58 protein-coding genes (1 of these 58 running past the window's edge) are annotated in these 54,965 nt (G+C 70.8%); 28 read left to right on the forward strand and 30 right to left on the reverse strand.

Annotated features, from left to right (window positions below; translation table 11 throughout):
* The 3 genes from AB0I66_RS39420 to AB0I66_RS39430 form a co-directional block, all read right to left on the reverse strand.
* On the reverse strand, window positions 1-506 hold a 506-nt coding region (locus AB0I66_RS39420; protein ID WP_363212891.1), incomplete at its 3' end, for an alpha-amylase family glycosyl hydrolase.
* Between the two features lie 39 nt (window positions 507-545).
* On the reverse strand, window positions 546-2,516 hold the full coding sequence (locus AB0I66_RS39425) for an alpha-1,4-glucan--maltose-1-phosphate maltosyltransferase (protein WP_363212892.1): 1,971 nt from the start codon (window positions 2,514-2,516) through the stop codon (window positions 546-548).
* Window positions 2,517-2,589: 73 nt separating this feature from the next.
* Entirely contained in the window at window positions 2,590-2,793 is a 204-nt protein-coding gene (locus AB0I66_RS39430) for a DUF5133 domain-containing protein (protein WP_363212893.1), read from the reverse strand.
* A gap of 294 nt (window positions 2,794-3,087) precedes the next feature.
* On the opposite strand from AB0I66_RS39430, the gene AB0I66_RS39435 reads away from it, so the two are divergent.
* Entirely contained in the window at window positions 3,088-3,606 is a 519-nt protein-coding gene (locus AB0I66_RS39435; RefSeq protein ID WP_363212894.1) for a pep a2, read from the forward strand.
* A gap of 48 nt (window positions 3,607-3,654) precedes the next feature.
* Window positions 3,655-5,787 carry a glycogen debranching protein GlgX gene (gene glgX / locus AB0I66_RS39440; RefSeq protein ID WP_363212895.1) on the forward strand — a complete coding sequence of 711 codons (2,133 nt, stop codon included), beginning with the start codon at window positions 3,655-3,657 and terminating at the stop codon, window positions 5,785-5,787.
* A 10-nt stretch (window positions 5,788-5,797) separates the two neighbouring features.
* Here the strand turns inward: glgX and AB0I66_RS39445 are convergent, their stop codons facing one another.
* From AB0I66_RS39445 to AB0I66_RS39490, 10 genes are all read right to left on the reverse strand, one after another.
* Window positions 5,798-6,547, reverse strand: a complete 750-nt coding sequence (locus tag AB0I66_RS39445) for a FadR/GntR family transcriptional regulator (protein WP_363212896.1) — start codon at window positions 6,545-6,547, stop codon at window positions 5,798-5,800.
* A gap of 17 nt (window positions 6,548-6,564) precedes the next feature.
* On the reverse strand, window positions 6,565-7,599 hold the full coding sequence (gene denD, locus AB0I66_RS39450; protein WP_363212897.1) for a D-erythronate dehydrogenase: 1,035 nt from the start codon (window positions 7,597-7,599) through the stop codon (window positions 6,565-6,567).
* Entirely contained in the window at window positions 7,596-8,435 is an 840-nt protein-coding gene (gene otnI, locus AB0I66_RS39455) for a 2-oxo-tetronate isomerase (protein ID WP_363212898.1), read from the reverse strand. The genes denD and otnI overlap by 4 nt, the downstream gene beginning before the upstream one ends.
* A gap of 35 nt (window positions 8,436-8,470) precedes the next feature.
* Window positions 8,471-9,775 carry an MFS transporter gene (locus tag AB0I66_RS39460; RefSeq protein ID WP_363212899.1) on the reverse strand — a complete coding sequence of 435 codons (1,305 nt, stop codon included), beginning with the start codon at window positions 9,773-9,775 and terminating at the stop codon, window positions 8,471-8,473.
* Window positions 9,776-9,836: 61 nt separating this feature from the next.
* A complete protein-coding gene (locus tag AB0I66_RS39465; RefSeq protein ID WP_363212900.1) occupies window positions 9,837-10,565 on the reverse strand; it encodes an aldolase in 729 nt (242 codons plus the stop codon).
* The gene (otnK, locus tag AB0I66_RS39470) at window positions 10,562-11,866 is read right to left on the reverse strand and encodes a 3-oxo-tetronate kinase (protein ID WP_363212901.1); all 1,305 of its coding nucleotides are present in this window, start codon (window positions 11,864-11,866) and stop codon (window positions 10,562-10,564) included. The genes AB0I66_RS39465 and otnK overlap by 4 nt, the downstream gene beginning before the upstream one ends.
* 1 nt (window position 11,867) lies before the next feature.
* Window positions 11,868-12,785, reverse strand: a complete 918-nt coding sequence (ltnD, locus tag AB0I66_RS39475) for an L-threonate dehydrogenase (RefSeq protein ID WP_363213067.1) — start codon at window positions 12,783-12,785, stop codon at window positions 11,868-11,870.
* Window positions 12,786-13,007: 222 nt separating this feature from the next.
* Complete coding sequence (locus AB0I66_RS39480; RefSeq protein ID WP_363212902.1) at window positions 13,008-13,658, reverse strand: hydrolase; 651 nt, start codon at window positions 13,656-13,658, stop codon at window positions 13,008-13,010.
* A 72-nt stretch (window positions 13,659-13,730) separates the two neighbouring features.
* Window positions 13,731-14,489 (reverse strand): cytochrome c oxidase assembly protein, encoded by a 759-nt coding sequence (locus AB0I66_RS39485; RefSeq protein ID WP_363212903.1) that lies wholly within the window; start codon window positions 14,487-14,489, stop codon window positions 13,731-13,733.
* Window positions 14,486-14,908: a DUF2243 domain-containing protein gene (locus AB0I66_RS39490; protein WP_363212904.1), complete on the reverse strand. Its 423-nt coding sequence runs from the start codon at window positions 14,906-14,908 to the stop codon at window positions 14,486-14,488. Before AB0I66_RS39490 ends, AB0I66_RS39485 begins: the two co-directional genes overlap by 4 nt.
* Before the next feature lie 286 nt (window positions 14,909-15,194).
* Between AB0I66_RS39490 and AB0I66_RS39495 the strand changes: the two genes are divergently transcribed.
* A complete protein-coding gene (locus AB0I66_RS39495) occupies window positions 15,195-15,857 on the forward strand; it encodes an HAD family hydrolase (RefSeq protein WP_363212905.1) in 663 nt (220 codons plus the stop codon).
* 85 nt (window positions 15,858-15,942) lie between these two features.
* Window positions 15,943-16,512: a MepB family protein gene (locus AB0I66_RS39500; RefSeq protein ID WP_363212906.1), complete on the forward strand. Its 570-nt coding sequence runs from the start codon at window positions 15,943-15,945 to the stop codon at window positions 16,510-16,512.
* On the opposite strand, the gene AB0I66_RS39505 is transcribed toward AB0I66_RS39500, so the two are convergent.
* The 3 genes from AB0I66_RS39505 to AB0I66_RS39515 are packed head-to-tail and all read right to left on the reverse strand — an operon-like array spanning window position 16,513 to window position 17,658.
* On the reverse strand, window positions 16,513-16,890 hold the full coding sequence (locus AB0I66_RS39505; protein WP_363212907.1) for a toxin Doc: 378 nt from the start codon (window positions 16,888-16,890) through the stop codon (window positions 16,513-16,515).
* Window positions 16,890-17,129 (reverse strand): hypothetical protein, encoded by a 240-nt coding sequence (locus tag AB0I66_RS39510; protein ID WP_363212908.1) that lies wholly within the window; start codon window positions 17,127-17,129, stop codon window positions 16,890-16,892. Before AB0I66_RS39510 ends, AB0I66_RS39505 begins: the two co-directional genes overlap by 1 nt.
* A 16-nt stretch (window positions 17,130-17,145) precedes the next feature.
* Complete coding sequence (locus tag AB0I66_RS39515) at window positions 17,146-17,658, reverse strand: ArsR family transcriptional regulator (protein ID WP_363213068.1); 513 nt, start codon at window positions 17,656-17,658, stop codon at window positions 17,146-17,148.
* 216 nt (window positions 17,659-17,874) lie between these two features.
* Between AB0I66_RS39515 and def the strand changes: the two genes are divergently transcribed.
* The 3 genes from def to AB0I66_RS39530 all read left to right on the forward strand — a co-directional run bounded on the left by def (window position 17,875) and on the right by AB0I66_RS39530 (window position 19,751).
* Entirely contained in the window at window positions 17,875-18,612 is a 738-nt protein-coding gene (def, locus tag AB0I66_RS39520) for a peptide deformylase (protein WP_363213069.1), read from the forward strand.
* Between the two features lie 11 nt (window positions 18,613-18,623).
* Window positions 18,624-19,247 carry an SMI1/KNR4 family protein gene (locus AB0I66_RS39525; RefSeq protein WP_363212909.1) on the forward strand — a complete coding sequence of 208 codons (624 nt, stop codon included), beginning with the start codon at window positions 18,624-18,626 and terminating at the stop codon, window positions 19,245-19,247.
* Window positions 19,248-19,367: 120 nt separating this feature from the next.
* Entirely contained in the window at window positions 19,368-19,751 is a 384-nt protein-coding gene (locus tag AB0I66_RS39530; protein WP_363213070.1) for a GNAT family N-acetyltransferase, read from the forward strand.
* Between the two features lie 21 nt (window positions 19,752-19,772).
* Here AB0I66_RS39530 and AB0I66_RS39535 read toward each other — a convergent pair whose 3' ends face one another.
* A complete protein-coding gene (locus AB0I66_RS39535; protein WP_363212910.1) occupies window positions 19,773-21,101 on the reverse strand; it encodes an aspartate aminotransferase family protein in 1,329 nt (442 codons plus the stop codon).
* Window positions 21,102-21,192: 91 nt separating this feature from the next.
* On the opposite strand from AB0I66_RS39535, the gene AB0I66_RS39540 reads away from it, so the two are divergent.
* The 5 genes from AB0I66_RS39540 to AB0I66_RS39560 all read left to right on the forward strand — a co-directional run bounded on the left by AB0I66_RS39540 (window position 21,193) and on the right by AB0I66_RS39560 (window position 26,099).
* Window positions 21,193-22,098, forward strand: coding sequence for a LysR family transcriptional regulator (locus AB0I66_RS39540; protein WP_363213071.1), 906 nt, complete (start codon window positions 21,193-21,195; stop codon window positions 22,096-22,098).
* A 71-nt stretch (window positions 22,099-22,169) separates the two neighbouring features.
* Window positions 22,170-22,445, forward strand: coding sequence for a hypothetical protein (locus AB0I66_RS39545; RefSeq protein WP_363212911.1), 276 nt, complete (start codon window positions 22,170-22,172; stop codon window positions 22,443-22,445).
* A gap of 100 nt (window positions 22,446-22,545) precedes the next feature.
* A complete protein-coding gene (locus tag AB0I66_RS39550) occupies window positions 22,546-24,249 on the forward strand; it encodes an immunity 49 family protein (RefSeq protein ID WP_363212912.1) in 1,704 nt (567 codons plus the stop codon).
* 84 nt (window positions 24,250-24,333) lie between these two features.
* Window positions 24,334-25,311: an ATP-binding cassette domain-containing protein gene (locus tag AB0I66_RS39555; protein WP_363212913.1), complete on the forward strand. Its 978-nt coding sequence runs from the start codon at window positions 24,334-24,336 to the stop codon at window positions 25,309-25,311.
* A complete protein-coding gene (locus AB0I66_RS39560; RefSeq protein WP_363212914.1) occupies window positions 25,308-26,099 on the forward strand; it encodes an ABC transporter permease in 792 nt (263 codons plus the stop codon). The genes AB0I66_RS39555 and AB0I66_RS39560 overlap by 4 nt, the downstream gene beginning before the upstream one ends.
* Here the strand turns inward: AB0I66_RS39560 and AB0I66_RS39565 are convergent.
* Window positions 26,020-29,247: a BTAD domain-containing putative transcriptional regulator gene (locus AB0I66_RS39565; RefSeq protein ID WP_363212915.1), complete on the reverse strand. Its 3,228-nt coding sequence runs from the start codon at window positions 29,245-29,247 to the stop codon at window positions 26,020-26,022. The two genes, AB0I66_RS39560 and AB0I66_RS39565, sit on opposite strands and share 80 nt — an antisense overlap.
* Window positions 29,248-29,350: 103 nt before the next feature.
* Here AB0I66_RS39565 and AB0I66_RS39570 point away from each other — a divergent pair, with 103 nt between their 5' ends.
* The gene (locus tag AB0I66_RS39570; RefSeq protein WP_363212916.1) at window positions 29,351-30,328 is read left to right on the forward strand and encodes an MBL fold metallo-hydrolase; all 978 of its coding nucleotides are present in this window, start codon (window positions 29,351-29,353) and stop codon (window positions 30,326-30,328) included.
* Window positions 30,329-30,557: 229 nt separating this feature from the next.
* Here the strand turns inward: AB0I66_RS39570 and AB0I66_RS39575 are convergent, their stop codons facing one another.
* On the reverse strand, window positions 30,558-31,451 hold the full coding sequence (locus AB0I66_RS39575) for a helix-turn-helix domain-containing protein (RefSeq protein ID WP_363212917.1): 894 nt from the start codon (window positions 31,449-31,451) through the stop codon (window positions 30,558-30,560).
* 234 nt (window positions 31,452-31,685) lie between these two features.
* Between AB0I66_RS39575 and AB0I66_RS39580 the strand changes: the two genes are divergently transcribed.
* The 3 genes from AB0I66_RS39580 to AB0I66_RS39590 all read left to right on the forward strand — a co-directional run bounded on the left by AB0I66_RS39580 (window position 31,686) and on the right by AB0I66_RS39590 (window position 33,926).
* Window positions 31,686-32,420 (forward strand): helix-turn-helix domain-containing protein, encoded by a 735-nt coding sequence (locus AB0I66_RS39580; RefSeq protein ID WP_363212918.1) that lies wholly within the window; start codon window positions 31,686-31,688, stop codon window positions 32,418-32,420.
* Between the two features lie 66 nt (window positions 32,421-32,486).
* Window positions 32,487-33,191, forward strand: a complete 705-nt coding sequence (gene fabG, locus AB0I66_RS39585; RefSeq protein ID WP_363212919.1) for a 3-oxoacyl-ACP reductase FabG — start codon at window positions 32,487-32,489, stop codon at window positions 33,189-33,191.
* A gap of 57 nt (window positions 33,192-33,248) precedes the next feature.
* Window positions 33,249-33,926, forward strand: coding sequence for a hypothetical protein (locus AB0I66_RS39590; protein ID WP_363212920.1), 678 nt, complete (start codon window positions 33,249-33,251; stop codon window positions 33,924-33,926).
* A 20-nt stretch (window positions 33,927-33,946) separates the two neighbouring features.
* On the opposite strand, the gene AB0I66_RS39595 is transcribed toward AB0I66_RS39590, so the two are convergent.
* Together AB0I66_RS39595 and AB0I66_RS39600 are read right to left on the reverse strand one after the other, a co-directional pair.
* Window positions 33,947-34,723: an NAD(P)-dependent oxidoreductase gene (locus AB0I66_RS39595; protein WP_363212921.1), complete on the reverse strand. Its 777-nt coding sequence runs from the start codon at window positions 34,721-34,723 to the stop codon at window positions 33,947-33,949.
* Between the two features lie 43 nt (window positions 34,724-34,766).
* Window positions 34,767-35,990, reverse strand: a complete 1,224-nt coding sequence (locus AB0I66_RS39600) for an erythromycin esterase family protein (RefSeq protein WP_363212922.1) — start codon at window positions 35,988-35,990, stop codon at window positions 34,767-34,769.
* 58 nt (window positions 35,991-36,048) lie between these two features.
* Between AB0I66_RS39600 and AB0I66_RS39605 the strand changes: the two genes are divergently transcribed.
* The 3 genes from AB0I66_RS39605 (at window position 36,049) to AB0I66_RS39615 (ending at window position 38,682) form a co-directional block, all read left to right on the forward strand.
* Window positions 36,049-36,768 (forward strand): TioE family transcriptional regulator, encoded by a 720-nt coding sequence (locus tag AB0I66_RS39605; protein ID WP_363212923.1) that lies wholly within the window; start codon window positions 36,049-36,051, stop codon window positions 36,766-36,768.
* Window positions 36,769-36,880: 112 nt separating this feature from the next.
* Window positions 36,881-37,858, forward strand: a complete 978-nt coding sequence (gene ppk2, locus AB0I66_RS39610) for a polyphosphate kinase 2 (protein ID WP_363212924.1) — start codon at window positions 36,881-36,883, stop codon at window positions 37,856-37,858.
* A gap of 5 nt (window positions 37,859-37,863) precedes the next feature.
* A complete protein-coding gene (locus tag AB0I66_RS39615; RefSeq protein ID WP_363212925.1) occupies window positions 37,864-38,682 on the forward strand; it encodes a PIG-L family deacetylase in 819 nt (272 codons plus the stop codon).
* Between the two features lie 45 nt (window positions 38,683-38,727).
* On the opposite strand, the gene AB0I66_RS39620 is transcribed toward AB0I66_RS39615, so the two are convergent.
* Entirely contained in the window at window positions 38,728-39,591 is an 864-nt protein-coding gene (locus AB0I66_RS39620; RefSeq protein ID WP_363212926.1) for an alpha/beta fold hydrolase, read from the reverse strand.
* A gap of 150 nt (window positions 39,592-39,741) precedes the next feature.
* Here AB0I66_RS39620 and AB0I66_RS39625 point away from each other — a divergent pair, with 150 nt between their 5' ends.
* Window positions 39,742-40,086, forward strand: coding sequence for a VOC family protein (locus AB0I66_RS39625; protein WP_363212927.1), 345 nt, complete (start codon window positions 39,742-39,744; stop codon window positions 40,084-40,086).
* A gap of 12 nt (window positions 40,087-40,098) precedes the next feature.
* On the opposite strand, the gene AB0I66_RS39630 is transcribed toward AB0I66_RS39625, so the two are convergent.
* Together AB0I66_RS39630 and AB0I66_RS39635 are read right to left on the reverse strand one after the other, a co-directional pair.
* Window positions 40,099-41,640 (reverse strand): hypothetical protein, encoded by a 1,542-nt coding sequence (locus tag AB0I66_RS39630; RefSeq protein WP_363212928.1) that lies wholly within the window; start codon window positions 41,638-41,640, stop codon window positions 40,099-40,101.
* The gene (locus tag AB0I66_RS39635) at window positions 41,640-42,821 is read right to left on the reverse strand and encodes an FAD-dependent monooxygenase (RefSeq protein ID WP_363212929.1); all 1,182 of its coding nucleotides are present in this window, start codon (window positions 42,819-42,821) and stop codon (window positions 41,640-41,642) included. Before AB0I66_RS39635 ends, AB0I66_RS39630 begins: the two co-directional genes overlap by 1 nt.
* 291 nt (window positions 42,822-43,112) lie before the next feature.
* Here AB0I66_RS39635 and AB0I66_RS39640 point away from each other — a divergent pair, with 291 nt between their 5' ends.
* Window positions 43,113-44,042, forward strand: coding sequence for a LysR substrate-binding domain-containing protein (locus AB0I66_RS39640; RefSeq protein ID WP_363212930.1), 930 nt, complete (start codon window positions 43,113-43,115; stop codon window positions 44,040-44,042).
* Between the two features lie 56 nt (window positions 44,043-44,098).
* On the opposite strand, the gene AB0I66_RS39645 is transcribed toward AB0I66_RS39640, so the two are convergent.
* On the reverse strand, window positions 44,099-44,638 hold the full coding sequence (locus AB0I66_RS39645; protein ID WP_363212931.1) for a CGNR zinc finger domain-containing protein: 540 nt from the start codon (window positions 44,636-44,638) through the stop codon (window positions 44,099-44,101).
* 146 nt (window positions 44,639-44,784) lie between these two features.
* Between AB0I66_RS39645 and AB0I66_RS39650 the strand changes: the two genes are divergently transcribed.
* Both AB0I66_RS39650 and AB0I66_RS39655 read left to right on the forward strand, forming a co-directional pair.
* The gene (locus AB0I66_RS39650) at window positions 44,785-46,119 is read left to right on the forward strand and encodes an MFS transporter (RefSeq protein ID WP_363212932.1); all 1,335 of its coding nucleotides are present in this window, start codon (window positions 44,785-44,787) and stop codon (window positions 46,117-46,119) included.
* Between the two features lie 267 nt (window positions 46,120-46,386).
* Window positions 46,387-47,193, forward strand: a complete 807-nt coding sequence (locus AB0I66_RS39655; RefSeq protein WP_363212933.1) for a carbon-nitrogen hydrolase family protein — start codon at window positions 46,387-46,389, stop codon at window positions 47,191-47,193.
* A gap of 25 nt (window positions 47,194-47,218) precedes the next feature.
* On the opposite strand, the gene AB0I66_RS39660 is transcribed toward AB0I66_RS39655, so the two are convergent.
* The 4 genes from AB0I66_RS39660 to AB0I66_RS39675 all read right to left on the reverse strand — a co-directional run bounded on the left by AB0I66_RS39660 (window position 47,219) and on the right by AB0I66_RS39675 (window position 50,072).
* Complete coding sequence (locus AB0I66_RS39660; RefSeq protein WP_363212934.1) at window positions 47,219-47,866, reverse strand: GntR family transcriptional regulator; 648 nt, start codon at window positions 47,864-47,866, stop codon at window positions 47,219-47,221.
* A gap of 277 nt (window positions 47,867-48,143) precedes the next feature.
* Window positions 48,144-48,785 (reverse strand): hypothetical protein, encoded by a 642-nt coding sequence (locus AB0I66_RS39665; RefSeq protein ID WP_363212935.1) that lies wholly within the window; start codon window positions 48,783-48,785, stop codon window positions 48,144-48,146.
* Between the two features lie 47 nt (window positions 48,786-48,832).
* Entirely contained in the window at window positions 48,833-49,408 is a 576-nt protein-coding gene (locus AB0I66_RS39670) for a S1 RNA-binding domain-containing protein (RefSeq protein ID WP_363212936.1), read from the reverse strand.
* Window positions 49,409-49,445: 37 nt separating this feature from the next.
* Window positions 49,446-50,072, reverse strand: a complete 627-nt coding sequence (locus AB0I66_RS39675; RefSeq protein WP_363212937.1) for a hypothetical protein — start codon at window positions 50,070-50,072, stop codon at window positions 49,446-49,448.
* A 486-nt stretch (window positions 50,073-50,558) separates the two neighbouring features.
* On the opposite strand from AB0I66_RS39675, the gene AB0I66_RS39680 reads away from it, so the two are divergent.
* Window positions 50,559-51,686, forward strand: coding sequence for a hypothetical protein (locus AB0I66_RS39680; RefSeq protein ID WP_363212938.1), 1,128 nt, complete (start codon window positions 50,559-50,561; stop codon window positions 51,684-51,686).
* 135 nt (window positions 51,687-51,821) lie between these two features.
* A complete protein-coding gene (locus AB0I66_RS39685; RefSeq protein ID WP_363212939.1) occupies window positions 51,822-52,430 on the forward strand; it encodes a hypothetical protein in 609 nt (202 codons plus the stop codon).
* On the opposite strand, the gene AB0I66_RS39690 is transcribed toward AB0I66_RS39685, so the two are convergent.
* Window positions 52,402-52,893, reverse strand: coding sequence for an Rrf2 family transcriptional regulator (locus tag AB0I66_RS39690; protein ID WP_363212940.1), 492 nt, complete (start codon window positions 52,891-52,893; stop codon window positions 52,402-52,404). The two genes, AB0I66_RS39685 and AB0I66_RS39690, sit on opposite strands and share 29 nt — an antisense overlap.
* 106 nt (window positions 52,894-52,999) lie before the next feature.
* Here AB0I66_RS39690 and AB0I66_RS39695 point away from each other — a divergent pair, with 106 nt between their 5' ends.
* The 3 genes from AB0I66_RS39695 to AB0I66_RS39705 form a co-directional block, all read left to right on the forward strand.
* Window positions 53,000-53,740 (forward strand): NAD(P)H-binding protein, encoded by a 741-nt coding sequence (locus AB0I66_RS39695; RefSeq protein WP_363212941.1) that lies wholly within the window; start codon window positions 53,000-53,002, stop codon window positions 53,738-53,740.
* Between the two features lie 414 nt (window positions 53,741-54,154).
* Window positions 54,155-54,664: a transglycosylase SLT domain-containing protein gene (locus AB0I66_RS39700; protein WP_363212942.1), complete on the forward strand. Its 510-nt coding sequence runs from the start codon at window positions 54,155-54,157 to the stop codon at window positions 54,662-54,664.
* A gap of 51 nt (window positions 54,665-54,715) precedes the next feature.
* A protein-coding gene (locus tag AB0I66_RS39705; RefSeq protein ID WP_363212943.1) for an LCP family protein crosses the window boundary here: on the forward strand, window positions 54,716-54,965 show its beginning. It continues 887 nt past the right edge of the window; the window shows 250 of its 1,137 coding nt (coding positions 1-250); it begins with the start codon at window positions 54,716-54,718; its stop codon lies off the right edge, out of view.

Consider the following 54,965-nt stretch of genomic DNA (forward strand, 5'->3'; position numbering starts at 1 on the left):
GTCCAGTTGGAGACCTCGGTGTCGACGAAGATGATGCGGGCGTCCTGGTACTGCTTGTCGTCGTCCGCCCAGACGTAGTAGTCGCCGTAGGGGCCTTCTGGGTCGCTGCGGGACTGCTGGAACCACGGGTGCTGGTCGCTGGTGTGGTTCATCACGAAGTCGATGATCACGCGCATGCCCCGCTGATGCGCCGCGTCGACGAATTCGACGAAATCCCCGAGGTCCCCGAACTCGGGCAGCACGGCGATGTAGTTGGCGACGTCATAACCGCCGTCGCGAAGGGGTGAGGTGAAGAACGGCGGCAGCCACAGGCAGTCGACGCCCAGCCACTGCAGATAGTCCAGCTTGGCGGTGATGCCCTTGAGGTCGCCGATGCCGTCGCCGTCACTGTCGTGGAAGGAGCGGACGAGGACTTCGTAGAAGACGGCACGCTTGAACCACTCGGGGTCACGGTCCCTGGCGGGCGTGTCCTCGAACAGGTCGGAAACCGGCTTGTTGATGGTCATGCATCCTCCGTTGCCGCACGGCTGGGGGCGCGTGCTTCCTCACTCGACCGCGCATACGTGCGCGGGAGAGACACCCGGTGTCAGTCGGACGAAATTGGCCTCGCCCCACGTGAAGGTCGCGTCGGTCAATTCGTCGCGCACCCGGAAGGTGGTGCCGGGTGTGATGCCCAGGCGTGCGCCGTCGAGGCGTAGGGTCGCTTCCTGGGCGTGGTGTGGGTCGAGGTTCACGACCACCAGCACCGTGTCGCCGGGCTCATGACGGCTGTACGCGATCACCTGGTCGTTGTCCGTGGGGTGGAAGTGGACGTTGCGCAGCCGGTGCAGCGCGGGATGGCGCCGACGGATCGCGTTGAGTGTGGTGATCAGCGGCGCGATGGTGTCACCGGAGCCCTCGGCCGACTCCCAGTCGCGCGGGCGCAGTTGGTACTTCTCCGAGTCCAGATAGTCCTCGCCGCCCGACTGGAGCGGCGTGTTCTCGCAGAGTTCGTATCCGCTGTAGAGGCCCCACGCGGGAGAGAGGGTCGCGGCAAGGACCGCGCGCAGCTCGAAGGCGGGGCGGCCGCCGTTCTGGAGGAACTCGGGCAGGATGTCGGGGGTGTTGACGAAGAAGTTCGGCCGCATGTAGGCGGCCGTCTCACCGGCCAACTCCTGCACGTACGACGTCAGTTCCGGCTTGGTGTTGCGCCAGGTGAAGTAGGTGTAGGACTGCTGGAAGCCGATGGCGGCCAGGGTGCGCATCATGGCGGGGCGGGTGAAGGCCTCGGCCAGGAAGATGACGTCGGGGTCGGTGGCGTTGATGTCGCCCAGGACCTGCTCCCAGAAGGCGACGGGTTTGGTGTGCGGGTTGTCGACGCGGAAGATGCGCACGCCGTGGTCCATCCAGAACCGCAGCAGGCGTACGGTCTCGGTGATCAGTCCGGGCATGTCGCGGTCGAAGGCCAGGGGGTAGATGTCCTGGTATTTCTTCGGGGGGTTCTCGGCGTAGGCGATGCTGCCGTCGGCGCGGTGCTGGAACCACTCGGGGTGTTTTTCCACCCAGGGGTGGTCGGGGGAGCACTGCAGGGCGAAGTCGAGGGCGACTTCCAGGTGCAGGTCGCGGGCGCGGTGCACGAAGGCGTCGAAGTCCTCCAGGGTGCCCAGGTCGGGGTGGACGGCGTCGTGGCCGCCTTCGGGGGAGCCGATGGCCCAGGGCACGCCGACGTCGTGGGGGCCGGGGGACAGCGAGTTGTTGGGGCCCTTGCGGAAGGTGGTGCCGATGGGGTGGATGGGCGGCAGGTAGACGACGTCGAAGCCCATCGCGGCGATGGCCGGGAGGCGCTCGGCGGCGGTACGGAAGGTGCCCGACCGCGGCGACTCACCTTCCCGCACGACCGCGCCCTCCGAGCGCGGGAAGAACTCGTACCAGGACCCGAACAGGGCCCGCTCCCGCTCCACGAGCAGCGGCAACGCAACGCTCTCGGTGCGGCGTTCGCGCAGCGGGTGGGCCGACAGGAGTGCGCGCACCTCTGGCGCCGTGGCCGCCGCCAGACGATCCAGCGAGGAGCGGGTGTCGTCGCGCAGCAGTCCGAGCGCCGTCTGCAGGGTGGAGCGCGCGGTGTCGTCGGGGGCCTGGGCGACGGCCCGTTCGAAGAGCAGGATGCCGTCCTCGAGGGTGACCCCGGTGTCCACGTCGGCGTGCACTTTGATCACCGCGTCGCGCTGCCAGGCGGCCATGGGGTCGGTCCAGGCGGCGACGGCGAAGGTCCAGTGACCCATCGCGTCCGGTGTGACGTCGGTGGTCCACCGGTCCGTGCCCGGCTCCCTCTCGTGCATGGCTGCGCGCCGGAGGGTGCGGCCGTCGGGCGCGTACAGGACCGCCTCCGCGCCGAGCACGGCGGAGCCTTCGGCGAACACGAGGGCCGACACCTCGACGGCCTCGCCGACGACTGCCTTCGCCGGACGCAGGCCGCCGTGGACACAGGGCCGCACATCCTCGATGGGGATGCGGATGTGGCTGGGGTCCACCGACATGCTGTCCACCTCCGGGTCGTACCGTGCGCGTAGATCGTCTTCGTTTCGTTTCCCTGCGGCCACGCGTGCCGCGTCAATCGCCGCCGGGCGGGCGTTCGGCGGCCTCGGCCGCCTCGCGTCCGCAGCGCCGGCTCGTCACCGCGCACAGGGCGGCCACGGCGTCCTCGAAGCGCGCGCGTACCGCGGGATCGCCGGGCGAGGCGAGGAAGCGGCGCTGCCAGGCGCGGTACCTCACCAGTTGCCGACCGACGTCATCTGTGGCGCGCTCCGCCCGCATCGCACTCGACCTCCTGGGCCTCCGCAACGGCGAGCCCAGGCGGGCTCGCGGACCGTTCACGGAGGGGGAGCGACCCGTCACGGCGGGTTCACTCCCTCCCCCATGGTGCGAGGTGAAGCGCTCGCCGTCCTGTTGAACGCAGAGTGCGCGACCGATCACTCTCGTGTTGCACGAATGGAGTAGGGGGGTGACGCTGGTGCTGACTCTCGAGCGATCACTGCTCACCTTCCGTGCGTGACCCGGCTCTACGCCGAAGCGCCGCAAGCGTGGGCTCCGCGGTGAGGAGCATGAACGATGAAGCACCATTCAGTGCCCCGCTACTACCACCTCGACGTGGATCTGGAGCCGGAACGCGTCGGTCAGATCCGGCGCATCCTGGCCGCCCATCTGAGGTACTGGGGGCTGGAACAGCACGTCTCCGACGTGTCACGCGGGATCGGTCTCCTGCTGGAGCCCGCGGCCCGGAACATCGGTGCCGGGCGCACCGCGATCGAGACCTGGTGGACGGGTCAGCACCTGATCACCGCGGTCTCGCACGGCGATCCGGCCGTCCTGGGTGAGCACGGCGTCGAGTCGCACTCACTGGCCGAGATCGCGGAGCTCAGTGACGGCTGGGGCAGCTGCACGGCGGATGACCGGCACATCGTCTGGTTCTCGCTGCGCAGCCGTACGGAGCTTCGCGAGCCCCTGGTTCCCAAGGGTCCGGAGCCCGACACGATCGAGGCGCGGCCCCTGCCCCGCGCCGTCGTGCAGCCGGTCGCCGTGGGCGCGCCGGACGTGGTGACGCCGCTCGAGGTCGCAGGCCCCGCCTGACCCGGACGTTGCGGCGGGTGCGCTCCCGGAAGGGCGCGCACCCGCCGCATGCCCGATGGTCGAAGCAAGAGACCCAAGGGCCATCGACGGGAGACCTTTGTGCGCGTATGGACCGGCCGACCTTTCCCGCTGGGCGCCACCTATGACGGCGAAGGAACGAACTTCGCCCTGTTCAGCGAGGTGGCCGAGCAGGTCGTCCTCATCCTTGTGGACGAGGACGGCACCGAGCGGAGCGTGACCCTGGCGGAGGCCGACGGCACGGTGTGGCACGGCTACCTGCCGGATGTCGGACCGGGCCAGCGCTACGGCTATCGGGTGCACGGCCCGTGGATGCCCACCGCCGGGCATCGCTGCGACCCGCGGAAATTTCTCCTCGATCCTTACGCCAGAGCGGTCCATGACCTCCGCGACGACACAGCGTCCCGCGACGGCGCCGGACCGGCCGCCCTGTGCGGTGTCGTGATCGACCCGGCCTTCGACTGGACGGGTGACAGCCCGCCCTCGCACGCCTACGCCGACTCGGTCATCTACGAGACGCACGTACGCGGACTGAGCCGCACCCACCCCGGCGTCCCCGAAGAGCTCCGCGGCACCTACGCGGGCCTGGCCGCACCGGCGGTCATCGACCATCTGACCTCGCTGGGGGTCACCGCGGTCGAGCTGATGCCGGTGCACCAGTACGTCCAGGACGGATTTCTGCTCGACAAGGGCCTGTCCAACTACTGGGGCTACAACACGATCGGGTTCTTCGCGCCCCACCACACCTACGCGGCGCACGGGACACTCGGCCAGCAGGTCACCGAGTTCAAGTCCATGGTCAAGGCCCTGCACGCGGCAGGCCTCGAGGTGATCCTCGACGTGGTCTACAACCACACGGCCGAGGGCAACGAGAACGGCCCCACCCTCTCCTTCCGCGGCATCGACAACGCCTCCTACTACCGGCTGTCCGACGACGACTTCAGCCGCTACTACGACACCACGGGGACGGGCAACAGCCTGCTGATGCGCCACCCCAACGTCCTGCAGCTGCTGATGGACTCACTGCGCTACTGGGTCACCGAATGCCACGTCGACGGATTCCGCTTCGACCTGGCCGCGACCCTGGCCCGGCAGTTCCACGAGGTGGACAGGCTCTCCGCGTTCTTCGACCTCATCCAGCAGGACCCCGTGATCAGCCGCGTCAAGCTGATCGCCGAACCGTGGGACCTGGGTGACGGCGGCTACCAGGTGGGCAACTTCCCGCCGCTGTGGTCCGAATGGAACGGCAAGTACCGCGACTGTGTCCGGGACTTCTGGCGCGGCGGCGACCGGACGCTCGCGGAGTTCGCCTCCCGCCTGACGGGCTCCGCCGACCTCTATCAGCGCGACCGGCGCCGCCCGCGCGCCAGCGTCAACTTCATCACCGCCCACGACGGCTTCACCCTGTGCGACCTGGTCTCGTACGACACCAAGCACAATGAGGCCAACGGCGAGGGAAACCGGGACGGCGAGAGCGACAACCGGTCCTGGAACTGCGGCGAGGAGGGCCCCACGCGCGACCCCGAGGTGCGCGGGCTGCGGGCACGGCAGCAGCGCAACTTCCTGGCCACGCTGATGCTCTCCCAGGGCATTCCGATGCTCGGCCACGGGGATGAACTGGGCCGCACCCAGCGCGGCAACAACAACGCCTACTGCCAGGACAACGAGACGACGTGGATCGACTGGGACCTCGACGAGGAACGCGCGGCACTCCTGGACTTCACCCGCCGGGTGGTGGCGCTGCGCACCGAGCACCCGATCCTGCGCCGGCGCCGCTTCTTCCGCGGCGACACCGTCACGCGCCAGGGACAGCCGCTGCCGGACCTGGTCTGGCTGCGCCCGGACGCCGCGGAGATGACGACGGAGGACTGGGACCGGCCCGACGCGCACGCGGTGGCCGTCTTCCTCAACGGCGACGCCATCGCCGAACCGGACCGCGCCGGGCGCACCGTCGTCGACGATTCCTTCCTGGTGCTGTTCAACTGCTACTGGGAGCCGATGGAGTTCCGGCTCCCCGATGTCGCGTACGGGGCGTGCTGGACGACTCTGCTCGACACCTACGAGACGGGCGGCCCGCCGGACGAGACGGAGCACAAGGCCGAGACGACGCTGAGGGTGGAGCCGCGGTCCCTGATCGTCCTCTCCCGTCCCCCGGTCAGGTGACGGGGGCGGATCAGGGGCGGTCCAAGTCCACCTGAAGCTCGTCCGTCTGGGTCCAAAAGCCCTCGTCGGCGTCCTGCAGCCGGGCCGCCGCGTGCTTCATGTGACGGCGTACGGCACTGCGGGCCGCCTCCGCGTCGCCCGACTCGACGGCCGCCAGGATCGCGTGGTGCTCCACCCGGACCGCCTCGATGAAGTCGTCGCGCCGTGCTTCGTTGGCCCGGGTGACGCGGATGCCGCCGCGCATGACCTCGCCCAGATACCGCACGGTCGAGACCATCACCGCGTTGCCGGTCGACTCGGCGATCGACTGGTGGAAGGCCAGGTCCTCGTCGACCCCGTCGCCGCCGTCCGCCACCGCCTTGTCGATCGCGGCCAGTGACTGGCGCATCCGGGCGATGTCCTCCGGTGTGGCCCGGACGGCGGCCAGGGAGGCCGCCTCGCCCTCCATGGCGCGGCGGACCTCCACGATCTGCAGGACCTTGGACTTGGTGCCGGATGCCTCGGCCTCCAGGTCGAGCGGCCGGGTGCGCCGGGGCATGACGAACACGCCACGGCCCTGGCGCGGTTCGACCAGGCCCGCGTTGCGCAGCCGGGAGACCGCCTCGCGGATCACGGTGCGGCTGACGCCCAGCTGCTTGACCAACTCGACCTCGGTGGGCAGCTTGTCGCCCTCGGCGAGACGTCCGGACTCGATCTCCTCCGAGAGGATCGCGGCGACCCGGTCCGCGAGCCGAATGGGGCCACTCACCTTGGAGAACATGCTCGTCATTCTATCCGTCAGGGCCTGCTCGCCCCGGTCGCGGGCAGGTCCGTGGAGGCGACGGCCTCGGGGTGGTCCTCGATGTACGCCCTGACGACCGCCTCGAAGCTCTCGTCGGGCCGCAGGCCGAGCGCGGTGGCGCGCGCGTTGTCGAAGGCGGCGGGCCACGAGCCGACGATCGCCTCGACGCTGGGGTCGGGCGCCACCGTCACCCGGTCGGCGACGGCGTCACCGGCCACCTCGCGCAACGTCCGCAGCATCTCGGCGACCGTGACCGTCAGCGCCGGAAGGTTGACCGGAAGCCCGCCTTCGAGGCCGCCCGGCCCCCGCTCGGTCTCGGTGATCCGGAGGATGCCCTCGACGGTGCGCCGGGGCGAGGCGAGGGCGACCCGCAGGCCGGGGCTGACCGGGCAGGTGGCCGGCAGACCGGCGAGAGGCTCACGGATGATGCCGGACAGGAACCCGGAGGCCGCCGCGTTCGGCTTGCCCGGCCGCACCGAGACGGTCATCAGGCGCGCCACACGCCCGTCGACGAAGCCCCGCCGCGTGTACTCGGCGACCAGCTGCTCGCACACGCGCTTCTGCGTCCCGTAACTGGACTGCGGCGTCGGCAGCGTCGACTCGCTGACCACGGGCGGAAGGGGCAGCGCGGCATCGGAGCCGTAGACGGCGACGCTGCTGGAGAACACCACCCGGGGGAGGGGCCCGCCCGCGGCCGACTGGGCGCGGGCGGCGTCGAGCAGGGCGCGGGTGGTGTCCAGGTTGGCGCTCATGCCGAGGTCGAAGTCGGCCTCGCACTCGGCGGAGACCGCCGACGCCAGATGGATCAGGACGTCCACGGGCTGCGCGAAGATCGCGTCGAGGCGCTCGCTCAGATCGCCCCGGACGATCTCCACCAGCGGGTCGGCCGCCACCGGTGCCTCGGCGGGCACGAATCGGTCGGCGAGCACGAGTCGGCTGATCGGCGCACCGCACAGGGTCCGCCGCTTGAGCAGGGCGTCGGCGACCTGCTGTCCCAGGAAGCCGAAGCCGCCGGTGATGACGATCCTCATGCGTGGTCTCCTCGTTCGTTCTTGGACCGGCGGTCGTTCTTGGACAGGCGGTGGTTCTTGAGCCAGCCGAGTCCCTCGCTCGTACCGGCGCGGGGGATGTACTCGCAGCCGATCCAGCCGTCGAAGCCCAACTCGTCGACGGTGTCGAAGAGATGGCCGACATTGAGTTCGCCCCGGTCGGGCTCGTGACGGTCGGGCACGCCGGCGATCTGCAGATGGGCGACGCGGCCGGTGGGAAGGTCGCGGCGCAGTGTCGTGGTGAGGTCGCCCTCCACGATCTGGCAGTGATACAGGTCGAGTTGCACCTTGAGGTTCGTGGCGCCCACCTCCTGTACGAGAGCGTGCGCCTCGGCCTGCCGGTGCAGGAAGTAGCCCGGCATGTCGCGGCCGTTGATCGGCTCGATCAGGAGGTCGACGTCCACGGCGGCGGCCCGCTCGGCGGCCCACGCCAGGTTGGCCAGGTAGGTGGCGCGATGCGTGGCCCGCTGGGCCGGGGTCACGTCCGGCGGCAGCAGACCGGCCATCACGTGCACCTGGCCGCAGCCGAGTGCCGCGGCGTACTCCAGGGCCCGCTCGATGCCGTCGCGGAGCTCGCTCTCGCGGCCGGGCAGCGACGCGATGCCCCGCTCCCCGGACTCCCAGTCACCGGGCGGCGCGTTGAACAGGACCTGGCGCAGCCCGTGGTCGTCGAGCAGGCGGCGCAGCTCGGCGGCTTCGTGGGCGTAGGGGAAGAGGTACTCGACGGCCTCGAAGCCGTCGGCCGACGCGGCGGCGAAGCGGTCGGGGAAGTCGTGCTCGGTGTACATCATGGACAGGTTCGCGGCGAACCTCGGCATGCTTGCTCCTGCGGTGGGGCCGGGCCGGGACCCGGTCAACGGTTGACGACGTCCTTCTTGGTGGTCAGCACGGCGGCCGCGCCGATCACCAGGCTCAGGGCCAGGACGTACATCGGGATGGAGGTCGAGCCGGTGGCGTCCTTGAGCCCTCCGATCATGTACGGGCTGACGAAGCCGGCCAGGTTGCCCACGGAGTTGATCAGGGCGAGCCCGGCCGCCGCCGCGGTGCCGCCGAGGAACGCGGTGGGCAGGGACCAGAACAGCGGGGCGCAGGTCAGTACGCCGGCCGCGGCGAAGGACAGGGCGATCAGGGACAGCACGGTGGACCCGCTCCAGCCGGCGGCCAGGGAGAAGCCGACGGCGCCCATGAGGCTCGGGACGACCAGGTGCCAGCGGCGTTCGCGGCGTTTGTCCGCGGAGCGTCCGAAGAGGTTCATGGCGATCAGCGCGGCCACGAACGGCACGGCACTGAGCACACCGATCGTGAAGTTGTCGTCGATGCCGGTCGACTTGACGAAGGTGGGCATCCAGAAGGTCAGGGCGTACTGGCCCATCACGAAGCAGAAGTAGATGAGGCACATCAGCCACACCTTGGGGTCACGGAAGCCGTCCCAGACCCGGCCGTGCTTCTGGTGGGCGGTGTCCCTGGCGATCGCCGCCTCGACGACGTCCTTCTCCTCCTCGGAGAGCCACTTGGCGCTGCGCACGCCGTTGTCGAGGTAGAACATCGTGGCGACACCGATGAGGAGCGCGGGGATCGCCTCGAGCAGGAACATCCACTGCCAGCCGTGCCATCCGCTGACCCCGTCGAAGGTGTCCATGATCCAGCCGGAGAGCGGGTTGCCGAAGATGCCGGCGACGGGGATCGCGGACATGAACATCGCGATCACGCGGGCCCGGCGGTGGGAGGGGAACCAGTAGGTGCAGTAAAGGATCACGCCGGGGTAGAAGCCCGCCTCGGCGGCTCCCAGGAGGAAGCGCAGCACGTAGAACGTGGTCTCGTTCGTGACGAACGAGAACGCTCCCGAGACCAGGCCCCACGTGATCATGATGCGGGCGATCCAGGTGCGTGCGCCGACGCGTTGCAGCATCAGGTTCGAGGGGACCTCGAAGATGAAGTAGCCGATGAAGAACAGTCCGGCGCCGAGGCCGTACGCCGCCTCGCTCAGGCCCAGGTCGTCGGACATCTGCAGCTTCGCGAAGCCGACGTTGACGCGGTCGAGGTAGGAGAAGACGTAACAGAGGATCAGGAAGGGGACGATGCGGAGAACGACCTTGCGGAACACGGCGTTCTCGCGGGCGAGTTCGGGGGTCTCGGCCGTCGCGGTGGGCGTGGACATGCGGAATCCTTACTGCGGCTCAGGGGATTCTCCGACGGGCGGTGCGCGGTGCGGTGTGCGGTCACCAAGAGGCGCCGAACACGGACCTCAGTTCGTCGAGAGCGGGGGAGGGGAGCGGCTCGGGGCGACGGTCGGTCAGGAGCCAGAGGCGTGCCGTTTCCTCGAGTTCTTCGAGGACGGCGAGAGCGGATGCGGCGTCCGGACCCCAGACCACGGGGCCCAGACGGTCGAGCAGCACGGCCCTGATCGGCGTGCGTCCCGCCGCACGATCAGCGATGTGGCCGGTCACGAGGTCGGCCACGCGGGGATCGCCGGGCCGGTGGTAGGGGATGAGCGGGACGTGCCCGACCTTCATGACGTAGTACGGCGTGAGGGGCGGAAGCACGTCGTCCTGACTCCACACGCCGGCCAGGGTGAGCGCGACGAGATGCGTGGAGTGGGTGTGGATCACGAACCGTGCCGTGGGGTCGGCGGCACAGATCCGGCGGTGCAGGGTGAGGGTCTTGCTGGCGCGGTCGCCCGCTATCTGATCGCCTGCGGCATTGACCAGCGCGAGGCGCTCGGGCCGCAGGAAGCCCAGGGCGGCGTCGGTGGGCGTGATCAGGTGCGAGCCGCTTCGGGCGTCACCTCCGGAGTCGTCTCGGGGCTCGTCGATCCGCGCGCTGATGTTGCCCGCGCTGGCGTGCACGTAGCCCCGGGCGAACAGGCTGGTGCCCACCCGGACGATCTCGGCGCGCGCCGCGTCCACCCTGTCCGGATTGCCGGAGGCGGCGTTCAGCGGGCCGGTCATGGCCTCTCCTGGTCGAGGTGGGCGAAGGACGCGGTGAAGAAGTCGGGGCCGCCGAAGTTGCCCGACTTCAGCGTGATGTGCAGCGGGTCGCCGTCGGGCAGCGCCGCGGCGCACCAGGGGACGCCCGGGTCGATCTGCGGTCCGATGCGCAGGCCCGTCAGGCCGAGCGCCTGCACGACCGCGCCCGAGGTCTCGCCACCGGCGACGACGAGTTGGCGGACGCCCAGCTCGACGAGTCCCTGGGCGACGCGGGCCAGGGTCTGTTCGACGAGCTCACCGGCTTCGGCGACGCCGAGGCGGCCCTGGACGTCCTTGACCGCGTCGGGCGTCACGGTGGAGTAGACGAGGACCGGCCCTTGGGCCAGCCGTTCGGCGGCGAAGGCGAGCGCCTGCCCGGACACGTCCTCACCGGCCGCGATCCGCAGGGGATCCACGCTGAACGCGGGCCGTCCGCTGTCCAGGAATGCCTGGACCTGACCGTTGGTGGCGGTGGACACCGATCCGGAGACGACGGCCTGATGACCTCCGGGCGGCGGCAGTTGGGCGGCGGCCGGTGACGGCTCGAACCCCCAGTTGGCCGGCAGACCGATGGCGAGCCCCGACCCCGCGGTCACCAGCGGCAGGCCCTTGACCGCGGCGCCGAGCCGCAGCAGATCGTCGTTCGAGACGGCATCGACGATCGCGGCGCCCACCCCCTCCTCGCGCAGCGTGTCGAAGCGCTCGCGGATCGCCTCGGCGCCGGCGGCGACCACGGTGTGGTCGATGAGGCCGACGGGGCGCGCGGTCTGCGCACCGAGCACGGACACCAGGTTGGAGTCCGTCATCGGGGTCAGCGGGTGATGGCGCATGCCGCTCTCGCCCAGAAGGACGTCACCGACGAAGAGATGCCCCTTGAACACGGTGCGCCCGTTGTCGGGGAACGCCGGGGTCGCGACCGTGAAGTCGGTGCCGAGGGCGTCCATCAGGGCCTCGGTGACGGGACCGATGTTGCCCGCCCGCGTCGAGTCGAAGGTCGAGCAGTACTTGAAGTAAATCTGCTCGGCGCCCGCGGAGCGCAGCCACCGCAGTGCGTTCAACGAGGCGGCGACGGCCTCGGAGGCAGGGGTGGTACGGGACTTGAGCGCGATGACGACGGCGTCGGCGTCGGCGATGGCGTTGGGGTCGGCGTCCAGGGGCCCTTCGACGCCCGCGGGCGGTACGTCGATCAGCTGGACCACGCGCATGCCCGCGCGCACCAGGTTGTTGGCCAGGTCCGTGGCGCCGGTGAAATCGTCGGCGATGCAGCCGAGTCGGATCGCCATGTCAGTTCTCCTCCTGGCCGGGCAGCTCGATCCCCGGGAAGATCTTGATCACCGCGCTGTCGTCCTCGCCGCCCAGTCCGGAGGCGGACGCCTGCAAGAACATCTGATGGGCGGTGGCCGCCAAGGGGAGGGGGAACTTCTCCGGGCGGGCCGCGTCGAGCACCAGACCCAGGTCCTTGACGAAGATGTCGACCGCGGACAGCGGCGTGTAGTCGCCGGCGAGCACGTGCGCCATGCGGTTCTCGAACATCCATGAGTTGCCCGCGCTGTGCGTGATCACTTCGTAGAGCGCGTCCGCGGGTACGCCCGCCTTGATGCCCAGCGCCATGGCCTCGGCCGCGGCGGCGATGTGCACCCCCGCGAGCAGCTGATTGACGACCTTCACCTTGGAGCCGATGCCCGCCCGGTCGCCCAGGCGGTAGACCGTGCTGCTCATGGCCTCCAGCACCGGGTCGGCGATCGCGTACGCGGTGGGGGCGCCCGAAGTCATCATGGTGAGCTGCCCTGTTGCCGCACGGGCGGCGCCACCTGAGATGGGCGCGTCCAGGTAGAGCACGCCGCGCTCGGCCAGGCGCCGCTCCAGCTCGGCGGACCAGGTGGGGTCGGCCGTGGAGCACATGACGTAGACGGAACCCGGGTGCAGCCGCTCGGCCGCGCCGCCGTCGCCGAACAGGACCGACTCGACCTGGTCGGCGTTGACCACGACGCCGACCAAGACGTCGACGGAGGCCGCCAGTTCACCGGCGGACGCGAAGGCGGTGCCGCCGTCCGCGGCGAAGGCCGCGGCCACGTCGGGGCGCAGGTCATGGACACCTACGTCGAAGCCCGCGTCCCGCAGACTGCGTGCCATGCCGAGGCCCATGGCCCCGAGCCCCACCACGCCTGCGCGCGGCCGTGCCGGCCTGTCCTGGTCGTTCATGCCCATCCTCGTCTCGCTGTGCCGGGCCGCGTCATGCCGCTCGGGGCGCTTTCCGGCGCTGAATCCGTGCGGCGATCGGGTCATATGATGACCTGAGGATGTGGGATGGCGCACTGTGATGCCGGTCACACATCGAAATGTGGGTGGCGAGGGCGGGACGCAGGGGGAACTCTGCGGCCGCCGCTCCCGCCGCGCCCTATGGAACGTGCGTCGGCCGGACGCTCAGATCTGCGCCTGGCCCATCCCGGCGAACCACCGGGCGGCCAGGGAGGCGACCTCGCCCAACGCTTGCGGCTCCTCGCAGAGATGCGTGGCATCGGGGATCACGCGCAGTCGGCTGAGCACGCGCATCCGGTTGGCGGCTTCCCGATTCAGCCGCAGCACCTCGGTGTCGCGCCCCCCGACCATGAGCAGCACCGGAGCGTGCAGATGACCGATCACCTCGTCCCCGGCCAAGTCGGGGCGTCCGTCGGGGCAGACCACGGTGTCCACGAGGCCGGGCCTCGCCGCGGCGGCCCCGAGTGCGGCCGCCGCCCCGGTGCTGGCGCAGAACAGCCCGACCGGCAGATCTGAGACGTGGGCGGCCAGCCAGTCCACCGACGCGATCAGCCGATGCGTCAGCAGGGCGACGTCGCCGTGCGGCCGACCGGTGGCCTGGTCGGCGGCCGCCTCGTCGGGGCCGAGCAGGTCGATGACCAGTGTCCCGACCGCGGAGTCGTGCAACGTGCCGGCCAGGGCCCGGCTGTGGGGGCTGCGCAGGTAGGTGCCGCTGCCGTGGGCGAGCACCGTTACACCGAACACCGTGTCCGGCACGGTCAGTTCACCGATGAGTGCCCCCTCGCCGCTGGGCACGGTGACGATCTGGGACAGCATGGGACCTCCGGATTCCGGGAACGGGGTGCACGCCGGGTACCCCGCGAGATTCCCCTCACGCGGCAGCCGCCCTCAGGTGGCAGCCGAGGCACGCCTGTCCCGCACGAGCGCCCGGCCCTCGGCCGCGTACCACTGGTGGCACAGGATCACCGCCAGCGCGATGCCGACCACGTCCCCGCCGTAATACATGACGTACGACGCCCGGTGCAGGTCGGCCGCGGCGAAAGAGGTGCCGGGCGGGCCCGTGGCGTAGAGCGACTTGGACAGGATGCCGTGCGCGGCGGACGCGGCCAGCAGGGCCGCGCCGCGCACGGCGAAGGAGGCGCGGTGCCGCAGCGGGTCAAGGGCCAGGACCGCGAAGGAGAACAGCACGCCGGAGGCCAGGAGATGCACGCTGATGAGCGTGTGCAACCACGGCCGGTGATGGGTGGCCTCCATGAGCGGCGTGCGGTACACCGCCCACAGTCCCGCGATGTGCACGAGCGCGGCCAGCGGCGGCCACACGAGCAGCGCCGCCGCCCGCGAACGCACGCAGGAGAGCAGCCGCCGCCGTGGCCCGACCGGCAGCGCGCGCAGCGCCAGCGTCACCGGGCGGCCGAGCACGAAGAGCAGGGGCGCGACCATTCCGACGCCCAGATGGGTGACCATGTGCCCGGTGAACGGCGGCCACCCCTCCCACGGAGCGATCAGCGAGACCGCGAGCACCGCGCCGCCCGCGCCCACCGCCGTGTCACGCCGATGCGGCCAGCTGTCGCCGCGCCGACGCAGGTGCCGGGCGGCCACCGCATAGCCGAGACAGCCCACGGCCACGAGCAGCACCACCGCCGTCATCGGCGGGCCCGGACCAGCAGCAGCGCGCCCGCGAGCAGGAACAGCACGGCGATCACGTTCCAGGTCCAGTCGTAGGGCGCAAGGTCCACGCCGTAGCGGATCTGGTGCAGCTCGAGCGCCTTGTGCTGGAACGTGCCGTCGTACAGCTGGAAGCCGCCGAGGCCCAGGCACAGGCCCGCCCACCAGGCGGTGAGGTGCCGGGCGCCCCGGCGCCACAGGTCCGCGTACAGGAACAGGCCCGCCACCATCGCGAGCCAGCCGAAGGCATGGAAGATTCCGTCGGAGACGAGGCCCGCCTCGCTCGACGCCTTGTCGTAGAAGTGATGCCAGTGCAGCAGCTGGTGGAAGACCATCTCGTCGATGAACGCGGCGAACCCGACGCCCACCAGCGCCCCGGAGAGCAGTGAGCGCCCCCTCACCGGTCCGCGCCCCTGTGCCGCTCGGACGGAACGCTTCGCTGCTCACGGGGATGGAACGTGGTCGTCATCCGGGACTCCTCGGTGCCAGGGCGGGCAAACGGGCGGGAACGATCGGCATGAGTGATGGGGCGAGGCGCCGGGTACCCGTGAAGCGGAATGACAGACCGCCACCTTTGCGCCACTTTGTCGCCCGGTGATCCCTGCACGCGCGCACGCGGCGGCCATGCGTGCCGCCGGTAGGGCTATTACGGTGAAAACTCCACGTACGACCATGAAGGGATTCCTCGTGACGCGTGCCGCCCTGTTCGACGTCGACGGAACGCTCGTCGACACCAACTACCTGCATGTGACCGCCTGGTGGGAGGCGTTTCGGCAGGCCGGGCACCGGGTGCCCATGCGCGCCGTGCATCGCGCGATCGGCCTGGGCGGCACCGACCTGATCGAGCACCTCCTCGGCAAGGACCGCGACACGGACCAGGACGACGCCCTCAGTGCCGCGCACAAGACTCTTTACGGCACGTACTTCGACCGCCTCGAAGCCTTCGAGGACGCGGGAAAGCTGCTGCGCTCCCTGGCGGGGCAGGGGTGGACCATCGTCCTGGCCACCTCCGCGGGCGGCGCCGAGCTCGACGCGCTGCGTGCCGCCGTGGACGCGGACGACGTCATCACCGCGACGGCGAGCGCCGACGACGTCGAGGAGGGCAAGCCCGCGGCGGAGCCCGTCGCCCACGCGCTCGAACTGGCCGGTGCGAAGGCCGAGGACAGCGTGTTCGTCGGCGACTCGGTCTGGGACATGAAGGCCGCACGGCGCGCGGGCGTCACACCCCTGGCCGTGCTCAGCGGCGGCATCCCCCGCGAGGACCTCTCCGAGGCCGGAGCGGCGGAGGTGTACGACGACACCGCCCACCTGCTGGCGTCGCTCAAGAAAAGCGCGTTCGCGGGGGAGTGAGGGTTCACGCGCTCGCACCCGACCCGACGGGCGTCCCCTGAGGGCGGCCGGTCGGCCGGCGCGTCCGCCGTGACAGGGTGGCCCCATGGCAACGACCTGCGAGAACTCACCCCCCTCCGCTTTCGAACCGTGGGTCGACAGCACTGCCGCTCACGGGGATCTCGTAGCGGCCAAGGCGCTCGTGTACGACCCCTGCGGGTTCATCTGCTCGCGACCGGTGCCCGAGGCCGAGGGCGCCGCGTACGCCGCCCACGCGTTCACGCTCGACGGTCGCCCCGTCCGGTTCCGCGCCGCCAAGACGACCCCCACCAAGGTGGGCCAGTTCGTCACCGTCTGGAAGAGGTCGCAGGCCGGGCCCATCGCACCCTTCGACACGGCGGACCCGGTCGACCTCTTCGTCGTCAGCACGCGGGAGCACGGCCACTTCGGTCAGTTCGTCTTCCCCAAGGACGCGCTGCGCACTCAGGGCGTCGTGTCCGAGGACGGCGCGGGCGGGAAGCGGGCCTTTCGCGTCTACCCGCCTTGGGTGATCACCGCGAACCGGCAGGCGAACCGTGCGCAGGCCTGGCAGGCGGACTTCTTCCTGCACCTGCGGGAGGACGGCCCCATCGACCTGGCCCGCGCCCAGGAGCTCTACCGAGCGCGAGCCCGGTGATCAGACCTTCCAGGACCTGATCTGATCGGCGACGGCGTAGACGCTGAGCCGGCTGTCGCGGATCTTGCGGATGAGGTCGGACAGCGCGCCGTAGGGCGGATCGAGGCCCTCGCCCGACTGGTCCATGTACTGGGCGGCGACGAACGCCGCGTACAGGCTGTTGCGGTAGGGCAGAGGTTCCAGGCGCACGATGGTGTGCAGCAGGGCCGCGGCGCGCCAGGCGGCGTCCGGGTCGGCGGACTCCAGGGTCGGCAGCTTCGTCTTGTGGCGCGCGACCGCGGCGACCAGCGCGGAGTAGTCCGAGACCGTCATGTCCTCGGGGGCGACCGCGAACTCCTGGACGTCTAACAGCCAGGACACGTCTACGTACAGAACCATCAGGCGGCCGCGGACCCCTCGTGACGTGCGGAGGGCGGGATCTCCTCCGGATTGGCCGCGTCGAACTCGGCCCGCAGCCGGTCGGCCCAGGCGGAGGCGCCCGCGACGAATTTCTGGCGCTCCATCTCACGCACTCCGAGGTCGTGGAGATACTGCTTGAGGCTCTTGCCCTCGGCCGCCGCGGCCGCGCGGACACCCTTGAGCTCCTCATCGGTGAAAGTCACGTTCAGAGACGGCATACGTCCAAGGTACCAACTAGGTACCTGTCGGGGGAGCCCCTCCGTCATCCGCGCCGGAACCGGACTGCGGCAGCAGGGGGAACAGCCGGGTGATGAGCGCCACCGGGCGGGCCCCGTCCGGACGGGCGAGCGGGCGTTGTTCACGGTCCTGGTAGGGGGCGAGGGCCCGGCGGACGGTGTCGGCGACCCGGCTCATCTCCTCGGGTGTCAGGTAGGCGATGGCGCTGAATGCCTCGTCGCGGCGCCATCCGGCCGGGGCCTGGTCGCGCTGGGAGAGCCAGCGCTGCCAGCTCTCGTCCTCCAGGCCGCGGGCCAGCTCGCCGAACTCCTCCTCCGCGGGCCCTTCGCCGGCGGCATCGTCCTGCCGCAGGCGCCAGGGGCGTGCGCGCCCTCCTTGGTGAGGGGCTTCCTCGATGTGTCCGTGCCGTGCGAGCTGCCGGAGGTGGAAGGAGCAGAGCCCGGAGCTGTAGCCCAGCCGTGCGGCGGCCTCGGTCGCCGTCACCGTGCCGACTTCGGCGAGCAGGCCCATCAGGGCCGTACGAACGTCGTGCTCGCGCAAGGCTTCGCCGGTGTCCCGGGTCGCGTCGAGGTGTGGGTGGAGGTCGTCTTCGGTCACTTTGCAAAGTCTGCTACTTTGCAAAGCGGTTGGCAAGCGGGCCTCGCCCGCTTGCTGTCAGCGAAGGCAGCGAAGGCAGCGAAGGCAGCGAAGGCAGCGAAGGGGGAGGCAGGGATGTCAGTGGAGTCCATGCGTGAGGACTGGTCCGACGGCCCAGGGCGAAGCCGTCAGAAGGACCGGCGTGTGCGCGTGCAGGGGCGGCCCGTCGACACGTTCCCCGCACTGACGCCGGAGGCGGCGCGGGGTTCGGTCCGCCGGGTCACGGTGGTGGGCGAGGAGATCCTGAGCCGCCCGTGCCAAGAGGTGACCGAGGCCGAGTTCGGGACAGCGGAACTGTCGACGCTCATCGACGACATGTTCCTGACGATGTACGTGGCCGAGGGCGCCGGTCTCGCCGCCAACCAAGTGGACGTCGACCTGCGGCTGTTCGTCTACGACTGCCCGGACGACGACGGCATCCGCCATGTCGGCCACATCCTCAACCCCGTCCTGGAGCTGCCCGAGCCGGGCGGTCGCCGACTCCTCGACGCATCCGAGGGCTGCCTGTCGGTACCCGGCGCCACGATGACGGTTTCCCGCACCGATCGGGCCGTCGTCCGCGGCCTGGACAAGGAAGGCAACCCTCTCGTCATCGAGGGCACGGGCTACTTCGCCCGCTGCCTGCAGCACGAAACCGACCACCTCGTCGGCCACACGTACCTCGACCGCCTCTCCCGCCGGGACCGCAAGGAAGCCATGCGGCAGATGGCAGAACGCCGCGAGCACGTCTTCGCCCAACGCACCACCAGGGCCGACCGCCTGAGCCGCCCGAGCCCGACCGTCCGAGCCGCTCACGACGGTCTGGTGTCCGGGTGGTCCCGCGAGTGACGATGGATGCCATGACGATCGAGGACGCGTGGCTGCGGATCGAGACCTGGTTGCGTGAGTACGCACCGGCCGCATACGCCTCATTGCCCCCGGCCGCGGGCACTGACGCGGTACGCGCGGCGGAACGGCAGTGCGGGCTCTTGTTTCCCGAGGACCTGGTGGCATCCCTGAGCCGTCATGACGGCTCGGGGGAGTGCCTGCTGCCCGGCAACTACCGGCTGTCCGGCGCAGCCGAGATCGCGCAAGACCATGTGTGGTGGATCGGGTCGCAACAGCCCGATGTTCACGATGAACTGCGCTACTGGCGTTCATCGTGGTTGCCCCTGGCCACAGATGGCGCCGGGGGTTCCCTCTTCGTCGAGATGGCACCGGGTGACGAGCACGGGCGCATCGGTGTGCATGCCCACGGTGACGGTGGACGGCTCCACGACCGGCCCCAGTACACCTCGCTGCAAGCCCTGCTCAGTTGGGCCGCGCAGGCCTTGTCCGTCGGCTCTGCCGCGGATGTCCTGGACTACGTGCTCGCCACGGACGAACAGGGGCTTCCGTACTGGAAGGACGCGGACGCAGAACACGACGCCGTGTCGGTGGTCTGGGACATGGCTGCCCTAAAGAACCGCCATGGAGGACTCTGACCGCTCGCGATCCGTGATCACGGGCAGCATTTCGAACGGGTCTCGAGCGACCTGGCACGTCTGACCCAGCTGACCATCGACACCTTCCACGCGTTCCACGAAGGGTCGCTCCGGCCCTTGGTGGGCGACGTCGTCTTCGACATCCAGCACGGCGACTGGCGCGACGACTACCGCCGGCAGGTTCCTGGCCTGCACGACCCGGAGCAGAACAAGTACGTGGCGGTCGCGGAGACCGACGGCGTCATCGTCGGCTACGTCGCCTGGCAGGCAGACCCGCTCAACGGCCACGGCAGGATCGAGATCCTCGCCGTCGCAGCAGACCACCGTCGCGACCAGGTCGGCACCGTGCTGTGCCGGCACGCATTCAGCGAGCTGCGCGGTCTCGGCGCGAGGATGGTCGAGATCGGCACGGGCGGCGACGCGTTCCACGCGCCGGCCCGCGGCCTGTACGAGAGCCTCGGCTGCGTCAAACTGCCGACGGCGGTGTACTTCCGCCAACTCTGACAGCAGCTCGACGACGGGTTCTCAAAGGGAAGCGCAGGCCTCGTCGATCGCCTGGTCCAGGATCGTCAGGCCGAGTGACAGCTCCTCCTCCGTGGCGGTCAGTGGTGGGGCCATCCGCAAGACCCCGCCCATGTTGGCGAGTTGGACGATGTTCATGTGCAGGCCGAGTTCGAGGCAGCGCCGGGTGACCCGTGCGCCCAGTTCGTTCGAGTGCTGCTTGGTCTCGCGGTCGACGACGAGTTCGAGGCCCGCGAGCAGGCCACGGCCGCGGATGTCGCCGACGACCGCGTGCCGCGCGGCGATGTCCGTCAGGCCCTGGTGGAGGAACGCGCCGAGCGTACGTGCGCGCTCGTCGAGCCTGTCGCGGGTCAGCACGTCCAGGACGGTGTTGCCGACCGCGGCCACCAGGGGGTCGGCGACGTGCGTGGTGAAGAACAGGAACCCGCGCTCGTGCGCCTCCCGTTCGATCTCGGCGCTGGTCAGCACGGCCGCCAGGGGCAGACCCGCGCCCAGCGTCTTGGAGAGCGTGAGGATGTCGGGCACGACGCCGTCGCGCTCGAACGCGTACCAGGTCCCGGTGCGGCACAGCCCGGTCTGCGCCTCGTCGAGGATCAGCAGCATGCCGCGTTCCCGGCACTTGGCCTGCAGGGCCGCGAAGTATCCGGGCGGCGGCTCGATGATGCCGCCGGAGCTGAGAATGGGCTCCACTAGGCAGGCGGCCAGGCTGCCGGTCGACTGGGCGTCGATCAGGTCGAAGGCGAAGTCCAGCTGGCGCCGCCAGTCCAGGGAGCCGTCGTCCGTGGTGAAGTCGGGCCGGTAGCTGTTCGGCACGGGGATGGCGAAGTTGCCGGGCGCGCCGGGACCGTAGCCCTTGCGGCCCGCGCTGTAGGTGGCGGACGCGGCGGCCTGCGTCATGCCGTGCCAGGAGCGCGCGAACGAGACGATCTCGTGCTTGCCGGTGACGAGCTTGGCCATGCGGAGCGCGGCTTCGTTGGACTCGGCGCCGGTCGTCAGGAGCAGCGCCTTCTCCAGCGGCGCGGGCAGAGTCTCCGCCAGACGCCGGGCGAGGTCGACCACGGGGCGGCTGAGCATGCCGCTGAAGAGGTGGTCCAGGGACGCGACCTGCCGCTGGACGGTCGCGACGATCTCGGGGTGCGAGTGGCCGAGGATCGCGCTCATCTGGCCCGAGGTGAAATCGAGGATCTTCCGGCCGTCCGCGGTGAACACGAAGCTTCCGGCGGCACGCTCGATGATCTCGTGGGTGAACTCGCCGCCGTAGCGCACGAGATGCCTCTCGGCATCGGCCCAGAAGGTGTCGGTGGACTGCAGGGCTGTGGTCGAAGCGCTCATGTCGCCGACGGTAGGCGGCACCCGAGCAACACGTCCATCTCACGATTCCGGCTTTCCTGTTCGGCAGAACCGCACAACAATGGGGTACGTGATGAACCCCTGGAGGCTGCGGCTGCTGAGCCAGCTCGACACCCTGGGCACCGTGCGGGCGGTCGCCCAGGCCGCCAACCTGAGCCCGTCGAGCGTGTCCCAGCAGCTCGCCGTGCTGGAGAGCGAGACACGCACCCAGCTACTTGAACGGACGGGGCGCCGGGTGCGGCTGACCCCGGCCGGACTGATCCTCGCCCGCCGGGCGCGGGCGATCCTCGACCACATGTCCAGCGTGGAGGCGGAGCTGCGCGGCTTCGGCGAGGAACCGGCCGGGCTCGTGCGGCTCGGGGCGTTCCAGAGCGCGATCCACACTATGGCCGTGCCCGCGGTGAGCCGCCTCGCACGCGAGCATCCGCATCTCGACGTCGAGCTTCTGGAGCTGGAGCCGCACGCGAGCATGCCCGCGCTGCGCGGCGGCGACGCGGACATCATCATCACGACCACGGACTTCGATGACCTGCCGCTGGGACCGGACCTCGACATCGTGCCGCTGGCCATGGACCCGGTCCTGCTGGTGGTCCCGCCCGGGCATCCGGCGACCGGCCGCGGCGCCGTTGACCTCGCGGCGTACGCGGACGAGGCGTGGGCCTTCGACATCCCGCAGTCGTACATGGCCAATCTCGCGCTGCGCCTGTGCCGTCAGTCCGGCTTCGAGCCGCGCGTGGTGTGCCGGTTCAGCAACTACATGATGACCCTGCAGCACGTCGAGGCCGGACTGTCGATCGCGCTGCTGCCCGGCCTGGCCGTCGACCGCCGCTACGACGTCGCCACCAGGGAGCTCGCCACTCCCATGACGCGCACCATCACCGCGGCGATCCGCCACGGCTCGCCGCCCCGCGCGGCGGTGCGCGCGGTCCTCGAAGCCCTGCGCCACCACCCGGAGCTGCCGCTGCCGGGCGGGGAGTGAGGCCAGAGGCCAGAGCCGTGCCCGGACGCACAGAAGCCGGATTGTCAGTGGCGGCTGGGAGGGTGGGAGGCATGGACAGGGATGAGGAGTTGCTGCGCGGCCGGGTCTACGGCCAGGACCATGACGACCCCCGCCAGGGCCCACAGCCCGGGCGGGACTACGGCGAGCTGGTCGGTGGCCCCCTGGACGGCCTGTTGCTCGACATGACTGGCTGGACCAAGGGCGAGAAGGAGACCGGTGTCGCCCTGCCCACGGAGCTCGGGCACTTCGGTGCGGGCGGGCGGGCGATGTACGACCCACGGCCCGGCGACCGCCGTCGCTGGGACTGGTCCGGCGACACTCCCTGACCACGGGCCCACGTCAGGGACCGCTGACCGACCCCACCCTCCCAAGTCCCTCCCGACCCGGCGTCAGTTCCGCCCCCACACAGATCGTAGAGTCGCAACGGTGAACGAAAACAACACCTTTGGCATGTCGGACGCTCCCGACCACGAGCTGCCGATGCTGACCACCGACCAGGCCGACCGCCTGCGGGCACTCGCCGCCCCGTATGCGCAGGAGGGCCAGACCCACTTCCTGCACAACCTGGCGCAGAGGTGCCGGCAGACGCCGCCGGAGCACTGGCCCGAGATGGTCGCGGGCCACTTCGGCCGCCTGGCGGAGGCAGGCAAGAGCGACGAGAGCGCCGCCGAACTCCTTCGCGGTGTGCACGCGCGGCTGATACCCACGGATTCGCTCACGCCGGAGATCGCCGGCGCCATGAGTTACGCGCGCGTGGTGGCCGAGGGACTCGTTTTCGCCTACTCCCTCGACATGCCCACCAGCGTGCGCATGCTCACCGACCCCGACGTGGAGCGCGCAGGGATCGAGGAGTTGGGGCAGGCGGCGTACGCGAACTTGATGCGCGTATCCGTCGAGCACGACGAAGTACCCGTCGAGGGAGGGGCGGTGCTGCACTCCCTGTACGGCGAATCCCCGTTCGTGGCGAGCAAGGCGCTGTACCTGTCGGAGACGGTCCGGCAGGTCACCGGGCAGCCGCTCCCGGACGCCGGAGCCCTCTTCGTCGTGCCCACCCGGCACCTGCTGGCCTACCACCCGATCGCCGACGGTTCGGTGGCCGAGGCCATCAACGCCCTTGCCGCGTACGGCCTCGGTGCGTACGAGGACGGACCGGGCTCCCTGTCTCCCCGGGTCTACTGGTGGCATCAGGGCCGCCTGACGTCCATCACGGTCATCGACCACGACACCCTCTCCTTCTCCCTGCAGCCGCCGCCGGAGCTGCTCGGCCGCCTGAAGGGCCTGGTGCGCCTCGACCGCGCCGGACGGCTCGACACCGCCACCGCGGCCCAGGCACCCGACGTGGCTGCCCTCACCCACGCCACGGCCGACGCCATAGCCGGTCTCGCCGAGGACTCGGCCGGGCTGGGCGACGCCTTCGCCTCGGCTCTCACGCTCGCCCACGCCCACTGCGCCGCCGACCCCAAGGCGTCGTACGTCGGCACCTGGGACGCCTGGGCCGTCTCCGTGCAGCTCGGCACGGCGCTGTTCGCCGGTGCGTCGGCCCAGAAGTGCTGGCTGGGCGAGGACATGGTGCCGCAGCTGCCCGCGACCCCGGCCGCGCCGCCCGCCCAGGCCCGCGCCTGGCTCGATGCCTTCTACGTGGCGGTCGCGTGCCGTCAGAAGGACCGGGCCGACCGGCTGTGCCAGGTGCCCCTTGAGGTGCTGCGACAGGACGACTCCGTCGACGCGTATGTCCTGCACTGGATCGACACCCTCCAGACCTACTGGTCTGAGCGCCCCATGGACGACGTCGTGGCCAAGCTGCTCGCCACGATGGAAACGTCTCATCCGGAGTCCCTGACCCACACGCCCAAGGACTTCGCGGACCTCATCGACTACCAGCCCGTGGCCCTCTTCCACCGCCTGATCGCCCGCGACCACGACGCTTTCACGAAGGCCCTGGCCGACGCCGTCGACTACCACCGCAACTACTGGGGCGACTCGACGGCGCCGCGCGCCCGGGTGGCGCTGGGAGTCCTCGCGATGACGAGCCTCGCGTACGACTACGGCTTCCCCGTCGACATGCCGCAGCCCTATCTGCCCACGTACCTGCTCAACCGCGAACGGATCGAGGAGATGCCGGCGGCCTGATCGAGAAGGTTCGGGCGGGCCGACGCCGCGCGCTGAAACCCTCGTGAAACCACGCTGAATGCGCCGTGCCGCAACCTCTGCGGCATGACGACAACGACGACATCGTCCTCACCCGCCATCGCGGCGACGGGGATGCGCAAGGCCTACGGGGACAAGACGGTCCTGGACGGCATCGATCTCACGGTGGCGCCCGGCACCGTCTTCTCCCTGCTCGGGCCGAACGGCGCCGGCAAGACCACCGCCGTGAAGATCCTCTCCACCCTCGTCACCGCCGACGCCGGTGACCTGTGGGTCGGCGGCCACGACCTGGCCGCCGACCCACAGGCGGTGCGTGCCTCGATCGGTGTCACCGGGCAGTTCTCCGCGGTCGACGGCCTGATCACCGGCGAGGAGAACATGCTCCTCATGGCCGACCTGCACCACCTGCCACGGGGCGAGGGACGCCGGGTCGCCGCCGAACTCCTGGAGCGCCTCGATCTCACCGAGGCGGCGAAGAAGCCCGCCTCCACCTGCTCCGGCGGCATGAGGCGACGCCTGGACATCGCCATGACCCTGGTGGGCAGGCCCAGGATCATCTTTCTGGACGAGCCCACCACCGGGCTCGACCCGCGCTCCCGTCACAACATGTGGGCCCTCATCCGCGAGCTGGTCGCGGGCGGCGTGACGGTGTTCCTCACCACCCAGTATCTGGAAGAGGCCGACGAACTGGCCGACCGCATCGCGGTGTTGAGCGGCGGAAGGATCGCCGCCGAGGGCAGTTCCGACGAGCTCAAGCGGCTCATCCCGGGCGGCCATGTGCGGCTGCGGTTCACCGACCCGACCGCCTACCGGTTCGCCGTCCTCGCCCTGCACGACGTAACCCGCGACGACCGTGCCCTCACGCTGCAACTCCCCAGCGACGGCAGCCAGCGCGAGCTGCGCGCCGTCCTCGACCGGCTGGACTCGGCCGGCGTCGAGGCGGACGAACTGACCGTGCACACCCCGGACCTGGACGACGTGTTCTTCGCCCTCACCGCCGACCGTACCGACGCGCCCCACCAGGCCATGGAGAACGCCCGATGAGCTCTCTCCCCCTTGCCGTACGCGACTCGGCCACGATGCTGCGCCGCAACCTCCTGCACGCCAGGCGCTACCCCTCGCTCACCCTGAACGTCCTGCTGACCCCGATCGTCCTGCTGCTGCTCTTCGTCTACGTCTTCGGCGAGACGATGAGCGCGGGCATCGGCGGCAGCGGCGCCGACCGCGCGGACTACATCGCCTATCTCGTCCCGGGCATCCTGCTGATGACCATCGGAGCCACCCCCGCCGGAACGGCGGTGTCCGTCTCGATGGACATGACCGAAGGCATCATCGCCCGCTTCCGCACGATGGCCATCCACCGCGGCTCGGTGCTCGTCGGACACGTCGTCGGCAGCGTGTTGCAGGCAATCCTGAGCGTGCTGCTCGTGGGCGCCGTCGCCGTGGCCATCGGTTTCCGGTCCGTCGACGCCACGGTCCTGGAGTGGATCGCGGCGCTCGGGCTGCTGGCTCTCGTCGCGCTGGCGTTCACCTGGATCGCGGTCGGGATGGGGATGGCGAGCCCGAATGCCGAGGCGGCCAGCAACAACGCGCTGCCGCTGATGATCCTGCCGCTCATCTCCAGCGCCTTCGTGCCGGTCGACTCGATGCCGGCCTTGTTCCGGCCGATCGCCGAGCATCAGCCGTTCACCCCGGCCATCGAGACCCTGCGCGGCCTGCTCCTCGGCAGCGAGATCGGCGACAGCGGATGGATCACGATCGCCTGGTGCCTGGGCCTTGCCGCGCTCGGCTACCGCTGGTCGACGGCGTTGTTCCACCGCGACCCGAAGTAAGCCCACCGACCGCCTCCCACAGCTGGTCCCGCTCCAGGGCGGCGTACCGCGACACCGCGTCGTCGTACGCCGCCCGGTCGGCGTCCTCGGCCGCCTGCCGGGCGCGGGCCGCCGACATCGTCGGCTGGAACTCGCGCAGCACCCGCAGCCGTTCGGCCAACGCGATCATCGGGACGGCGGAGGTGTCCCCCGAGGCGAGCGCGGCCGTGCCGAGCGCGTGCAGCACGGTCCCGTACACGGGCAGCTCCAAGGGCGAGCGGGGCGGGCCGTCCGGCAGCGTCCGCAGCCGCTGCCACAGCCGGTCGACCGGTTCCGCGACCAGATCCAGCCGCCCGGCGTGCGCGTGTGCCGTCACCGCCGCGGACTGGATCTGCAGCGCCCACGGGTCGAGCCACGGGTCGCCGCCGTAAAGAGAGCGCGCTTCCCGCATCCGCTCCACGGCGGCGCGCCACAGGCCAAGGCCGGTCTCCGTGTGGCCGCGGGCGAGGGCGATCTCGGCGCGGCCGCCGAGGGCGGGGCTGTAGAAGTCGTCGTCCCGCGCGGTGGTGTCGCTCTCGGATCGCCGTAGCCAGTACTCGGCCTCGTCGGGGTCGCCGCGCTGCAGGCAGGCCAGCACCAGGGCCGAGCGGATGCCGATGTAGTCGAGCTCGTCACCGAGCCGCGGCAGCGCCCGCAGAGCCGCCCTGAGGTGCTCGTGGGCAACGTCGCCGTGCCCTGCCCGCAAGGACAGCTCACTCAGCCGGGAATGGCCCATGAGCTGCAGGGGCGGATGGTCGACCGGAGCCAGCGCACCGAGCATCCGGTGGGCGGAGGCGAGGGCGCGGTCGATGTCGTGCTCGTACTCCCAGACGTAGGTGGCCACGCACTCGGCGATACCGGCGACCAAGGGCTGCGTGTCGGCGCACAGTGTGCGCAGCGCGGCGTAATCGGGCGGGCGCATCTCGGGGAGAGCGCTCAGGACCGCCGCGGTGGCGCGCGGCAGGGTGTCCGGCGGGGCCGGGGGAAGGCGGCGCAGGGTGACGAGCTGGCGTATGCCGTGCGGTCCGTGGTTCATGAACAGGCCGCCCGCACACAGCACCGCCGCGGTGCGCGCGACTTCGACGTACGCGGGCCCGGGGCGGTAGTGCGAGAGCGGTGGGCCGGTGTCGGCGGCGAGGGTGGCCAGGCGAGGGTAGTTGGAGTCGGTGGACCACAGGGCGGCGAGTACGGCGGTGAGGGCGGCGGTGGTGGGGCCGTCGGCGCGGGCCAGGGCGTGCCGCAGGGCCGGCACGAGGTTGTCCTGCTCGGCCCTGATCCGCTCCCGGGCATCGGCGGGGCCGCCCCGGGGCTGGTGAGGCCGGGAGCCGGGGGAAGGTTCCGGGCCGAAGAGCACGTCGTGGGTCTCGGCCCCGAAGTCCCGTGCCCAGGCGAGGAATCGGTCGACGGCCTGGTCTTCCTCGCCGGCCTGCGCACGGCGGGCCGCGCTGAACTCGCGTACGGCCTCCAGCATCCCAAAGCGCACCCCGGCCGGGGTGTCGACGACGGTGAGCAGTGACTGTGCGGCCAGCTGGTCCAGGAGCAACAGCGCCTCATCGCCGAGCACGTGCTCCGCCGCTGCCCCGGAGAAGCCGCCGGAAAAGACCGACAGCGTGCGCAGGGCCGCTCTCGCGTCCGGGGTGAGCAGGTTCCAGCTCCACTCCACGACCGCGTGCAGCGTGCGGTGGCGCTCCGGAGTGTCCCGCGCCCCGCCCCGCAACAGCGCGAACCGGTCGCCGAGCCTGCGGGCGATCTCCGGCACCGAGAGCACCCGTACCCGCGCCGCCGCCAGCTCCACGGCGAGCGGCAGTCCGTCGAGGTGGCGGCAGAGCCCGGTCACCGCGTCCGGGGGCAGCTCCACCCCCGCTCGGGCGGACCGGGCGCGCTGGGTGAACAGCTCGACCGAGGTGGGCAGATCGAGCTCCGGCAGCGGGTACACCGTCTCGGAGGTGAGGTCCAGCGGGGCCCGGCTGGTGGCGAGCACCCGAAGCTCCTTCGAGGAGGCGACCAGGGTCTGTACGAGGGCGGCGACGCCCCGGATGACCTGCTCGCAGTTGTCGAGCACCAGCAGGGCGGGTCCGGAGCCGAGCACGCCGAGGATGCCGGACACCGGGTCGCCCGTAGGGTGGCCGCTCACCACGCCGTGCCGTCCCTCGCCCGTGCCCAGTGCGGAGGCCACCTCGGTCGCCACGTCCGCGTCCGCGGTGACGGCGGCGAGCGGCACGAAGTACACCACGCGCTGCGCAGCCCGGCGGCTGACGGCGTGGGCGAGCCGGGTCTTGCCGAGGCCGCCGGGCCCGACGACGGTGACGGCACGGGAGGCGCCCAACAGCCGCTCCACCGCGGCGATGTCGTCACTACGGCCGAGGAGCGGATTCGGCTCGTGCGGCACACCGTGGCGCACCACCGGGGACCCGGCGGCCAGCAACTCCCGCTGTACGGCCCTGAGTCCGGGGCCGGGATCGGTGCCCAGAGCCTCGCGCAGGTCACGGCGGTACGCCTCGTAACGGGTGAGGGCGGCGGCCGGGCCCGCTGTCGCCGCCTCCGCGCGCAGCGCCTCGGCGAGCACTTCTTCGTCGCGCGGATGTTCCGCGGCGGCCACGGCCAGCGGACCGGCTGCCTCCGCATGCCGTCCGAGGCGGGCGAGCGCGAGCGCTTGTGCGCGTACGAGAGCGGCGCGGACGGGGGCACGTTCGGCGCGCAGCGCGGCGACGGGGTCGTCGGTGCCGGCCGATCCGCCGGGGGTGCCGTCCCACAGGGCGAGCCCGGCTTCGGCCGCTGCCAGCCCGCCCGCGTGATCCCCGGCTCTGGCCCGCTCCTCGCTCACGGCGGCGTGCAGCAGCAGGGCCGAGCTGTCGACCTGGTCCTCGGCGAGGGCGAGCCGGTATCCCGTGGGCGTGCTCGCGATGAGGTCGGCGCCCCACTGGGCCCGCGCCCGGGACACCACAACCTGCAGCGCCTTGCCCGGCCGCTCCGGCAACGCGTCGGGCCACAGCCCCGACACCAGCCGCTCGATGCCGCAGCCCGCGCGCAGGTCACCGGCGAGCAGCGCCAGCAGGCCGCGGAGCCGGGGCGCGGTGACCTCCTGCCCGCGATGCGCGACACGCGGCAGCAGGGTCAGTTCGATGGTCACCCGAGCAGATTAGCCAAGGCCCCGTCAGCTCCCCTCGGCCACCGTGGCGTTGTGTGCCCTACGCCACACGGCGCCGGGAGTCATATTCGGCGAGAATGCGCCGATGGACTTCCCCAGCCAGCTCACCCCGATCCCGAACGCTGCCGGGCTGCACGCGTGGATGCCCGCCGGCGGCGGCAGTTGGGGGTTCGCCAACTGTCTCTGGATCGTCTCCGGCGACGAGGCCGCGATCATCGACACGCCCTACGACGAGCCGCTGACCGAGGCGATGATCCGGGCGGCCCGCCCGGTCCTGGGCACGCGACGCGTGAGCACCGTGGTCAACACCCACGCCAACGGCGACCACAGCTGGGGAAACCACCTGTTCCCCGGCGCGGACATCATCACCACTCGCTCCGGTCACGAGCACCTGGCGCATGAGCCGACTCCCCAGGAGATGCACCACCTGTTGAACGAGACGCCCTCCGAAGGGGCGCTCGGCTGGTACTTGCGCCGTCACTTCGGTGTCTTCGACTTCCTCTCGGCCCGCGTGACCCCGCCCACCACCACGTTCAGCGGGAAGCACGTCTTCACGGTCGGGGAGACGGAGGTCGAGCTCATCGAGGTCGGCCCCGCGCACCACGCGGGCGACCTGATCGCCCGGGTGGGCGACGTGGTCTGCGCGGGCGACGTCTTCTTCCCCGAGGACCACCCTCCGCACTGGTCGGGCCCCCTGCAGAGCGTCATCGACGCCAACGAGACCATCCTGGGGCTCTCGCCGCGCGTCATCGTTCCCGGGCACGGCGGGCTCAAGGGGCCCGGCGACCTGAGCGAGCACATCGACTACCTGCGCACCATGCAGAGCGAGATCCGGCTGCGCTTCGAGAGCGGACTCACCGCCCGCGAGGCCATGGACGACATCTTCCGCCGTGGCCTCTACCCGCAACTCGGCCTGCCGGAGCGCCTGATGATCGTCATAGCGCTCGAGTACGGGCACCTCCGGGGCACGGGCCCCGACCACACCGTCATCGAACTCGCGCACAGCGCCGCCCAGTGGGCCTTCGACCAGCACACCGAACCCCAACAGCTGCCGGTCGCCTGAGGTGTGCGGTCGCCTGACGGTGCGCGGCCGCCCCCCTGGGCCAAGGCGGCACCCGACCATGCGTGGCACGGCCGGGGGCGACCGTTCCGGCTCCCCGGACACACACACCCGCTCTGGGTTCGGCGTACGAGGCGTGACCATCAAAGCGCGGCAGTCGCCCCAGGCGCACCGCGCAAGCCCGCCGAATCGGCCCCGGTTCCAACGGCCGGAATGAACCGGGGCCGCCGTTTCACCCAGCGGAACAGGTGACCGGGTCGGGCCTGAAGACCAGCATCGTGAACCGTGCGCCGGGGGAGCCGAGCGGCATCGCCGTACACATGGTGACGTCACCCACGCGCGAGGGAGCGTGCTGCTCACAGCACCGGTCCAAGTACGCTTCCTCGCCCGGACCCCCGTACGCGTTGTACCGCATCTTCCGTGTGTCGCCGTTGGGGTGCACATAGGCGACATGCCGGGTGCGGTAGATGGGGCCCACCACCGGGTCCGCGTCGACCTCCTGGTCCAGATCCTGCAGATCCGCGTTGTCCGGGTGGGTGGCCACCGCGGTGCGCAACTGGGCCGTCAGCGGTATCGCCCACTGCGTCTGCCAGTTGACCATGTGGTGCTCCCTGGTGTCCTCGCGCAGCAGCATGTAGCGCATGAGGTTCTGTTCCGGGAGCGCCGGCTGCGAGGTGTCTCCCGCGCGGCGGGGGAACATGCGGATGAAGTCGTCGTTGCAGGCGAGGACGTTCCAGGCGACGTCGTTGACGTAGCAGGGCTGTCCCTTTATCCCCTCCACCGCCACCTTCCAGCCGGGCGGCACGTTCGTGCCGGCCAGCGGATCCTGCGGATGCGGCGGCTCGTGGCCCACCGAGTAGACGTAGAGCGCGATGCGCTCCCGCTCGTGCAACTGGAGAACCTTGGACACCCGGTCGAGGAACTCGGGTGTGGGCGAGGCCATTTCGCCGCGCTCCAGTTGGGCGTAGGTCCGCTCCGACACGTACAGGAGCTGTCCGACCTGCGCCTGCGAGAGGCCGGTGGAGCGGCGGCCGCGGCCGGTGCGCGGCGGCCAGCCGAGGGTCGAGGGATCGACTTGTTTCCGCTTCCACTGCAGCAGTTGCCGCAGAGCTGCCTTGTTGTCCACCGGTCATCTCCTCCTGTGCCGACGGCCGTGCGAGCCGGCCTCATATACCGGAAGAGAACCTTCCTGAAATTCGATGACAGGAAAAAACTGGTCCTGGTGGTGCACGAGGGGTGCTCGCGACAATGGCCCCTCAGATCCGACCGCGTTGTGGCAGACGCGGCGCGCCACCACTGCCAGGGAGAGTTCGCGTTGCAGACGCCCGCCGCCATACCCTCGGAGTCCAGGGGTGGCTCCGTGGGACGTACGCTCGCGGTCCTGCGGGCCCTGCATCAACTGGGCCCCGGGACACACCCGTTGACCTCCGTCGCCGCGCGGGCGGGCCTGCCCGCCCCCACCGTCCACCGCTACGTTCAGGCGCTGGTCGGCGAAGGGGCCGTGCAGCGGCGAGGGCCGCGCGGCCACTACTCCCTTGTAGAGGCACCGCATCTCTTCTCCGGCTCCTTCTCGGACTCGTCCGGTCCACCGACCGGCACGGGGTCGGCTACTGTTCGCGCCGAACTGATCACACTACAGTCACGCACCGGGCACATCGCTCTGGCGTACGTACCGCTCCTCATCGGCACCCCGATGCGTATTCACGCGGAGCAGGCCCTGGGCGCGCACGCGCAACAGTTGCACGCGACCCCGCACGCGATCCTCCAGGCGCTGTGGCGGGCCCCGCTGGAGGCGGACCCGCCGGGATGGGCGATCCAGGCCTGCCTCGGGGACGTCACCGCGGCCCGGCCGCAGCTCGCGCGCATCCGCCAGGACGGCTACGTCCTGGGGCCCTCGCTCCTGCTCGGCAGGGACGCCGTCGCCGCGCCCCTGTGGCGCGGTTCTACGGTGGCCGGCGCGGTCAGTCTGCTGGCCCCCCACAGCCAGCTGCGCAGCCCCACCGTCCGCACTCGCTTCATCGAGGCCGTGATGGACACCGCAGCCATGATCAGCCGTCAACTGACCCGCTCGGGTGTCGCCGTGACCGCCGTCTGACCTGCCCTTGCACACGCACCACCCTTTCCTTCCACACGTTCCACAGCACTTCGAGAAAGGCTCCTTGTGACCCGCTCCGTCCTGATCACCGGCGGCAACCGCGGCATCGGCCTGGCCGCCGCCCGCGCCATGCAAGCGGCCGGCGACCGTGTCGCCGTCACCTACCGCACGGGGGAACCCCCGGAGGGGCTGTTCGGCATCCGGTGCGATGTCACCGACACCGACCAGGTGCAGGCCGCCTTCAAAGAGGCGGAGAACGAGCACGGCCCGGTGGAGGTGCTGGTGTGCTGCGCCGGAATCACCAGGGACAAGCTCCTCATGCGCATGAGCGAGGAGGACTTCACGTCCGTGCTCGACACCAACCTCACGGGCACGTACCGCGTGGTCAAGCAGGCCACCAAGCCGATGCTGCGCGCCAAGTTCGGCCGTGTCGTACTGGTTTCCTCGGCGGTGGGCCTGCGGGGAGAGAGCGGTCAGGCCAACTACGCGGCCTCCAAGGCGGGACTCGTCGGATTCGCGCGGTCCATGGCGCGCGAGCTCGGCTCCCGCAACATCACCTTCAACGTCGTCGCGCCCGGCCTCACCGAGACGAAGATGATCGAGAGCCTCACCGACGAGCAGCGGGACAACCTCGTACAACAGATACCTCTGGGCCGCCTGGCCCGCCCCGAGGAGATCGCCGCCACCATCGCCTTCCTCGCGTCACCCGCGGCCAGTTACATCACCGGCGCCGTCATTCCCGTGGACGGCGGTGGCGGCATGGGGCACTAGGTGACGCGATACTGGAGGGATGCGCGTGTTGGATGGTCTGTCACATGAGAGGTGCTCTTGAGCGCCCGGGTGGTCGCGGCCTGGCAGAGGATCGAGACATGGCTGCGCGCTCACGCACCCGTGTCCGCCGAGACGATCCTTCCTCCGGTCGACGAAGGAGTCCTCGCCGCTGCCGAGGCCCAGCTGTACGCCGCACATGGGCACGGTTTTCCCGAGGAGCTGAAGGCGCTGTGGCGCAGGTGCGGCGGGGTGGAGTGGGTCGATGTCGAGGAGGACGAGGACGGCGACCTGGCGGCCTACGAGTTCCTCGACTACGTGCTCCTCGGGCCGGGCGACGCGGTGCAGGCGCGCGGCTCGTGGGAATCCCTTGCCGGTGGCGCGGCGGGCGAGGCGTCTTGTCCGGTGGCCGACTGGGTTCCTTGGCTGGGGGCGGACAACGACGCTCCTGACAGCGGCCGGTACATCTCACCTTCAGGTGGCGGGGGTTGGGCCTACTACGAGGGCGCGGAACTCGGCGAGCCGACGGAATTCTCCTCCGTGGCGCACTACTTGGAGGCAGTGGCCGACGCCTTCGAGCACGGCACGGGCGCGCTGATGTCACGGCCGGAACCCAACCGGCATGTGCCCGGGGTCGTGCATGGAGCGCTGATATGGGCGCACATCGACCACCCCTACGGAATTCCGGACGGCTGGCAGCCGCTCCACCCACTTCCCGACGACTTCCGCGTGAATTAGCCGCCTGCCCTGCGGAGGCCTCACATGTGGCGGAGGGTGTATTCCGCGCTCGCGTACTCGCCGCCCTGCGGATCGCCCCCGGCCGGATCGTGGCCCGTCGAGAGACGCGAAGCGAAGGTTTCGGCATCGTCCACCGGTACGTATCCCAGGTTCGCCCCGGCATCGGTGTCCCAGAAGCGGCGGGTGTTGGCGGAGACCGCATAGACGGTCTCGAAGCGCGCGTCGGGAGCGGTCAGCGCCGCCCGGACGAAGCCGAGGCAGTCGCGGGGGCTCAACCACGTGGACAGATGCCGTCGTTCGCTCGGTGCGTCCTCAAAGCTGCCGATCCGCAGACACACCACCGACAGACCGAACTTGTCCGCATACAGACGCCCGAGCGCCTCCACCGCGACCTTGCTCACCCCGTAAAGGCCGTCAGGGCGCGCGGGCATCTCCGGCGTCACGGTCTGCGCGACCGGATAGAAGCCGCTCACACGATTGCTGCTGGCCAGCACGACCCGCCGCACCCCCTGCCGGCGCGCGCCCTCCAACACGTTATGCGTCCCTCGGACGTTCCCGTCCAGCAGATCCGGCAACGGTGCCTCATCAGGGACCCCACCCAGATGCACCACTGCGTCCACGTCCTTCAGCGCCGCTGTCACCGCCTCGGCGTCACGCAGATCCAGCTGGTGAATGACCTCCGTCGGAGTCTGCGCAGTGAGCCCCACGCGATCGATGAGCACCGACCGCGCCACCTCACCGCGCAGGCCCGCCCGCACCACCGATCCGATTCGCCCGGCCGCACCCGTGATCGCCACAGTCCCAAGTCCCGTTCCCATGACGACCACTCTGCCGCAAGTGTCAATCGCGCCGGACGTCGGCGAGGAACACCAGCCCATCGGTCCCGGTCAGCTGGGCCGGGTCGAGCGGGGCGTAGCCGAACCAAGGGGATACGCGGGGCGCGGGCAGTGTGTCGCCGAGGGCGGCGGCCAGGCGTGGGGCGTCGATGACGCAGCGGTCCTCCGGGAGCGCGTACAGGAGGCCTTCGACGGTGTCCGGCGGCGGGGCGTCCACTCCCTGATGCGGGAGCGTGCCGAGGGCCGTGGCCACGAAGGCATAGCCCTCACCTTCGCCCAGGCGGGAGTTGACGAGTGCGCCCGCGCTCCACCACTCGAGCAGCGGCTGGTCCCACATGCGCATCGTGCTCGCGTCCCGCTGGAGATGGCTGTTGTGGGCGTGGACGAGTGTCGGACCGCGTTCGGCGAGGGCGAGCAGATTCTGGGCCATCATCAGGTCGCGCAGGCCCACCAGGCGGGCCATGCGGCTGGGAGAGGCGTCGGCCATCCAGTGGTGGTAGCGCAGCAGGCCGGTGGCGGTGCGCCCGTACAACCGGGCCCGGTCCTGGTCGTCGCGCGAGGTCACCGCGCCCAGGCGCGGGGTCTGCGCGTCGAGCAGGGCCACGAGATCGTCGGCGAGCAGCCGCAGCTCCTTCGCCTCGTGCGACTGCCCCACGGACTGGGCCGGGTCCATCATCGCGGCGGGGTTGACCCACTGGTCGTCGTCGCCGAGCAGGTGGTCGAGGGTCTCCGCGGTGCAGGGCAGCAGGCCTGGGTCCACGAGGTGGGCCGAGAGGAAGGCGTGGAGCGAGGTGAGGGCCCGGCGGGGGCTCGCGGCGTGGGTGATCTCCAGCGGGCCGTCGAAACCGGCGAAGCGGACGTGCTCGGAGGGGGAGCGGTCGGCATTGAACGCCCGTGCCCAGCGCACGAGTTCACGGTTGGCAGCCGAGGCTCCCAGCCCCAGGTCGGCGTGGCTGAAGCCGTGCTCCATGACGTCGTCGAGGGTGCCCGTGCCGGAGGTGACGTAGTCGTCCACGAGCAGGCCCGCCATGCAGTCGCTCTCGATCGCGATGGTCCGGTAGCCCTCCTGCTCGACGAGCTGCTGGAAGAGCTCGTTGCGCAGTTCGAGCAGCGTCTCCTCGCCGTGGGTCGGCTCGCCCAGGGCGAGGACCTGTGGCCGGGTGCGCAGGAGCCTCATGACGCCGGCCGCATCGACGGCATGAGCGGTGTCTTTGATGTCAGTAGCCATGCATTAAACGCTATCGTTGAACACTCGGTTGAAACTTTCCTTCGGCAGGGGCGGCCGCATGGGGCAAAACCTTAAAAGCGGGGAGCGGCTGAGGCCGGTCGACCTGGCGCGCGGGCACGGTCTGTCCACGCAAGCGGTCAGGAACTACGAGGAGGCCGGCATCCTCCCGGCCGCCGCACGCACACCGCACGGCTATCGCACCTACACCACGGCGCACGCGCGGGCCCTGCGCGCGTTTTTGGCCCTGGTGCCGGGCCACGGTCACCAGACGGCGACGTCGATCATGCGGGCCGTAAACCGGGGCGCGGTCGACGAGGCGTTCCGTCTCATCGACGAGAGCCATGTGCAGCTCCTTGAGGACCGCCGGACCCTCCAGGCAGTGGAGAGAGCACTGCGCGACCTGGAGCCCGTGCCGGCGTCCGGGGCCGGGCCCGAGGGCATGTTCGTCGGGACGCTCGCCCGAAAGCTCGGCATCCGGCCGGCGACGCTGCGCAAATGGGAGCGGGCCGGGCTTGTGCACCCGCGCCGGGACCCACGGACCGGCTACCGCGTGTACGACGAGGCGGACGTACGCGATGCCCGGCTGGTGCACCAACTCAGGCGGGGCGGTTACCTGTTGGAGCAGATCGCGCCCCTGATCAATAAGGTCCGGGCCGCCGGTGGCCTGGAACCCCTGGAATCCGCACTGAGCGACTGGCGCGACCGGCTGACCGGCCGCGGACGAGCCATGCTGACCGGCGCCGCCGAGCTGGAGGCCTACCTCGGCGGCGGAGCGTGAGCGCGGGCGGAAGACCTGCTGCGATGTTGCGATGTGGGGACAGGCCGCTCCTGGGTACATGGCGATTTCAGCGGAATGGCGATCGATGCGGGTAGAAAGGTGGCACGGGTCGATGAGAGGAGACGACGTGGCGTCGGACGCGGACGACAAGGACGCGGAGCGTTTGCTGGACGGGCTGTCGGTGGACGAGGCCCGGCCGGAGCGCCCGGTGCTGCTCGACGCGGAGGGGGAGCCGCTGCGGACCTGGCAGGAGAACTATCCCTACTCGGTGAAGATGAGGCGCAAGGAGTACGAGCGCCAGAAGCGGATCCTGCAGATCGAGCTCCTCAAGCTGCAGAAGTCGGTACGCGAGCAGGGTCGGCGCATCGTGATCGTGTGCGAGGGGCGCGACGCGGCGGGCAAGGGCGGCACGATCAAACGGTTCACCGAGCGCCTCAATCCTCGCGGAGCCCGCGTCGTGGCGCTGGACAAGCCCACCGAACGCGAAGCGGGTCAGTGGTATTTCCAGCGCTATGTCGCGCAACTGCCGTCCGCAGGGGAGATCGTCTTCTTCGACCGCTCCTGGTACAACCGGGCCGGCGTCGAGCCGGTCATGGGCTTCTGCACCCCACGCCAGCACGAGGAGTTCCTCGAGCAGGTGCCGCTGTTCGAGAAGATGATCACCGATGACGGCATCGTGCTGGTCAAGTTCTGGTTCTCCGTCTCCCGGGCGGAGCAACGCACGCGTTTCGCGATCCGACAGGTGGACCCCGTACGGCAGTGGAAGCTCTCGCCCACGGACCTTGCCTCGCTCGATCTGTGGGACGCCTACACCCGCGCCAAGGTGGAGATGTTCCGCTCCACGGACACCGTTCATGCGCCGTGGTCTGTGATCAAGTTCAACGACAAGCGCCGGGGGCGCCTCGAAGCCATCCGGCATCTGCTGCTGCGCGTGGACTACGCGTCGATGGACAAGGACGCGGTGGGGGAGGCGGACCCGCTCATCATCGGCCCGGCCGACACCCTGCTGGAGGCGGACGAGGACCCGACGGACCTGTCACCCAGCCGCCTCGCCGACAACGGCCGGCTGGGCCCCGGCCAGCACCCGTGAAGGTCTTGCCCGCCCCCACGTCCGGACCGACGCACGAACCGACGTCCGCTCCGAGTCTGCTGGCGGTCTTCGCCCACCCGGACGACGAGTCCCTGGTGGCGGGCGGTGTCCTCGCCCGCCACGCAACGGCGGGCGCCCGCACCGCGGTTGTCACCGCGACCTGGGCCGCGGACTCGACCAGGGCCGCCGAGCTGGCCCAGGCACTTCAGATCCTCGGCGCCGGTCCACCCCGACTGCTGGGCCATGCCGACGCGCGCGTACCGCAGTCGGCTCCCGGGGCGGCGCGGTTCTGCGACGCGCCGATCGACGAGACGGTGCGGGAACTGGTCGCCCACATACGGGAGTTCCGCCCGCACGTCGTGCTCACCCATGATGCCTATGGTGGTCTTTCCGGCCACCCGGACCACGTGCACACCCACCGGGTGACCATGCTCGCGTGCCAGGCGGCCGGGCTTGAGCGCCTCTACCCCGAGGCGGGTGCTCCCTGGCAGCCGAGGGCCCTGTATACGGCCACCCATCCGCATTCGGCCGTACGGGAGTGGGGCGGACGCCTGGCCGCGACAGGCAAGGCCACGCGCACCGTTCCGGACGAGTGGGTCACCGCCGCCGTCGACGTCAGGCCGTGGCTCGACCAGAAGGTGGCCGCGATACTGGCCCACCGCACCGAGGTGGAGCGCGGGGCCGTCCCGGGGTTGATCGCGGGCCTCGCGCCATCCGACCGGGAAGCGTTGCTCTCCACCGAGTGGTACATCCGCCACGAACTCGTTCCCCACCGGACCTCCGACCCGGCGGCTCAGGCCACGCAGACGGAGCTGATGGCCTGAGCGCCAGTTGGAGGCGGAGGCTGAGGCGGCGGTGGCGGCGGGCCGTCAGTTCGCCGCGATGCCCGCGATGCCCGCGAGCAGCTGAGCGGCCGGCTTCGGGTGGACGAGCCAGCGCAGGTGGCTTCCCTCAAGGGTCTCCACGGCGAAGGGGTTGTCGGGGGTGAGCGCGTCGCCCTCGCGGATCAGGCGGTCCTGCATGGCGAGCGGGATGCTGGCGTCGTCGGTCAGGCGCACATACGTCTTGGGAATGCGGCCCCAGGTGGCAGCCTGCGTCCGGTCGGCGGACGTGCCGACATCAAGGTTCTCGTCGGGCTGGAAGGTGTTCAGGAACGTACGGAACTCCTCATCGGTGAGATCGGCGGCGAACGCCTGCTTGAGTGCCGCGTACGTGCCAGGGTCGGCCGTCCGGAAATTGACCCGGAGCAGGCCGAGCTCGGCCGGGTTACCGACGAGCGCCGGAGCGAAGGCTCCCGGGTCGACACCGGCCATCTCGGGCTGGGCGTAATAGTCGTTGACGTCCAGGTCGACGGGGCACCAGGCGGCGACGTAGGCGATCCGGTCGACCAGGTCGGGCCGGGCGTTGCCGACCGCGGTCACCGTGATGCCGCCCCTGCTGTGGCCGACGAGGACGGTCGGCCCGTGCTGCTTCGCCCGCTCGAGGACCTCGATGACGCGCGCGGCGTTGTCGGCAAGCGTGACCCCCTTGATGCTGCCGGGTTCCTGCGCGAGCGCGTCGAGATCTTGCGGCGCCTGGTAGGCCGCGGCGTACGTCGCCTCGAAGCCGTGCCCCGGCAGGTCGACCGCGACCGAACGGTGCCCGAGGAGACCGAGCTCGGCCTGCAGCGGCGCGAACGAGAACGAGTTGGCGAAGGCGCCGTGCACAAATACGTAAGTCAGCTGATTTTGCATGCCGGTAGCCTCCAACGAAACGATCTTCGGAACAAGCACGAATCGGCTGCTTCGCGCCGACGCCCGGCCCGTTGCGGAAACCGAGCGGTGCGGACCCGCCGCGCACGCGAGGGGCCTCCGCGCGGACGCCCGCGTGCATAGCATGGCCGCATGACCGTAGATCTGTTCGCGGGCATTCCTGTCCGCGATTACACGACGGCGGTGGCCTGGTACGAGCGACTGCTCGGCGGGCCGCCGGCCTTCCTGCCCAATGACACCGAGGCGGTGTGGGAACTCGCCGAGCACCGTTACGTGTTCATCGAGGTGCGGCCCGAGCACGCAGGGCACGCCCTGCACACCGTGTTCGTCGAGGACTTCGACGCCCGCATCCTGGGGATCGCCGGGCGGGGCCTGAAACCTGACACGCGCGAGACGTACGCGAACGGGGTCCGCAAGGCCACCTTCCGCGACCCGGACGGCAACGAGATCGGATTCGGCGGCAGCCCGGCGGAGTGAGGGGGCGGGCCGTCAGCTCCCCGGCCCGGCCTCCGATGTCCTGGCGCACAGGTACGGACGCGCCAGGAGCAGCGCCGTACCGGTCAGGAGGATGCCGAAGTAGACCGGCGCGAGGTGGATGAGATCGGTGTAGTGGATCGTGCCGTGCACCACGACAGCGGGCAGGAAACCCGCGGCCGCCGCCACGGCCAGGCTCCAGAACACCCACGCCTCGCCCCGCCGCCAGCCCCACGCGCTGAGCAGCACGATCGCCACCGCCGCGGACATCAGGGCGCCGCCGAACCCCGCGCGGTCGTGGGCCAGGAACGGCACGAGCCGGGGATTGGCGGCCTCCAGGGTGTGTCTGTCGGTGCCCAGGAAGGTCAGGTCGGTCGGGACGAAGACGTCGGTCAGGCCGACCACCGAGATCACCGCCCCGCCCACGAACAGCCCCGCACCCGTGAGGATCATCAGCAGCTGGCCGACCAGCGCGCGCCTGCGCTCCGGTTCCGGCCCCTCGGGCGTACGGCTCCACCGTGGCGCATGCGGGGTGCGGCGGACCGCGGCGACGAACATCGGGAACAGCACGAGCGCGGTGGCCGTGTGCAGAGGTTCCACGAAGCCGGTGGCCAGGAAGTAGAACAAGGTGGGGAAGCCGATGGCCCCCGAGAGCAGATACACCTCGCGGGCCCAGGGCCAACCACGGCGGATGCCGCCCACGGCCAGACCGGTGTAGAGGGCCCCGATGGACACCATCGTCCCGGCCATGGTGATCCGGTCGTGTTGGAGGAAGTGCACGAGATGGTGATTGGCGGCGTGCAGTTCGTGCAGCGTCATGCCGAGGTAGTCGCGGTCGTACCAGAGCAGCACCGGCCCCAGCGTGATCGCCGCGGCGCCGAGCCCGGCGCCCGTCATGCCGAGCCCGACGAGCAGCGCCCACCACCAGGCGGGCCAGCGGCGCGGATCGCGGCCCACCTCGCGCAGCGCCGGAGCGGATGTGGTGGGCGTGGCGGCTTCGGTGACCCGCGCGAACCAGCCGGGCCCGGCGGCCACGAGCACCGCCGGCCGGGCGAGTACGACGGCGTCCGGGTCGTCGAGCGCCGTCGCCGCCTCGGACACCGACGGGTCGCACACGTGGAGGACGTGCGGGTCGTCGCCGCCGGTGAAGCCGTCGACGTGTGGCTTGAGGGCGGCCTCGACCTCCGGGTCGCAGGCCCTGACGACCACCGGGATCGAGCGGTTCGCGGCGGCATCGCGCACGGTCGCCACATCAGCCGCCGAGACGGGAGCCACCTCCACGACACCGGCCCCCAGCGGGGACATGGCGCGGATCGAGTCGCGGGCGAGGGAGGGCGGCACGGATATGCCCAGCCGGACGGCCACGGGCACACCGGCGATCTCGCCGGCGAGCCGTCGCGGCGGATGGCGGTGGCCGAACCCCCGGGCGATCAGCCGTGCACCGGCCGGCCTGGAGCCGACCGAGGCCAGCACGCGCAGGGCGGTTCGCTGCGAACGCCGCAGCCCGAGGACGGCGGCTGCCGCGCCACGCAGCGGCTGATAGGTCCAGTCCGGCATCAGCGGCTCTCGTTCCCCGTCGCGGTTTCCTGGTCGCCGGGCGCGGTCCAGCCGAGAACCGGCGTCATGGAACGCAGCGTCACCCGCGCCGGCATCAGCCGGGCGGCCGTGTCCCGCAGCAGCACGGCCGGCGGCCAGGACAGCTGGCCGAGAGTGCCGAGCCGGGCGGAGCGGCGCGTGATGGCCTGGGTGCGCGGGCGACGCAGCCGGTCGTACGAGCTAAGGGCGGCGGCCACCTCCGGGGTGCCGTCGAGGCAGTGGGCCAATGTGACCGCGTCCTCCAGGGCCTGGCACGCGCCCTGCCCCAGGTTCGGGGTCATGGCATGCGCCGCGTCGCCGAGGAGCGCGACCCGGCCGCGGACGAAGGAGGGCAGCGGCGGCAGGTCGTACAGGTCGTGGCGGAGCACCGCGTCCGCGGGGACCGCGGCCAGGAGGGCGGGAATGGGGTCCGGCCATGCCCCGAACCGGCGCAGCAGCTCCTCGTACTCGGACGTGTCGGCGGGCGTTCCCGCGGGCAGCGAGGCGGTCGCGAAGCAGTACATCCGCCCGCCCGGCAACGCCGTGTAGCCGAACCTCTCCCCGCGACCCCAGGTCGCCGCGCCCTCGGCGGGCGGCTCGGCCAGGGGCTCGGTGACCATGCGCCAGGCGGAGTACCCGGCGTAGCGCGGGCCGGCCGCAGCGGGCCAGAGCGCGTGGCGGACCGCGCTGCGCAGCCCGTCGGCGCCGATGACGAGGTCGGGCCGGGACTTGCCGCCAGGGTGGGCGACGACCGGGCCGTGGCCGTCGGCACGGACCGAGGACACCTCGCTGGCCGGCCGCAGACTGTCGGCAGGCAACACCTCGGCCAGCGCGCGCAACAGGTCCGCTCGGTGCAGGACCACGAGGGGGTGGCCGAAGCGCCGGGCCAGCTCCGCGTTGTCCGTACGGGAGAGCCAGCGGCCCCTGCGGTCCCGTACGCCGCCGGTTTCCTCGACGGCGCCGAGAGCCCGGACGGTGTCGGCCAGGCCGAGCGCGTCGAGCGCACGCAGCGCGTTGGGCCACAGGGAGATGCCGGCGCCGATCTCGGTGAACTGCGGGGCACGTTCAAGCACTTCGACGCGCCAACCGCGGCGGTGCAGGGCGATGGCAGCGGCGAGGCCGCCGATCCCGCCGCCGACGATGGTCGCGGCGCGCTGCGGCATGGTTCTTCCTCGCTCTGGGTTCGGGGGGGGCGCCCCCGGTCAGGTACGCAAGTCCGGCCGAGTAGCGCCTTATAGCAACATGTCGACAGAGACCTGTCAACGTGATCCGAAACGCCCGGGATGTCATGTCGGTGCCATGATGCCGGTGCCGGATCTCCCACCACTGCGGGACAACGTCAACCATCCCGACCAAGCACAGTGCGTACTTCCGCACCCTCCGGCAACGATCGCCGGGCTCACTAATCTGGCGCAGAAGGCCGGCACGCCGGCAGGCCGGAGCGAAGGTGGACCATGGATCTTCTGCAGCTGCGCTATTTCCAGGTCGTCGCCCGTTTCGAGCACATCAGCCGCGCCGCCCACGAACTGCACGTCGCCCAGCCCTCGTTGAGCCGTACCATCGCGCGCCTGGAGTCCGAGCTCGGCTCGCCCCTCTTCGAGAGGCAGGGGCGCCGCATCCGGCTCAATCCGTACGGAGCGATGTTCCTCCGGCATGTGGAACGCGCCCTGAGTGAGCTCGACGACGGTTGCAGGGCCGTGCGTGAGGCTCGTGACACCGGCCTTGGACGCGTGAGCGTGGCCTCCGAGACGCTTCTGACGGTCACTCACCTTGTCGGCCGCTTCCGGGCCGATCATCCCCGTGCCGACGTAAGGCTGTTCCAGTCGACCGCGCAGGAGATGGACCGGCGGCTCCGCACCAGGGAGGTCGACTTCTGCGTCGCCTCACAACCGCTGACCGGAGCGAATCTCGAGTCGCTCGAGCTCGCCCGCGAGGAGGTGCTGTTGGCGGTGCCGCCCGGGCATTGGCTGGAGGGCAGGGAACGCGTGTCGATCCCCGAGATCGCCGACGAACCCTTCGTCACCACACGCCCCGGTCACTGGCAACGGACCCTGCTGGACCGGCTGTTCGCGGCCGAGGGGCTCACTCCGCTGCTGTCCTGCGAGGGCGACGAACCAGGTGCCAGCCAGGACATGATCAGTGCGGGTCTCGGCATCGGCCTCATCCCGGCGATGTCCCGTCGGGCCGGTACGGCGGCGGCGGTGCCGGTCGCCTGGGTCCGGCTGGACGCGCCCGGTTGCGAGCGGGTGCTCACCCTGGTGTGGGGCCGGGACAGCTACCTGTCCGAAGCCGCCCTGAAGTTCAAGGAGTTCATCACCGGCCGGCCTTTCATGACCCACCGCATGCCCGCGGCGCACGGCGAGGGCGCCCTTGACCCGTCCTGAGGTGCCGAAGGGCAGGGCGGCAGGAGACGTCCGTCAGCTTGACCAACAGAGTGAGCTCAGCTCGCCTGTCGCTGACGGGATGCGTAGGAACGGGACTTGTTGCGGTTCCCGCACACCTTCATCGAGCACCAGCGGCGGCTGCGGTTCTTGGACACATCCCAGAACACCCACCCGCAGGTGTGCTCCGCGCAGCGCTTGAGCCGGGGGGCGTCCCCGGTGAGGACCAACTCGCTCCAGGCGATCGCCAGAGCGGTCAGGGGGCCGCGCTCCGGAGGCAGTCCCGGTGCGGGCGTCAGGGAGCCGCGCGTGGTGACCAGCACCGGATGCTCGGCCAGTACGCGGTCGGCCGCGGCGCGCATTTGCGGGTCGGGGGTGTCGCCCACGTGGGCGCCCAACTCCTCGCGGATGCCCGCGCGAAGGGCCACGTAGCGCGCGTGGTCGTCGGCGTGGATCTCTGCGGCCGCGTCGAGCAGGCCGCGGCCGTGCAACCAGCCGGACAGGTCGGCCGGGGTGGCGATCTCGTCACTCGCCTCTTCCACGTCGACCGTGTTGGCGAACGCCTCCACCAAGACGGCTGAGGCCGGCGGTTTCAGCATCGCGTGTCACCTCTGCGCGTTCTCGTCCTGCGGGTTCTCGCCATTCTACCGCCTAAGCGTTTTACCGGTTGCGGTTGACGGGTCGCGTGCGCCAGAGTGTTCTCACCGTCTAAAGCATTAGATGGTTAGGGGATGGAGAGCGGGGGATGGTCATGGCCACGGCGGTGCCCGAGCGGACGGATGTCGACAAGAGCCTCGGTACGTCGACGTCGACGTCGAGGTCGAAGGACAGCCACCGCATCCCACGCGACCCCGACCCCGGCCCTCGTAACACCGTGGTCCTGGTCGGTTTCACCGCCGCGACCAACCTCGCCGACGGCGTGATGAAGATGGCTCTCCCGCTGCTCGCCGCCGAACTCACCGCCTCTCCCGCGCTGGTCACCGCCGTCTCGCTGACCCTCACGCTGCCCTGGCTGCTCGTCGCCCTGCACATAGGCGTGCTCGTCGACCGTTTCGACCGCCGGTGGCTGCTCTGGGGTGCGAGTGCCATGCGGTTGGCGGCCATGGGCTGGCTCACTGTCTCCGCCGTGACCGCGCAGATCACGCTCGCCCAGCTCTTCACCGCCGGTGCGGTCCTCGGTGTCGCCGACGTACTGGCATCGACCTCCGGCTCCGCGCTGGTCCCGGCCGCGGTGCCTGAGGCGGGGCGCGAGCGTGCCAACACCTGGATGGTGGGGGCCGAGACCGTGGGGCAGGAGTTCGCCGGGCCTTTCGTCGGCGGGCTGCTGCTGGCCGCCGGGACGGGTCTCGCGCTGGGCCTGATCAGTGCCTCGTACGCCGTCGCCGCCCTGGCCCTGCTTCTGCTGGTGGGCCGCTTCCGGGCGGACGGGCCTGCTCCGGACGCGGTTCCTGCCTCGGTCAACAGCCGGATCGCCGAGGGCCTGCGTTTCCTCTGGAGCGACCGGCTGCTGCGCACCCTCTCCGTGGTCGTCGCGGTGCTCTCCGCCGTCTGGGGCGCGTGGCTGGCGTTGATGCCGCTCTATGCCAAGCAGGCCATGGAGCTGGGCCCGCGGGAGTACGGCATCTTGTTCAGCGCCCTCGGCGTCGGAGGGCTGGCCGGCACGGTGGCCGTGTCCTGGGTGAACCGGCTGCTCGGCACGCGACGGGCGATGTTCGCGGACCTGATCGGCACCACCGCGATGGTGGCGCTGCCCGTCCTGACCACCAGCATCTGGGCGGTGGCGGCCGGCGCCTTCCTCGGCGGCATGGGCGGCACGCTCTGGTCGGTCAACGCCCGCACCATCACCCAGCGCATGGTCCCCGACGGAATGCTCGGCCGCTACGGCGCGGCAGCCCGGCTCTTCAACTTCGGCGCGATGCCGCTGGGCGCGGCCCTGGTGGGCCTTCTTGCCGAACTGGGCGGCATGCGGCTGGCGTTCGCGGTGTTCGCGGTCGCCGTGGCGGCGACGCCGGTGCTGTTCCTCAAGAACGTCACCCCGGCCGCCCTGGAATCCCGCGACGTGTCCGAACGGCACACCTAGGCTCGTGTTGCCGGTGGCGGGGTCGCCCAGCTCCACGCGCCAGTTGGGTTCCGCTGGCGCTCTACCTCACTGTCGCGGCTGAGGTGACTCTTATCGGGCTTTGTCTGGGCCGGGACTCCGTCCCACGCCGAGAAGGAGGATGAGCTGCTCGTGGGTACGGTCACACCGAAGGCCGCCCCCGCAGTTCGTGTCCCGTGTCCCGTGACCCGAAGCCAAGCCACCTCCCGACGTCCCTGCCCTCCCCCCGATTCCGAAAGGCAGCCCACCGTGCGCATCGCACTGAGCCAGCTGACGACCGGCCCCGAGCCCGGCAAGAACCTCGCCCTCATCAAGGAATGGACCGCACGCGCGGTGGACACCGGCGCGGACGTCGTCGTCTTTCCCGAGGCGTCGATGGCCTGCTTCGGCACGCCTCTGGCGCCGCTCGCCGAACCTCTGGACGGCCCCTGGGCCAACGCGGTCCGCGCCATCGCCGAGGCAGCGGGCATCACCGTGGTCGCGGGCCTGTTCACGCCGGCCCCCGGCGGCCGGGTCACCAACACCTTGCTGGCCACCGGACGCGGCGTCGAGGCGACGTACGACAAGATCCATCTCTACGACGCGTTCGGTTTCGCCGAGTCCGACACCGTGGCCGCCGGGTCGCGGGTGGTGACCATCGACGTGGACGGCGTACGCCTGGGCCTGGCCACGTGCTACGACGTGCGATTCCCGGAGCTGTTCCGGGCCCACGCCGACGAGGGGGCCACCGCGACCCTGCTCGCGGCCTCCTGGGGCGCGGGCCCCGGCAAGGTCGATCAGTGGGAGCTGCTGGTGCGGGCCCGTGCCCTGGACGCCACGCTGTGGGTCGCTGCAGTCGACCAGGCCGACCCGGCCGCGTCCGGGGCAGCCGCGACCGCAGGCGCCGCGCCCACCGGAGTGGGGCACAGCATGCTCGTCGGACCCGACGGGACCGTACGCCGTCGTCTGGGGGCGGAGCCCGAACTCACGGTGGTCGAGGTGGATGCCGACGAGGTCGCTGCGGTCCGCAAGAACATCCCGGTCCTTGCCAACCGCAGGCTGGGGGAGCCGCGCTGACCCCACGTCCCGTCGCTGCGCCGCTTTATCCGGCGAGCAGCACCTTCAGCGTCGACTCCAGGTGGCTGTCGATGGCGGCGCAGGCGGCCTGCGCGTCACCGGCCGCCAGCGCGTCGACGATCGCACGGTGCTCGTCGAGGACCGCTTCCTGGCGGCCCTGCTGGTTGTAGAGAGCCACCACGCCGGCCCGCACCTGGCGGCTGCGCAGCCCCTCGTAGTGCCGGTCGAGCAGGGTGTTGCCCACGGCCGAGACGAGAGACGAGTGGAAGAGGTGGTCCACGTCGATGAACTCCTTGGCCTGGTCCGGTCCGGTCAGCGCACGCTGACGCTCCAGGCACGCGCCCAGCTCCCGCACCGGCGCCTGCCCCGTGCCGATGACGTGCTGCGCCGCGTACCGCTCGACGATCCCACGGAGCTGCATCAGCTCGGTGATCTCGCGCCCGGACAGCGGCGCCACCCGCGCCCCGCGCTTGGGGACCAGTTCGACGAGGTCCTCGGCGGCCAGAAGCAGCAGCGCCTCGCGGATCGGGGTGCGCGAGACTCCGATGCGATCGGCGATGTCCTGCTCGGAGAGGAACTCGCCCTGCATCGCCGGGTCCGTCAGCACGGTCTCCCTGAGGAACGCGTACGCCTTCTCCCGTCCCGACGCCACCACTACCCCCACAGATCGCATACACCTTGTATACGGAAGTTACCACGGTGCTTGCGTCCCGGCTCCGCCCGAAAGGAAGAACGCCGCAACTGGCGTCCGTGAGCGTGATTTGGACGGCCATTGCTGGAAACCCCGCACAAGAGGAATCCCAGGGCCCTCCGGGCACCGTCCCGAACAGGGGGACTCCCGCACCCCTGGGTGCCTGTCGAGGGAGTGCGTCCCGCTGGGGGAGAGGGGAGCTCGCCCGCGCGGGGCGCACGCTGCGGTCGCCACGAGGGGCAGGCCACGGCGACTGCGGTCAGTAGGGGCCACCCCGGAAGTAGATGCTGCGGTGGCCGCGGGGACGGTCATCCCGTTCCTGCGCGGCACCAGAGCGATCCACGGGCGCCGACCGTTCGTGCGCGGCATCCGAGCGGTCCGCGGGTGCCGACCGCTCGGCCAGTGCGCGCAGCGTGCGCAGACCGGCCAGGACGTCGGCGCGGTGCTCCGACCTCTTCATCCACGCGGGCAGCCGCGCGAACATGGCCATGGTCGGCCGCAGTCCGGCACGCTCGCGCAAGTGGGCGCCGACGTAGGCGGACAGGGCGTCGACGTGCTCTATGTCGTGGGCCCACAGGATTCGGCCCACGCAGCGGGTCTGCAGCCAGAGCGGCCGCCGGAAGAACGGGTCCTCGCTGCCGCGGAGCACCGCACCGATCAGGCCGCCACCCCGCATCTCCGCTTCCCAGTCGGCGACGGCCCCGCACCCGCCGCAGGCCAGACGCCTCGGCTGGAACAGGAGCTCGCTGGAGTACCTGGGTGCCGGGAGCCCGGGCCGGGGAACCACGACCGCACGGCCCCCGCACGACGGGCAGACCACCAGTATCCGGCCGGCGAAATGGGCCAGCCAGTGCCCGGTGTCCAGGTGACGCACGGGCTCGCTCCCCGAGGTGGAATCCATGGCGACACCCTCGCAGCCGCGCGTCGCGAACGACAGGCCGGTCCGTCTCACCCGGGAGGGGTGGCCTGGCGCAGGGACAGGGCCAGCCGGCGTCGTTCCAGGTCGATCTCGGTGACCACGACAGTGATCTCGTCGTCGACCCGGACGATGTCCTCCGGGTTGTCCACCGGGTCGTCCACCGGCGTCCACGCGAGTTCGGTGAGGTGGACCAGCCCCTCGATCCCGTCGGCAACCCGTACGAAGGCGCCGAAGGGGAGCAGCTTGGTGACCCGCCCCTGCAGCCGCGTGCCGACCGGGGTGCGATCGGCGAACTCCTTCAAGGGGTCCGGCCGCAGCGCCCGCAGGGACAGCCTGGCCTCCAGGTTCCAGTCGTCGAACTGGAGGAACTCACAGGCGACGCTCTGCCCGACCTCGACGACCTCCTCCACCGCTTCGATGCGGTGCCAGGACAGCTCGGGGACGGTGATGAAGCCGACCCCGGGGAAGAGGGGGTGCGCGGGGCCCTCGTCCAGCGCGACGAACACCCCGAATCGTTCGATGGCCGCGACCCTGCCGGTGAGGATCTCCCCGAGGCGCAGCGATTCCAGGTACGCCCAGAGCTCCTGGTGAGTCGACCGGTCCATGCCGTGCGCGCCCGAACCCATGCCGGAGTGCGCCGGATCAGGCGGCGACGGGGATGGCCTGCGGGTCGACGTCGCAGCGAGCGACCGAGGCGGCCAGGCCCTCGCCGCTGATCTCGATGCGGGTGGTCTTCTTGCCCTTTCCGGGCACCTTGACCTCCTCGCTCTCCTCGATCACCGTGATGCCGTCCGCGTCCACGAAGGTGACCGACACCCAGAAGCGGCCCGTCTTCGCATTGCCGTTCGTGACCTTGACCGTCGCGTACGGGTCCTTCGCGGTCGCGCAGGTCACCAATTTGACCTTCGCATCGTCCAATTGTCCGCCACCAGAGGAGCTGGAGGAGCCGGAGGTCGTGGAGTCGTGGGTCGGCGGCCGGTTGTAGGAGCCGCCGCTGGTGCTGCTCCCGGCGCCACTGCTGCCGTACGCGTCGTCATCGTCGTCGTAGTCAGAACCCGATGTCGTCGACCCCGAGGATCCGGACGACCCGGAGCTGCTCGACGAAGAACTGTCGTGGTCCTGGCTCGAACTGCTGCAGCCGCCCCCGCCGCCCCCACCACCGTGACGACTGCCGCCGCCGTGGCCTCGCCCCGTACTGAAACCGGTCAGCGCGAGCGCCGACAGCACCAGCACCGCCGTGACCTTGAGTGTGTTCCCCCGATTGCTCATGTGATCACCCTACCCGGGACCACAAACAACTCCCGGCGGGACAGGGCCTGTTCGGATCTGCCCGGAAATGCGCACCGGCACCGTCAGCAATCCCTCTTTAGGTAGGCCTTCCGGGCCCGCTGAGCACGGCGACCCGCGACGGCAGATGTCCCTCGGCCCGCTGGGCGCGGACACTCCGCCCCGTTTGGCGTACGCGGTCGGCGGAGGCGGCCGGTGGCGTCCCCCTGTCCCGGAGCCCGCCCGGGGCCACGGGTACGGCCGACGTGACCGCGGTGAGCAGGCGGGCGGTGCGGACGAGTGGCTCCCGCAGGGGTCGATCCGGCTCCGGCGGGCGGTTCTTTCCGGTGGCGGGGCGGAGGAAGCGTGCATAGAACGGGAGACACGATCACGTGCGGGGCGAGGACGTCCCGCTGGAATGGAGAAGCGAAAATGGCCGCTGAGTCATTCTCTGCCGCGGGGGACACTTCCGGGACCGGTGAACCTCTGGTGACGACATCGCTTCACTGGGGCACTGCGCAGCTCGGCGCCCCACCTGCCCACCCGCCCGCCCCGTGGCCGCAGGAACTCGACCACGACACCGAGGACGTGCCGCCGGAGCGAGCGGAGTACGCCGACGACGACGGGCCCCCGCGAGAGGTGCCCGGCATCGACGCCGAAGCCCTGGAACTGGAGGCTCCCGGCGTTCACGACGACGCGGTGGAAGAGCTCATACGCGTCGCCGTGGTGTCCAGGCCGCTGGACGACGTCGTCGACCTCGTCACCCTCCTGGAGCAGTCGCCTGACGGTGAGACAACCGCCGCCTCGGTGCTTCGGCTGGCCGCCGTGGCCCGCTCCGTCGACGACGTCACCCGCCTGGTGGAACTCCTCGGCCCGCCGGAACACCCGGCCGACCACATGGACGAGGCCATTCGGCACGCCGCCGAGGAGCGGCCCGTGCCGGAGGTCAGCCGTCTCGTCCATCTGCTGTCCCGCCCGCCCCACGACGCGCACAGCAGCGCCGAGGCGGTGCACGCCGCGGGCACGACCAGGTCCGTCGAGGACCTGATGCAGCTGATCGGCAGCCTCAGGGAGCACAAGGAGGCCGACAACCTCGCGGCCGACGCCCCGGCCGCGCCGCTCGCGCCGCCCACCGGCGCCGAGGCCGGTCACCCCGCACAGGCTCCTGCCGCCGAGGCCGCGCAGGACACGGAGGCCGCGGCGGTGCAGAACAAGGCGCCCTTGCTGTGGCTGCGTCGGGCGGCGGGCATCCTGCTCCTGCTCTGTGCCGCGGCGCACTTCCCGGTGAACTGGTCGGACGCCTCGACCGTCGGCCTCTTCGCCGCGCTCGGGGTCTCCGTCGTCTGCGCGTTGGCAGGCGTGGCGCTGTGCTTGACCGCGTCGCCGATCGTGGCCGTGGCGAGCACGTTGATCGCCGGTGCGCTGACCCTCGGCCACTTGGTGGACGATCGCGTCAACTCCACGACGCTGGCCTATGTGTTGCGGCCCGACGGGGTGACAGCGCCGATTCCGACGCTGACGGCGGTGGCCGCTACGCTGGCCGCACTGCTGGTCGTGGCGCTCACGGTCGCCGGCCTCAGGGCCGCGGGCAATCGGAACGCGACCCCGAGCCTGTAGGAGCGGACGTACGGAAGGTGCTCGCGCTTCCCGGCGACGGCCGGTGAGCGCGAGCGCGGCGCCGGGCCGGGGGTCACGGCCGAGCGCCGTGCCGAACCGCACCCCACCGCATCGCACCGCATCGAGGATCAGGCTGTGACCCCGCACTCTCTGGCGTTCTACGTCGACGTCGTCACCACCGGCACCGTGCTCGGCGTGGGCCCCACGAGCTCACCCGACCGGGTCAACGGGGTGCTGGGGCCGGATTTCGCCGAGAACGTCTTCGGGCGCCGCAGCATGTGCCGTGACTACGGCCTCGCCGAGTTCTTCTGGGACCGCGCCTCGGCCGAAGACCCCTGGTCGGGCCACCACTTCACCCTGCAGGTGCACCGGCTCGCCCACCGGGACCGCACCCTGGTCGACGGGGTGCTGCGGGCCCGCTACGGGCGTTTCACGCCCCGGCTGCGGTTCGACAAGCTGTGTCGCCTGCTGGACCGGCGCGGTATCCCGCTGCACGAAATTCCCGAACTCCGGGCGAACGCACCGTACTTCCGTACCTTCTGGCAGCCCGATTCGCGGGTGGCCGTGAGCGTCATCGGCACCTACGGCGAGTACAGCACGCCGGACAAGCTGCGCGTCGGAGACGTGTACAGCATCCAGGCCCCGCTGACGGCCGAGGAAGTGGAGTGGCGCGAGGGGCGCGACGCCGGGTCGAAGCGACGCCCGGATGGCTCGCTCAGCCCTCGGAGCCGTTCGCCGCGTTGAGCCAGCCCCCGATGGCCGGCAGCGCGTCGGGCCCGCTGTCCTGCTCCACCGAGCCGACCAGATCGGCGACGGACACGGCCTGCAGGGACGCCCGCCAGGCGGCGTCGGCCGCGCTCATGGCGCGGGCGATGGGGCAGGGCTTGGTGCAGTCCTGCGGCGGAGTCCCGAAGGGGCCACGCTGACGGATCTCGGTGCAGGTGAACGCCGGGCTCGCGCCGTCGACGGCCTGCACCACGTCCAGGACCGAGATGTCGCCCGCTGTCCTGGTCAGGACGTATCCGCCGGTCTTGCCCTGCACGGATTTCACCAGGTCCGCCCGGGACAGGGCCTGCATCTGCTTGGCCAGATAGCTGGGTGAGACGTCGTGCAGCTGCGCCAGCCGCGCAGCCGGGACCGGCTCGGTTGCCGCGGTCAGCACCACACAGCAGTGCAGTGCCCACTCCACGCCGCCGGACAGTTTCATGCACCCTCCCAATTGACTCGGACACAGGATATCCGAGTATTATCTCGGACATCAGTTATCCGAGTTAGCGTCGCCAGGCGCACTCGATCCACAGGAGGGTTCGATCATGAACATCACGGTCATCGGCGGCACCGGACTGATCGGTTCCCAGCTCGTCTCCCGGCTGCGCGAGGCAGGACACGACGTGGTCACCTCGTCCCTGTCGACCGGAGTCGACCTGCTCACCGGCGCGGGCCTCGACGAGGCACTCAAGGGCGCCGACACGGTCGTCAACGTGTCGAACTCACCCACGTTCGACGAAGCCTCCCCGGACTTCTTCCGCACCACCATGGGAAACCTGCTGGCGGCGGGGGAGCGCGCGGGCGTCCGACACCAGGTCATCCTCTCCATCGTCGGCGTCGACCAGGTGCCCCAGCTGGACTACTACCGCGCGAAGACCCTCCAGGAGGACCTGCTGCGACAGGGCCCCGCCGCGTACTCGATCGTGCGTGCCACGCAGTTCTTCGAGTTCATGGACGCGGTCATGACCTGGACCGCCGACGACCGGAGCGTGCGGCTGCCCGCCACGCGCGTCCAGCCCATCGCGACGGCCGAGGTGGTGCAGGCCCTCGCCGACGTCACCACCGCCGCGCCGCTCAACGGCACGCTCGACGTCGCGGGCCCCGATGTCTTCCCGCTCGACGAGCTCGGCCGCCTGACGCTGGCGGCCCGCCAGGACACCCGCACCGTCGTCACCGACGAGAAGGCGGGCATGTTCGCGGCCGTCGAGGGCGACGTGCTGATCGCGGGCCCAGGCGCGCGCCTGGCCCCCACGCACTACGAGGACTGGCTCGCCACCGCCCGGTAGTCCGAAGTGCCCCGGCGGGGGCTCCGTCTCCCATAAAAGGCTGCCTGACCTGCACTTTTGCCGAGCATGTGCGGGTCAGGGGGCCGAATCGGCATGTGTACCCCCGCGACGGCGATTTCACGCTCCACGTTCCGGTCAAACACCGCTCAGGCTGTGAGCCCACCCATAGGAGCCACGTCACATGCTAAGGACGGTAGTAGCGCGCCCGGCGTGCCCGCGCCGGGCCGGGGGTCGACTGAGCGGCCGCTGACCAGGGCGTCCTGCGTACTGGGGTAGTACGTCACATCATTGCGCCCAGCTCCGGCCACCGCTAACCCTTGCTGAAGTTCCGGAGAGCCGGGATCGATCGGGTGAAAACGCCCGCTTCGACCGAGCCCCTCCTCAACACACTTCGCATTGGAGAGTTACCCCCGCATGGCCATTACTCAGACGCAGACCAAGCCCGGCCGCATCACCCGACTGCGCAAGATCTCCGTCGCCGGTATCGCCACCGCAGGTGCCGCGGCCGCCGCCCTCACGCTGGTCCCCACGCAGGCCCAGGCCGCCGAGCCGACCGCCGCGAGCAAGAAGGTCTCCCAGGCCGCCGCTGCCGACAAGAACTACGCTGACAACCTCGACGGCTGGATCAAGGAGTCCCTGGACATCATGAAGTCCAAGAACATCCCCGGCTCCTACGAGGGTCTGCACCGCAACATCATGCGTGAGTCCGCCGGTGACCCGAACGCCCAGAACGGCTGGGACGTGAACGCGCAGAACGGCACCCCGTCCAAGGGTCTGCTCCAGGTGATCCAGCCCACCTTCGACGCCTACCACGTCAAGGGCACGCCGAACAGCCTGACCGACCCGGTCGCCAACATCACCGCGGCCGCGAACTACGCCGCCGACAAGTACGGCTCGATCGACAACGTCGACTCCGCCTACTGAGCCACCGGTCGAGGAACCCGCTGAACCAGCGGTGAAGAGAAGGGGCAGCGCATGCCGCACGAGAGCAGCAACGAGCAGCAGGCGCACACGGCCGACGGCCCCGCAGTGCCCGGCTACGGGCCCCCGCGGGTGCGGCGCTCCCGGCGCAAGCCGAAGAAGAAGACCCTGCGGTACGCCACGTGGGGCGCGCTGGGACTGGTCCTGATCGGCGGAGGAGGTGCCGCCTACGCCTGGCAGCACCTCAACGGAAACATCCAGGGCACGGACGTGAACGCCGCCCTGGGCAAGGACCGCCCCAGCG

Origin of the sequence: Streptomyces sp. NPDC050439 (genome assembly GCF_040655335.1) — a bacterium.
In the GTDB taxonomy this organism is placed as follows: domain Bacteria; phylum Actinomycetota; class Actinomycetes; order Streptomycetales; family Streptomycetaceae; genus Streptomyces.

Excerpts from the sequence above, each read along its gene's own strand:
- AB0I66_RS39465 (WP_363212900.1), bottom strand. The coding sequence starts at position 10,565 with ATGACCGGCCCGCTGAACGCCGCCTCCGGCAATCCGGACAGGGTGGAC.
- AB0I66_RS39445 (WP_363212896.1), bottom strand. The coding sequence starts at position 6,547 with ATGTTCTCCAAGGTGAGTGGCCCCATTCGGCTCGCGGACCGGGTCGCC.
- AB0I66_RS39515 (WP_363213068.1), bottom strand. The coding sequence starts at position 17,658 with ATGGGCCTGCTCGCCGAAGTCGGCACGGTGACGGCGACCGAGGCCGCC.
- AB0I66_RS39625 (WP_363212927.1), top strand. The coding sequence starts at position 39,742 with ATGACCGTAGATCTGTTCGCGGGCATTCCTGTCCGCGATTACACGACG.
- AB0I66_RS39485 (WP_363212903.1), bottom strand. The coding sequence starts at position 14,489 with ATGACGGCGGTGGTGCTGCTCGTGGCCGTGGGCTGTCTCGGCTATGCG.
- ltnD (WP_363213067.1), bottom strand. The coding sequence starts at position 12,785 with ATGAACGACCAGGACAGGCCGGCACGGCCGCGCGCAGGCGTGGTGGGG.
- AB0I66_RS39510 (WP_363212908.1), bottom strand. The coding sequence starts at position 17,129 with ATGCCGTCTCTGAACGTGACTTTCACCGATGAGGAGCTCAAGGGTGTC.
- AB0I66_RS39480 (WP_363212902.1), bottom strand. The coding sequence starts at position 13,658 with ATGCTGTCCCAGATCGTCACCGTGCCCAGCGGCGAGGGGGCACTCATC.
- AB0I66_RS39665 (WP_363212935.1), bottom strand. The coding sequence starts at position 48,785 with ATGGATTCCACCTCGGGGAGCGAGCCCGTGCGTCACCTGGACACCGGG.
- AB0I66_RS39430 (WP_363212893.1), bottom strand. The coding sequence starts at position 2,793 with ATGCGGGCGGAGCGCGCCACAGATGACGTCGGTCGGCAACTGGTGAGG.
- AB0I66_RS39435 (WP_363212894.1), top strand. The coding sequence starts at position 3,088 with ATGAAGCACCATTCAGTGCCCCGCTACTACCACCTCGACGTGGATCTG.
- AB0I66_RS39525 (WP_363212909.1), top strand. The coding sequence starts at position 18,624 with ATGACGATCGAGGACGCGTGGCTGCGGATCGAGACCTGGTTGCGTGAG.
- AB0I66_RS39670 (WP_363212936.1), bottom strand. The coding sequence starts at position 49,408 with ATGGACCGGTCGACTCACCAGGAGCTCTGGGCGTACCTGGAATCGCTG.
- AB0I66_RS39600 (WP_363212922.1), bottom strand. The coding sequence starts at position 35,990 with ATGGCTACTGACATCAAAGACACCGCTCATGCCGTCGATGCGGCCGGC.
- denD (WP_363212897.1), bottom strand. The coding sequence starts at position 7,599 with ATGAGGATCGTCATCACCGGCGGCTTCGGCTTCCTGGGACAGCAGGTC.
- AB0I66_RS39545 (WP_363212911.1), top strand. The coding sequence starts at position 22,170 with ATGGACAGGGATGAGGAGTTGCTGCGCGGCCGGGTCTACGGCCAGGAC.
- AB0I66_RS39700 (WP_363212942.1), top strand. The coding sequence starts at position 54,155 with ATGGCCATTACTCAGACGCAGACCAAGCCCGGCCGCATCACCCGACTG.
- otnK (WP_363212901.1), bottom strand. The coding sequence starts at position 11,866 with ATGGCGATCCGACTCGGCTGCATCGCCGACGATTTCACCGGCGCCACG.
- AB0I66_RS39630 (WP_363212928.1), bottom strand. The coding sequence starts at position 41,640 with ATGCCGGACTGGACCTATCAGCCGCTGCGTGGCGCGGCAGCCGCCGTC.
- AB0I66_RS39635 (WP_363212929.1), bottom strand. The coding sequence starts at position 42,821 with ATGCCGCAGCGCGCCGCGACCATCGTCGGCGGCGGGATCGGCGGCCTC.
- def (WP_363213069.1), top strand. The coding sequence starts at position 17,875 with ATGCGTGAGGACTGGTCCGACGGCCCAGGGCGAAGCCGTCAGAAGGAC.
- AB0I66_RS39695 (WP_363212941.1), top strand. The coding sequence starts at position 53,000 with ATGAACATCACGGTCATCGGCGGCACCGGACTGATCGGTTCCCAGCTC.
- otnI (WP_363212898.1), bottom strand. The coding sequence starts at position 8,435 with ATGCCGAGGTTCGCCGCGAACCTGTCCATGATGTACACCGAGCACGAC.
- glgX (WP_363212895.1), top strand. The coding sequence starts at position 3,655 with ATGCCCGATGGTCGAAGCAAGAGACCCAAGGGCCATCGACGGGAGACC.
- AB0I66_RS39425 (WP_363212892.1), bottom strand. The coding sequence starts at position 2,516 with ATGTCGGTGGACCCCAGCCACATCCGCATCCCCATCGAGGATGTGCGG.
- AB0I66_RS39535 (WP_363212910.1), bottom strand. The coding sequence starts at position 21,101 with ATGAGCGCTTCGACCACAGCCCTGCAGTCCACCGACACCTTCTGGGCC.
- AB0I66_RS39690 (WP_363212940.1), bottom strand. The coding sequence starts at position 52,893 with ATGAAACTGTCCGGCGGCGTGGAGTGGGCACTGCACTGCTGTGTGGTG.
- AB0I66_RS39570 (WP_363212916.1), top strand. The coding sequence starts at position 29,351 with ATGGACTTCCCCAGCCAGCTCACCCCGATCCCGAACGCTGCCGGGCTG.
- AB0I66_RS39675 (WP_363212937.1), bottom strand. The coding sequence starts at position 50,072 with ATGAGCAATCGGGGGAACACACTCAAGGTCACGGCGGTGCTGGTGCTG.
- AB0I66_RS39660 (WP_363212934.1), bottom strand. The coding sequence starts at position 47,866 with ATGCGATCTGTGGGGGTAGTGGTGGCGTCGGGACGGGAGAAGGCGTAC.
- AB0I66_RS39540 (WP_363213071.1), top strand. The coding sequence starts at position 21,193 with ATGAACCCCTGGAGGCTGCGGCTGCTGAGCCAGCTCGACACCCTGGGC.
- AB0I66_RS39460 (WP_363212899.1), bottom strand. The coding sequence starts at position 9,775 with ATGTCCACGCCCACCGCGACGGCCGAGACCCCCGAACTCGCCCGCGAG.
- AB0I66_RS39605 (WP_363212923.1), top strand. The coding sequence starts at position 36,049 with ATGGGGCAAAACCTTAAAAGCGGGGAGCGGCTGAGGCCGGTCGACCTG.
- ppk2 (WP_363212924.1), top strand. The coding sequence starts at position 36,881 with ATGAGAGGAGACGACGTGGCGTCGGACGCGGACGACAAGGACGCGGAG.
- AB0I66_RS39620 (WP_363212926.1), bottom strand. The coding sequence starts at position 39,591 with ATGCAAAATCAGCTGACTTACGTATTTGTGCACGGCGCCTTCGCCAAC.
- AB0I66_RS39555 (WP_363212913.1), top strand. The coding sequence starts at position 24,334 with ATGACGACAACGACGACATCGTCCTCACCCGCCATCGCGGCGACGGGG.
- AB0I66_RS39650 (WP_363212932.1), top strand. The coding sequence starts at position 44,785 with ATGGTCATGGCCACGGCGGTGCCCGAGCGGACGGATGTCGACAAGAGC.
- AB0I66_RS39500 (WP_363212906.1), top strand. The coding sequence starts at position 15,943 with ATGGCAACGACCTGCGAGAACTCACCCCCCTCCGCTTTCGAACCGTGG.
- AB0I66_RS39640 (WP_363212930.1), top strand. The coding sequence starts at position 43,113 with ATGGATCTTCTGCAGCTGCGCTATTTCCAGGTCGTCGCCCGTTTCGAG.
- AB0I66_RS39560 (WP_363212914.1), top strand. The coding sequence starts at position 25,308 with ATGAGCTCTCTCCCCCTTGCCGTACGCGACTCGGCCACGATGCTGCGC.
- AB0I66_RS39645 (WP_363212931.1), bottom strand. The coding sequence starts at position 44,638 with ATGCTGAAACCGCCGGCCTCAGCCGTCTTGGTGGAGGCGTTCGCCAAC.
- AB0I66_RS39505 (WP_363212907.1), bottom strand. The coding sequence starts at position 16,890 with ATGGTTCTGTACGTAGACGTGTCCTGGCTGTTAGACGTCCAGGAGTTC.